The 57,671-nt window shown below is 39.9% G+C and carries 46 protein-coding genes, 1 tRNA gene and 1 rRNA gene; 18 read left to right on the forward strand and 30 right to left on the reverse strand.

Annotation, left to right across the window (positions count from 1 at the left end; all coding sequences use genetic code 11):
- A 16S ribosomal RNA gene (locus H6G08_RS24905) occupies positions 1 to 106 on the reverse strand; the annotation flags it as partial.
- Positions 107 to 408: 302 nt separating this feature from the next.
- Between H6G08_RS24905 and glyQ the strand changes: the two genes are divergently transcribed.
- The 5 genes from glyQ to H6G08_RS24930 all read left to right on the forward strand — a co-directional run bounded on the left by glyQ (position 409) and on the right by H6G08_RS24930 (position 5,592).
- On the forward strand, positions 409 to 1,287 hold the full coding sequence (gene glyQ, locus H6G08_RS24910) for a glycine--tRNA ligase subunit alpha (protein ID WP_190547876.1): 879 nt from the start codon (positions 409 to 411) through the stop codon (positions 1,285 to 1,287).
- Between the two features lie 116 nt (positions 1,288 to 1,403).
- A complete protein-coding gene (locus tag H6G08_RS24915) occupies positions 1,404 to 1,883 on the forward strand; it encodes a DUF4079 domain-containing protein (RefSeq protein ID WP_190547878.1) in 480 nt (159 codons plus the stop codon).
- Between the two features lie 130 nt (positions 1,884 to 2,013).
- Positions 2,014 to 4,374 (forward strand): ComEC/Rec2 family competence protein, encoded by a 2,361-nt coding sequence (locus H6G08_RS24920; protein WP_190547880.1) that lies wholly within the window; start codon positions 2,014 to 2,016, stop codon positions 4,372 to 4,374.
- Between the two features lie 340 nt (positions 4,375 to 4,714).
- Positions 4,715 to 4,799, forward strand: a tRNA-Ser gene (locus H6G08_RS24925).
- A 101-nt stretch (positions 4,800 to 4,900) separates the two neighbouring features.
- Positions 4,901 to 5,592 (forward strand): IS1 family transposase gene (locus H6G08_RS24930; protein ID WP_190547882.1). Its coding sequence is split into 2 segments (ribosomal slippage): positions 4,901 to 5,222 and positions 5,222 to 5,592, totalling 693 coding nucleotides; the frame shifts between segments, so codons are not numbered across the junction.
- A gap of 210 nt (positions 5,593 to 5,802) precedes the next feature.
- On the opposite strand, the gene H6G08_RS24935 is transcribed toward H6G08_RS24930, so the two are convergent.
- The gene (locus tag H6G08_RS24935) at positions 5,803 to 6,435 is read right to left on the reverse strand and encodes a Uma2 family endonuclease (protein WP_190547884.1); all 633 of its coding nucleotides are present in this window, start codon (positions 6,433 to 6,435) and stop codon (positions 5,803 to 5,805) included.
- Position 6,436: 1 nt separating this feature from the next.
- Complete coding sequence (locus H6G08_RS24940; RefSeq protein ID WP_190547886.1) at positions 6,437 to 7,045, reverse strand: hypothetical protein; 609 nt, start codon at positions 7,043 to 7,045, stop codon at positions 6,437 to 6,439.
- Positions 7,046 to 7,261: 216 nt separating this feature from the next.
- On the opposite strand from H6G08_RS24940, the gene ilvD reads away from it, so the two are divergent.
- Positions 7,262 to 8,950, forward strand: coding sequence for a dihydroxy-acid dehydratase (gene ilvD / locus H6G08_RS24945; protein ID WP_190547889.1), 1,689 nt, complete (start codon positions 7,262 to 7,264; stop codon positions 8,948 to 8,950).
- Positions 8,951 to 9,362: 412 nt separating this feature from the next.
- Here ilvD and H6G08_RS24950 read toward each other — a convergent pair whose 3' ends face one another.
- Positions 9,363 to 9,584 carry a hypothetical protein gene (locus H6G08_RS24950; protein ID WP_190547891.1) on the reverse strand — a complete coding sequence of 74 codons (222 nt, stop codon included), beginning with the start codon at positions 9,582 to 9,584 and terminating at the stop codon, positions 9,363 to 9,365.
- 813 nt (positions 9,585 to 10,397) lie between these two features.
- On the opposite strand from H6G08_RS24950, the gene H6G08_RS24955 reads away from it, so the two are divergent.
- Both H6G08_RS24955 and H6G08_RS24960 read left to right on the forward strand, forming a co-directional pair.
- Positions 10,398 to 12,602, forward strand: a complete 2,205-nt coding sequence (locus H6G08_RS24955) for a choice-of-anchor I family protein (RefSeq protein ID WP_190547893.1) — start codon at positions 10,398 to 10,400, stop codon at positions 12,600 to 12,602.
- Between the two features lie 339 nt (positions 12,603 to 12,941).
- Complete coding sequence (locus H6G08_RS24960) at positions 12,942 to 14,384, forward strand: aromatic ring-hydroxylating dioxygenase subunit alpha (RefSeq protein ID WP_190547901.1); 1,443 nt, start codon at positions 12,942 to 12,944, stop codon at positions 14,382 to 14,384.
- Positions 14,385 to 14,620: 236 nt separating this feature from the next.
- On the opposite strand, the gene H6G08_RS24965 is transcribed toward H6G08_RS24960, so the two are convergent.
- Entirely contained in the window at positions 14,621 to 16,294 is a 1,674-nt protein-coding gene (locus tag H6G08_RS24965; protein WP_190547903.1) for a tetratricopeptide repeat protein, read from the reverse strand.
- Between the two features lie 347 nt (positions 16,295 to 16,641).
- Here H6G08_RS24965 and H6G08_RS24970 point away from each other — a divergent pair, with 347 nt between their 5' ends.
- Together H6G08_RS24970 and H6G08_RS24975 are read left to right on the forward strand one after the other, a co-directional pair.
- Complete coding sequence (locus tag H6G08_RS24970) at positions 16,642 to 17,448, forward strand: aldo/keto reductase (RefSeq protein WP_190547905.1); 807 nt, start codon at positions 16,642 to 16,644, stop codon at positions 17,446 to 17,448.
- The gene (locus H6G08_RS24975) at positions 17,449 to 17,892 is read left to right on the forward strand and encodes a VanZ family protein (RefSeq protein ID WP_313942674.1); all 444 of its coding nucleotides are present in this window, start codon (positions 17,449 to 17,451) and stop codon (positions 17,890 to 17,892) included.
- A gap of 262 nt (positions 17,893 to 18,154) precedes the next feature.
- Here the strand turns inward: H6G08_RS24975 and H6G08_RS24980 are convergent, their stop codons facing one another.
- From H6G08_RS24980 to H6G08_RS24995, 4 genes are all read right to left on the reverse strand, one after another.
- Positions 18,155 to 19,753, reverse strand: coding sequence for an iron uptake porin (locus tag H6G08_RS24980; RefSeq protein WP_190547910.1), 1,599 nt, complete (start codon positions 19,751 to 19,753; stop codon positions 18,155 to 18,157).
- Between the two features lie 563 nt (positions 19,754 to 20,316).
- Positions 20,317 to 21,312 (reverse strand): ABC transporter permease subunit, encoded by a 996-nt coding sequence (locus tag H6G08_RS24985; RefSeq protein ID WP_190547912.1) that lies wholly within the window; start codon positions 21,310 to 21,312, stop codon positions 20,317 to 20,319.
- Positions 21,309 to 22,862, reverse strand: a complete 1,554-nt coding sequence (locus H6G08_RS24990; protein WP_190547914.1) for a sugar ABC transporter ATP-binding protein — start codon at positions 22,860 to 22,862, stop codon at positions 21,309 to 21,311. Before H6G08_RS24990 ends, H6G08_RS24985 begins: the two co-directional genes overlap by 4 nt.
- Positions 22,863 to 22,951: 89 nt before the next feature.
- Entirely contained in the window at positions 22,952 to 23,998 is a 1,047-nt protein-coding gene (locus H6G08_RS24995) for an ABC transporter substrate-binding protein (protein WP_190547916.1), read from the reverse strand.
- Positions 23,999 to 24,350: 352 nt separating this feature from the next.
- Between H6G08_RS24995 and H6G08_RS25000 the strand changes: the two genes are divergently transcribed.
- Positions 24,351 to 25,403 (forward strand): LacI family DNA-binding transcriptional regulator, encoded by a 1,053-nt coding sequence (locus H6G08_RS25000; RefSeq protein ID WP_190547918.1) that lies wholly within the window; start codon positions 24,351 to 24,353, stop codon positions 25,401 to 25,403.
- 159 nt (positions 25,404 to 25,562) lie between these two features.
- On the opposite strand, the gene H6G08_RS25005 is transcribed toward H6G08_RS25000, so the two are convergent.
- Complete coding sequence (locus tag H6G08_RS25005) at positions 25,563 to 26,672, reverse strand: substrate-binding domain-containing protein (protein WP_190547920.1); 1,110 nt, start codon at positions 26,670 to 26,672, stop codon at positions 25,563 to 25,565.
- A 251-nt stretch (positions 26,673 to 26,923) separates the two neighbouring features.
- Here H6G08_RS25005 and H6G08_RS25010 point away from each other — a divergent pair, with 251 nt between their 5' ends.
- Positions 26,924 to 28,171, forward strand: coding sequence for a serine/threonine-protein kinase (locus H6G08_RS25010; protein ID WP_190547923.1), 1,248 nt, complete (start codon positions 26,924 to 26,926; stop codon positions 28,169 to 28,171).
- 7 nt (positions 28,172 to 28,178) lie between these two features.
- Here the strand turns inward: H6G08_RS25010 and H6G08_RS25015 are convergent, their stop codons facing one another.
- Positions 28,179 to 28,361, reverse strand: coding sequence for a hypothetical protein (locus H6G08_RS25015; RefSeq protein WP_190547925.1), 183 nt, complete (start codon positions 28,359 to 28,361; stop codon positions 28,179 to 28,181).
- A gap of 139 nt (positions 28,362 to 28,500) precedes the next feature.
- Positions 28,501 to 29,400 (reverse strand): beta-carotene hydroxylase, encoded by a 900-nt coding sequence (gene crtR, locus H6G08_RS25020; RefSeq protein WP_190547927.1) that lies wholly within the window; start codon positions 29,398 to 29,400, stop codon positions 28,501 to 28,503.
- A gap of 478 nt (positions 29,401 to 29,878) precedes the next feature.
- Between crtR and pyk the strand changes: the two genes are divergently transcribed.
- Positions 29,879 to 31,645, forward strand: a complete 1,767-nt coding sequence (pyk, locus tag H6G08_RS25025) for a pyruvate kinase (protein ID WP_190547929.1) — start codon at positions 29,879 to 29,881, stop codon at positions 31,643 to 31,645.
- A gap of 229 nt (positions 31,646 to 31,874) precedes the next feature.
- Here the strand turns inward: pyk and H6G08_RS25030 are convergent, their stop codons facing one another.
- The 12 genes from H6G08_RS25030 to H6G08_RS25085 all read right to left on the reverse strand — a co-directional run bounded on the left by H6G08_RS25030 (position 31,875) and on the right by H6G08_RS25085 (position 45,109).
- On the reverse strand, positions 31,875 to 32,342 hold the full coding sequence (locus H6G08_RS25030; RefSeq protein WP_190547931.1) for a PIN domain-containing protein: 468 nt from the start codon (positions 32,340 to 32,342) through the stop codon (positions 31,875 to 31,877).
- Positions 32,339 to 32,734 (reverse strand): hypothetical protein, encoded by a 396-nt coding sequence (locus H6G08_RS25035; protein ID WP_190547933.1) that lies wholly within the window; start codon positions 32,732 to 32,734, stop codon positions 32,339 to 32,341. The genes H6G08_RS25030 and H6G08_RS25035 overlap by 4 nt, the downstream gene beginning before the upstream one ends.
- Positions 32,735 to 32,794: 60 nt before the next feature.
- Positions 32,795 to 33,865, reverse strand: a complete 1,071-nt coding sequence (locus tag H6G08_RS25040) for a glycosyltransferase family 4 protein (protein ID WP_190547935.1) — start codon at positions 33,863 to 33,865, stop codon at positions 32,795 to 32,797.
- Positions 33,866 to 33,883: 18 nt separating this feature from the next.
- Positions 33,884 to 34,801, reverse strand: coding sequence for a glycosyltransferase family 2 protein (locus H6G08_RS25045; protein WP_190547937.1), 918 nt, complete (start codon positions 34,799 to 34,801; stop codon positions 33,884 to 33,886).
- Positions 34,802 to 34,895: 94 nt separating this feature from the next.
- Positions 34,896 to 35,675 carry a glycosyltransferase family 2 protein gene (locus H6G08_RS25050; RefSeq protein ID WP_190547939.1) on the reverse strand — a complete coding sequence of 260 codons (780 nt, stop codon included), beginning with the start codon at positions 35,673 to 35,675 and terminating at the stop codon, positions 34,896 to 34,898.
- 338 nt (positions 35,676 to 36,013) lie between these two features.
- Positions 36,014 to 36,889: an NAD-dependent epimerase/dehydratase family protein gene (locus tag H6G08_RS25055; protein WP_190547940.1), complete on the reverse strand. Its 876-nt coding sequence runs from the start codon at positions 36,887 to 36,889 to the stop codon at positions 36,014 to 36,016.
- Positions 36,886 to 37,596 (reverse strand): sugar phosphate nucleotidyltransferase, encoded by a 711-nt coding sequence (locus H6G08_RS25060; RefSeq protein WP_190547943.1) that lies wholly within the window; start codon positions 37,594 to 37,596, stop codon positions 36,886 to 36,888. The genes H6G08_RS25055 and H6G08_RS25060 overlap by 4 nt, the downstream gene beginning before the upstream one ends.
- A 13-nt stretch (positions 37,597 to 37,609) precedes the next feature.
- Complete coding sequence (locus H6G08_RS25065; RefSeq protein WP_190547945.1) at positions 37,610 to 38,608, reverse strand: NAD-dependent 4,6-dehydratase LegB; 999 nt, start codon at positions 38,606 to 38,608, stop codon at positions 37,610 to 37,612.
- A 29-nt stretch (positions 38,609 to 38,637) separates the two neighbouring features.
- On the reverse strand, positions 38,638 to 41,880 hold the full coding sequence (locus tag H6G08_RS25070; protein WP_190547947.1) for a glycosyltransferase: 3,243 nt from the start codon (positions 41,878 to 41,880) through the stop codon (positions 38,638 to 38,640).
- Complete coding sequence (locus tag H6G08_RS25075; RefSeq protein WP_190547948.1) at positions 41,877 to 43,181, reverse strand: ABC transporter ATP-binding protein; 1,305 nt, start codon at positions 43,179 to 43,181, stop codon at positions 41,877 to 41,879. The genes H6G08_RS25070 and H6G08_RS25075 overlap by 4 nt, the downstream gene beginning before the upstream one ends.
- Positions 43,182 to 43,244: 63 nt before the next feature.
- Positions 43,245 to 44,060, reverse strand: a complete 816-nt coding sequence (locus H6G08_RS25080; protein ID WP_199322731.1) for an ABC transporter permease — start codon at positions 44,058 to 44,060, stop codon at positions 43,245 to 43,247.
- A 251-nt stretch (positions 44,061 to 44,311) separates the two neighbouring features.
- Complete coding sequence (locus tag H6G08_RS25085; RefSeq protein WP_190547950.1) at positions 44,312 to 45,109, reverse strand: Uma2 family endonuclease; 798 nt, start codon at positions 45,107 to 45,109, stop codon at positions 44,312 to 44,314.
- 183 nt (positions 45,110 to 45,292) lie between these two features.
- Between H6G08_RS25085 and petP the strand changes: the two genes are divergently transcribed.
- From petP to H6G08_RS25105, 4 genes are all read left to right on the forward strand, one after another.
- Positions 45,293 to 45,487, forward strand: a complete 195-nt coding sequence (gene petP, locus H6G08_RS25090; RefSeq protein ID WP_096643805.1) for a cytochrome b6f subunit PetP — start codon at positions 45,293 to 45,295, stop codon at positions 45,485 to 45,487.
- Between the two features lie 72 nt (positions 45,488 to 45,559).
- Positions 45,560 to 46,660 (forward strand): Get3/ArsA fold putative tail anchor-mediating ATPase NosAFP, encoded by a 1,101-nt coding sequence (locus tag H6G08_RS25095; protein ID WP_190547952.1) that lies wholly within the window; start codon positions 45,560 to 45,562, stop codon positions 46,658 to 46,660.
- 131 nt (positions 46,661 to 46,791) lie between these two features.
- Positions 46,792 to 47,835 carry a chlorophyll synthase ChlG gene (chlG, locus tag H6G08_RS25100; protein ID WP_096647711.1) on the forward strand — a complete coding sequence of 348 codons (1,044 nt, stop codon included), beginning with the start codon at positions 46,792 to 46,794 and terminating at the stop codon, positions 47,833 to 47,835.
- A gap of 190 nt (positions 47,836 to 48,025) precedes the next feature.
- Positions 48,026 to 48,313: a hypothetical protein gene (locus H6G08_RS25105; RefSeq protein ID WP_190547954.1), complete on the forward strand. Its 288-nt coding sequence runs from the start codon at positions 48,026 to 48,028 to the stop codon at positions 48,311 to 48,313.
- Between the two features lie 152 nt (positions 48,314 to 48,465).
- Here the strand turns inward: H6G08_RS25105 and H6G08_RS25110 are convergent, their stop codons facing one another.
- The 4 genes from H6G08_RS25110 to H6G08_RS25125 form a co-directional block, all read right to left on the reverse strand.
- Complete coding sequence (locus H6G08_RS25110) at positions 48,466 to 49,419, reverse strand: MDR/zinc-dependent alcohol dehydrogenase-like family protein (RefSeq protein WP_190547955.1); 954 nt, start codon at positions 49,417 to 49,419, stop codon at positions 48,466 to 48,468.
- A 53-nt stretch (positions 49,420 to 49,472) separates the two neighbouring features.
- Entirely contained in the window at positions 49,473 to 50,054 is a 582-nt protein-coding gene (locus H6G08_RS25115; protein ID WP_190547957.1) for a hypothetical protein, read from the reverse strand.
- A gap of 161 nt (positions 50,055 to 50,215) precedes the next feature.
- Positions 50,216 to 51,022 (reverse strand): inositol monophosphatase family protein, encoded by an 807-nt coding sequence (locus tag H6G08_RS25120; RefSeq protein ID WP_190547959.1) that lies wholly within the window; start codon positions 51,020 to 51,022, stop codon positions 50,216 to 50,218.
- 106 nt (positions 51,023 to 51,128) lie between these two features.
- Complete coding sequence (locus H6G08_RS25125; RefSeq protein ID WP_190547961.1) at positions 51,129 to 52,562, reverse strand: BCD family MFS transporter; 1,434 nt, start codon at positions 52,560 to 52,562, stop codon at positions 51,129 to 51,131.
- 226 nt (positions 52,563 to 52,788) lie between these two features.
- On the opposite strand from H6G08_RS25125, the gene H6G08_RS25130 reads away from it, so the two are divergent.
- Positions 52,789 to 53,736, forward strand: a complete 948-nt coding sequence (locus H6G08_RS25130) for an aldo/keto reductase (RefSeq protein WP_190547981.1) — start codon at positions 52,789 to 52,791, stop codon at positions 53,734 to 53,736.
- A 492-nt stretch (positions 53,737 to 54,228) separates the two neighbouring features.
- Here the strand turns inward: H6G08_RS25130 and H6G08_RS25135 are convergent, their stop codons facing one another.
- Both H6G08_RS25135 and rimO read right to left on the reverse strand, forming a co-directional pair.
- Positions 54,229 to 55,767, reverse strand: a complete 1,539-nt coding sequence (locus H6G08_RS25135; RefSeq protein WP_190547963.1) for a DEAD/DEAH box helicase — start codon at positions 55,765 to 55,767, stop codon at positions 54,229 to 54,231.
- Between the two features lie 129 nt (positions 55,768 to 55,896).
- Positions 55,897 to 57,216: a 30S ribosomal protein S12 methylthiotransferase RimO gene (gene rimO / locus H6G08_RS25140; protein ID WP_190547965.1), complete on the reverse strand. Its 1,320-nt coding sequence runs from the start codon at positions 57,214 to 57,216 to the stop codon at positions 55,897 to 55,899.
- Positions 57,217 to 57,671: the final 455 nt, after the last annotated feature.

Below are 57,671 nucleotides of genomic sequence, written 5' to 3' on the forward strand. Positions count from 1 at the left end.
CGCGTTACTCACCCGTCCGCCACTAACTCCGAAGAGTCCGTTCGACTTGCATGTGTTAAGCATACCGCCAGCGTTCATCCTGAGCCAGGATCAAACTCTCCATTTTGAGTTTGTTTAGCTCTTGTTGACTGACTTAAACCTCAGTCTGGTTATTTTCTTTACTTGACGCAGGTATTTGTTATATACTGGCTTTCAAACTATAATATTTTCAAGGTTCGGTGTCCCTGACAACGCCGCTTTTTGCGCTCCGCTCTCAGGCACTTATCCAATATATCTACCCATACCGGGTTTGTCAACATGTTTGGCAAAAATATTTTTTGACTTTGTTTTGGCGTCCCAAAGCTCCTCACAGTGCTGGGTTTAGGTCACAATGGTTGATGCACTGTGCTGACTAAGGAAAGGTAGAGCGTGAATTTTCAGTCGGTAATAGCTTCATTGCATGAATTCTGGGGCAATCGCGGTTGCTTGATTGCCCAACCCTATGACATTGAGAAGGGAGCAGGTACTAAGAATCCCCATACTTTTTTAAGGGCTTTGGGGCCGGAACCTTGGGCGGTTGCTTATGTGGAACCTTGCCGTCGTCCTACTGATGGGCGCTATGGAGAGAACCCGAATCGCTTTCAATACTATTATCAGTATCAAGTTCTGATTAAACCTTCGCCAGATAATATCCAAGAGATATATCTTGATTCTTTGCGGGCGTTAGGTATTCGTCCTGAAGACCATGATATTCGGTTCGTGGAAGATAACTGGGAAGATGCGACTGTGGGCGCTTGGGGTACTGGTTGGGAAGTATGGTTAGATGGGATGGAAATTACTCAATTTACCTACTTCCAACAGTGTGGGGGAATTGATTGTCGTCCTGTGTCGATTGAGATTACCTATGGACTGGAGCGGTTAGCAATGTACCTTCAGCAGGTGGAAGCTATAACTAAAATCCAGTGGACGGATAACATTACTTATGGAGATGTGTTTCTCCAAGCGGAAATTGAACAGTGTACTTATAACTTTGAGGCGTCGAATCCAGAGATGCTGTTGACGCTGTTTAATTTATATGAGCAGGAAGCTACGCAGCTAACTGAGCGAGGATTGGTTTTACCTGGCTTAGATTATGTAATTAAGTGTTCCCATACTTTTAATTTGCTAGATGCGCGTGGTGTAATTTCGGTGACTGAGCGGACTCGCTACATTGGGAGAATTCGCCATTTGGCAAGGAAGGTGGCTACTTTATATGTTGAGCAAAGGGAGAAGTTGGGTTTTCCGTTGCTGAAAAATAGCGCCAGTTAACTATGCTAGAGGCTCACGCTGAGGATAAATAAAACTTGATACTGATCCGAAAAACCTCCCTATTTGAGGGAGGTTCGGTATTATTTTAGAGAATAAATACTGATACTGTGTGAGAAATGGTGAATTGGAGTGAGTTGTTAGAACCAATTGCTGCTTGGTTTCGTTCTTTTGGATTACCCTATCCCATTGTGCATTGGGGACATCCATTGATGATGGCGATCGTTGTGTTTGTGATGGGTAGCTTTGTCGCACTGGTTGGTTGGCGGGGAAGATTGGCTGAGGATAAAGATGTTGCAATTAAAAGCCGCAGCGATCATCGTAAACTTGCACCTTGGCTATTTTTCTTTCTGGCGGCGGGTTATACAGGTGGGGTGCTGTCTTTGGTGATGCAGCATCAGCCAATTTTGGAAAGTCCTCATTTTTTGACAGGTTCAATAGTGCTATTGCTGCTGTTGATTAATGCTGCAATTTCTTTGAGTGGATTTGCTGGAGATAAAGCAGTATTACGTACTATTCATGCTTATTTAGGTAGTGCAGCAATTTCTATTTTGTTTCTCCATGCTTTCTTAGGCTTTAATTTGGGTACATCTTTTTGATACAGTTATGGCAAAAAGTTCTATAAATTAAGCCAGTGCTTTCTAAGACTAAATTCACTGGTTCTCAAAATGAAGCCCGCAAATGCGGGTTTCATTTTATAGTTCAGAAAATATTTGTATATAAATTCTTATGGTTCAGGCTGGCGGTGTAATTATCTGTGTTGGCTATATTCTAGGGCTGCTATTTACAGCTGTACCTTGGGGTGGTGTTGGGATTTTGCTTTTGGGAATTTTGAGTGCGGTTGTGTTGCGAAGACGTTATCTCAATTTAAGAAAAATTCCGCAAAAATCAGATAATGGGGGGATGAAAACTAAGCTCCAATCTGGGATTGGACAAAATACTCCCGATCCGAGAATATTGCTAGCTGCTGGGTTGGTGGGTTTGCTGGCTAGTTTCTATTTTCAATGGCGAGTACCTGTACCGGGAGCAAAAGATATTAGTAATTTTGTGCCGCCAGGAAATAATAGTAATCAAGAACAATTGGTGATTGTGCGTGGTGTGGTTGCCAGTACACCACGTTTGACTCGCAGTCAGCGAGGACAGTTTTGGTTAGATGCGACTCAGCTTGATGAAGTGAAGAAGGATGATGGCCCTGCTGGGGTAAGTAAGGGAGTCACTGGTAAATTATATGTGACAGTGCCGATACTACGGGCGACTGGTTTATATCCTGGTCAACAAATTGCGATTACGGGAGTTTTATATAAACCGAAAGCAGCAGCAAATCCTGGTGCTTTTGATTTTCAAAAGTTTCTGAAACAGGAGGGTGCGTTTGCAGGTTTGACAGGGAGACAAATTAATATTTTAGATGAGGAGCAGCGTAAATGGGGTTGGTGGCAAGTTAGGGAACGAATTGTGCGATCGCAAGTTCGTGGTTTAGGTATCCCGGAAGGGCCATTGGTCAGTGCAATGGTATTAGGTAGTAAAGCTGTTGATTTACCTTATGATATCCGCGATTTGTTTGTCCAGGCAGGTTTGGCTCATGCTTTAGCAGCTTCGGGATTTCAGACTTCGTTAATTTTGGGTGTGATATTACAACTGACAAGGCGAGCAAATAAGGGAACCCAATTAATTCTCGGTAGTTTAGGGTTGATTATTTTCCTGAGTTTAACAGGTTTTCAGCCTGCGGTTTTAAGAGCGGTAATTATGGGTTTTGCTGCTTTGGTGGGATTGGCTTTAAAACGGAAGGTGAAACAATTCGGCTCGCTGGTAATGGCGGCGACTTTATTATTGTTATTTAATCCTTTATGGATTTGGGACTTAGGGTTTCAACTGAGTTTTTTAGCGACGCTAGGATTAATTGTGACGGTACCGCCAATAGTGCAACGTTTGGGTTGGTTACCACCTGCGATCGCTTCTTTGATTGCTGTTCCTTTAGCTGCAACTATTTGGACTTTACCATTGCAACTGTTTGTGTTTGGGGTTGTACCATCTTATAGTTTATTACTTAATATTATTAGTACGCCTTTAATTTCTGTTTTGAGTATAGGCGGAATTATTAGTGCTTTAGCAGCATTAGCTTGGCCAGCAGGGGGGAGTTTTTTGGCTGGGTTTTTGCAATACCCCAGTGATTGGTTAATTAATTTAGTGGGATTTTTTAGCAAGTTACCAGGAAATTCTTTAGCTGTTGGGAGTATTTCTCCTTGGCAAATGCTGGCTCTTTATACAATTATTTTACTGGTGGTGTGGGTGCGTTGGTGGCGGCAACGTTGGTGGTTTGCAAGTTGCATTGCTTTAGGTTTGGTGCTGATTCCTGTTTGGCATTCTGCTAACAATTTATTTAGGATTACTGTACTCGCAGCAGGTGAAGAGCCAGTTTTGGTCATTCAAGACCGAGGAACAGTTACTTTAATTAATAGTGGTGATGAAGGTACTGGACGCTATACAATTTTACCGTTTTTACAACAGCAAGGTGTTAATCAAGTTGATTGGGCGATCGCAACTGAGTTCCAAGAGCATGAAAATAGTGGTTGGCTAGAGGTAATGCAACGATTACCAATCAAAAGCTTTTTTAGTTATCCTCCCAAACCAGAAAATGTCCTGGAAACCCAGGTAATTCAACAGGAACTACAAAAGCGTCAGGCTATTTTTCAACCTTTGACTGTTGGTCAAGCAATTACGGCTGGCCCGGTAGTGGCGCAGTTAGTCAATAACCAGTTACCAATTTTACAATTGCAAGTTCAAGGGCAAAATTGGTTACTCGTAGGTAACATGAAGTTGAAGGAAATACAGCAGCTAGTTCAATCAGGAGCTTTAGCGCGTCCGCAGGTGCTGTGGTGTGTACCTGAATCTTTGAAAGATTTGGTTTTGGCTTTACAACCACAAGTGGCGATCGCATCTTCTGCTAATCTGGAACCTAAAGTGTTGTCGGAACTGAGCCAAAGTCAGACGAAACTGTTCTTTACAGGACGGGATGGTGCTATTCAATGGACGCCGAATAGTAATTTTGAAGCTTTTATTCAGGCGACAGAAAGCAAGTCTTCGGTTTTATAAGGGTATTGAGGTCAAAAGAGGCAGGGGAGCAGGGAGCAGGGAGCAAGGGGGAAGACTGAAACGGAAGCTCAGACTCCGCCGAAGTTCGAGCGCCTTTCCAAGGCGGGGCTTGTCTGCAACACGCTTTTCGCGTTCATACCCATGTTCTACTTTGCTCCAGGGCAGAGGAGAAGGAGCATTCACCCTGCCCCCTGCCCCCTTCCCCTCTGCTTCTTCGGTTGCTGAGGGCGATCGCTTTTTTGATTGTCATGTTATAATATATTAGGATATACTTTGGCATTTCCAATAATTCACAGGTTTTAAATAGAGAAAATACGCTCTAGTCTGTGAAGCAATACCTGGAGAGGTGGCAGAGCGGTTGAATGCGGCACACTCGAAATGTGTTTTGGGGCAACTCAACGGGGGTTCGAATCCCCCCCTCTCCGTTTTTTTGGATGAATAGATTAAGGGTTTGGAAAGTTTATAGTAGGTAATCTATACTTTTTGTGGCGTTGCATAATAGAGGGATGAATTTAGGTGCGCTACTGTGAATTGTCCATACTGCGGCTCTACTGAGATTAGGAAAAATGGCTGGCGACGAGGTAAACAGAATCACATCTGTACTAATTGCGATCGCCAATTCATTGATATCTACAGCCCACCAAAAGGATACTCAGATGAGAAGAAAATAGAATGCTTAAAAGCATACGTTAATGGTGCAGGCTTTAGAGCAATTGAACGTCAAACAGGGATTCATCACACGACGATAATTAACTGGGTAAAACAAATCGGCGAAAAGTTGCCGGAGGCACCGCCAACAGATAAAATACCATCCGTTGGGGAATTAGATGAACTAGAAACTTTTGTGCGGTCAAAAAAAACAAAATTTGGATATGGACGGCGTTAGACCACTTTAATAGGGGAATTTTGGCTTGGGTTGTAGGAGACCATAGTGCAGAAACCTTTAAACCTTTATGGAATATTGTTAGCCTCTGGGGATGCTATTTTTACGTCACAGATGGATGGCCTGTTTACGCTAGTTTCATTAACCCAGGAGACCATATTATTAGCAAAACATATATGACACGAGTAGAAGGAGAAAATACACGTTTACGCCATTATCTGGCACGTCTACATCGCAAAACATTATGTTACTCCAAATCTGTAGATATGCTTAAGCTATCAATTAAATTGTTACTACATTCCCTGAAGTATGGAGAAATACCCGTATTTAGCTAATTCATCCCGCATTTATGCAACGCCCTTTTTGTTTTTGAAGCTGCACAAAATTAAACTTTTATTTAACGCAAAGGTACGCAGAGTTTTTCAGTTCCATATCTCCCAAAATAATTATGTGCATCTTCATTTTGACCATTGACTGTTGACTTTTGAGCACCCTTGTGAGATTTTTTGTGTTCGGTGCGTAAGTCCTATTATCATTACTTCTAGCTATCCTATCTTGTTGCTCACCCAGTAGCGAAAGGATTTTAGCAAAGCAATTTCGCCCATAGTTTTACTCTGCTGTATAAATCTGCTGATATCGCTCACAGATATTAGGGGGAAAGCAAGACTAAATTCACGCTCAATATATTTCCCCTCTAGTAATTCATAAAAATTTAAATTTTTTCCGTCATATCTCCAGAGTTCAGGTATACCTAGTGCTGAATAAATCCTGAATTTGTTGATTGAACTGCTGGTAATATCAATTTCAATTGCTAAGTCCGGTGGTGGATCGGTTTCTAAATTTATTGTTTCTCTTCCCCTGACTCTCGGCTCATTTTGTATATAATAGCAATTGTCTGGCTCTATACCTCTATTTGCTAATCGATTTTTCAATGTTGTAGAACCAGCACTTTTAATTTCTATTGCTAATTCTTCTACTATCACCAAAATCAAGCGATCGAATTGAATTTTGGGGTTTTCATGTTCAAACAGTGGGGTCATAATTTCTAAAGTGCCGCAGTCATAAGCAAATCTAGAGCCTCTGTCTTCACCTGTATCTCTTAATAAGGCTTCAAAGGTTTCCCAGCTAATGTTATGTAGCACGGTTCTTTGTTCAGCAGAAGTTGACTGGATGAGCATACTAAAATACTTCTTCTGTGAGAAGAGTAGATAATATTCCTAAAATCTTACCTATATCATTAATATAATATTCGCTCAAATCAATCTCAACAACTTTTTCTACCAGCTTTAAAAATTTCCAATTAGTTCCAGTTGTCACGGTACCGTAAATTGTCTGGATATTATTTTCTTCACGTTCATTAAATAATTGCGCTGCGATCATTTCTGATACACATTGACCTAAACCTGCATTGAGATTTTCTTTTTTGGCTTCGACAATGGTAATTACTGGGGCATTAAGAATTAGTAATTCTGGAGAACGGCTAATAATAAAATCACAATTTCCGTTTAATCCTTGGATGGGATCTACAGAAAAATCAATTCCTGAAAACAAACTTATTTGATTATTTAGATATTTTCTGACAGCTATTAAAATAGGCGCAATAATCATTTCTGAACGAGATTTTTCGGTGTTGCTGGCAAGAGCTAGGGGTACATTTTCTTGTAATATTTCTGCGAGTAATGGCGGACAAGTTATTTCGGGAATGGAGGCGAAAATATTAATTTTGTCAGCAATAGTTAAGTTAAAGGTTTTTCTGACTCGGTCTAATGTAAAGTCGCTGTAAGACATGTTATTTTTTCTTATAAATTATCTACATAATTAAATTGTGCCAATTCTTTGACCAAGAGAACAGGAAAATAGCAGAATTTTGGCTGTTGAGTTGTTTGTATTCTGTGTCTGATTACCTGTTGATGTAGCGATCGCTCAATGCAAAAATTCCCCTACATGAGACAATCAGAGAACAGAATCGCAACTGTTGCGATGAGAGACATAGAAGGAAATAAGATGTCTGAGAATTTGAGAAGCCAGGTTGTAACGCAAGGGGTGCAGCGATCGCCTAACCGCGCTATGCTGCGTGCAGTTGGGTTTCAAGATGAGGATTTCAAAAAAGCCATTGTTGGTATTGCCAATGGTTACAGTACAATCACCCCTTGTAATATGGGGATTAATCAACTGGCGCAAAGGGCTGAGTCTGCTGTAAAAACAGCTGGTGCAATGCCACAAATATTCGGCACCATTACTATTAGTGATGGGATTTCGATGGGAACCGAAGGGATGAAATATTCCCTGGTTTCGCGGGAAGTAATTGCAGATTCGATTGAAACCGCCTGTACCGGACAAAGTATGGATGGTGTGCTGGCGATTGGCGGATGTGATAAAAATATGCCAGGGGCGATGTTAGCGATCGCGCGGATGAATATTCCGGCGATTTTTGTGTATGGGGGTACGATTAAACCGGGACATTATAATGGACAGGATTTAACTGTTGTCAGTTCTTTTGAAGCTGTAGGGCAATATAGTGCTGGTAAAATTAGCGAGAATGAACTGTTAGAAGTGGAACGTCGTGCTTGTCCTGGTGCGGGTTCCTGTGGTGGGATGTATACAGCTAATACCATGTCTTCGGCTTTTGAAGCGATGGGTATGAGTTTACCTTATTCTTCCACAATGGCAGCGGAAGATGCGGAAAAGGCTGACAGTACAGAAAAATCTGCGTTTGTTTTAGTCGAGGCGATTCGCAAACAACTTTTACCCCGCCAGATTATCACCCGCAAATCAATCGAAAATGCGATCGCTGTCATTATGGCTGTGGGTGGTTCGACAAATGCAGTTTTACATTTTCTGGCGATCGCCAACGCTGCTGGTGTAGAACTAACATTGGATGACTTTGAAGTTATTCGCGCTAAAGTACCAGTATTGTGCGATTTAAAACCCAGTGGTAAGTATGTAGCTACGGACTTACACAAGGCTGGCGGTATTCCCCAAGTGATGAAAATGCTACTGCTGCATGACTTATTACATCCAGATTGCATTACTATTAGTGGGCAAACAATTGCAGAGGTACTGGCAGATATACCAGATGAACCACCTGCAAACCAAGATGTGATTCGTCCTTGGAATAACCCGATGTATGCTCAAGGACACTTGGCAATTCTGAAAGGCAATCTTGCCACAGAAGGGGCTGTAGCTAAAATCACAGGGGTGAAGAAGCCAACCATTACCGGCCCGGCGAGAGTATTTGAATCGGAAGAATCCTGTTTAGATGCAATTTTGGCAGGTAAAATTAAAGCTGGTGATGTCATTGTCATCCGCTATGAAGGCCCTAAAGGCGGGCCGGGAATGCGAGAAATGTTAGCCCCCACATCTGCAATTATTGGTGCTGGGTTAGGCGATGCGGTGGGATTAATTACCGATGGGCGGTTCTCTGGCGGTACTTATGGTATGGTAGTCGGGCATGTGGCACCAGAGGCGGCTGTTGGTGGTGCGATCGCTCTTGTGGAAGAAGATGATAGCATCACAATTGATGCCCCTGCACGTTTATTACAGTTGAACATTTCCGATGAAGAATTAGCACGGCGACGGGCTAATTGGCAACCTCCCGCACCTCGGTATACTAAAGGGGTACTGGCTAAATATGCGAAATTAGTTGCTTCTAGCAGTCTCGGTGCGGTAACGGATTTGGATTTGTTTAATTAATTCTCGATTATTTTGGCTTTGGAAGCAGCATTTTTGCACCTATTTTTAGGATTTAGGCTGGCTGCTTCCTTTCTTCATGGTTTTATACCACATGGGTCAAAATGCGCTAGTGCTTTGTCTCATTAATTATGTGGGGTAAGTTTCTTCTTCTTGTCTCTTCCTTCGAGTACTTCGTGTCTTCGCGGTTCGTTTTTTACCACTCAAAATTAATCGGACAGACCACTAACTTTATTATTTACACATATTGAAGACTCATTTTTATATTTTTAGTAAAGAGAAATAGCGATCGCTTTCTCATTTATCGAAATCAAGTACTCGTTTTCCTGTTTTCAGAAAGCAAAAAGCTATTTTACTTTCTCGTTAAGCCTTAACGAGTTCTCATTATTGTGTTTTCCGCAAGTAAAATACCATTTCACCTACTCATTAAGCCATATCGCTTACTTGTTTCGGTAAATCGCGCACTCGTTTTGGTGTTTTCCGCAGGTGAAAAGCCATATCGCTTACTTGTTTCGGTAAATCGCGCACTCGTTTTGGTGTTTTCCGCAGGTGAAAAGGTAGATTGCTGGCTCAAAAATGGCGATTTTTGATAATTAGCTGCTGTGTAGCTACCTTTTATCGTTTTTGGCAATCGCATTTATGATAAAAACAAATTAGGTATATAAAAGCACTCATACATCAGATATTTTCCATAGGCTATGGCATTGCTCATTTGTGTCAACTTAAGCTTAGATGCATACAGCGTAAGTCTTTGGGGTTCTCTCTTTTTGCACCATAAACTTTCGATCCCCCCTAACCCCCCTTAAAAAAGGGGGGAAAAAAATCAAAGTCCCCCTTTTTAAGGGGGATTTAGGGGGATCGAATTTAAGCAACAAAGCCTTTCACGTTAAGTTGACACCAATGGGGCATTGCTGTGCCGTATAGAATATTTTTTAATGAACCGCCAAGACGCCAAGTACGCCAAGGATAAGAGAAAAAGACGGAGAGTTTGTAAATTTCACAGATGATTGAGGATTGGCATATCACTTAATTAGTAATAGAAATGGCTGGATGAAATAAAAGTAAAAAATTACAGTAATTTTAATTTAAAAGGTTATTTATAAATATCTCGTAAATTTTGGGTTAAATAATCTTTTCTTAACCTGCCATCAGTAGATTTACTGTAGGGTGAAAAAATAAATTGATTGAATAATCAAACTCTACTTTTTTGGTAGTGTAAATCAAAACACCTGAGTTTATTACGACCTATTTTCCAATAGGGCGTTGTTTTCTACGCCCTAATTAATCATTTTAAACCTTTGGTGAAACTGAGCTAATTTTCACTATTTATGCATGTGTCTGATTACATAGCAATCTGATTTTGTTACTTGATTTGTTAGTTGCAGGTTTGGAAAAATTCTAGAAAAATACAGACTAATTATTAGTTCAATTAATCAGGAGATTTGTAATTATGACGCTTAATTCCGGCGATACTTTTAGCAAAAATTACAACGTTTTAGCAAAAGTTGGTGGCTTTACTAGTAGTAATGGGGCGGAAATTTCTGCTTTCGATCCACAAAGCGATCGCTTGTTTGTAGTTGCAGCTAATACGGTTGAAACTTACAGCCTCAGCAATACAGGAACAGTTAGCTTAATTAGTGCGTTAACTCCAGGATTTACTCTAGATGCATTTACACAGGCTATTCCTAATAGTGTAGCTGTCAGCAATGGTATTGTTGCAGTCGCTTACGCCATTGTGAACAGCACCACCAACGCCCAACAAATAGGAAAGGTAAGTTTTTACAACGCCGCCGATGGTACGTTTTTAAACTCGGTGGCGGTTGGTGCTTTACCTGATATGTTGACTTTTACCCCCGATGGGAAAAAAGTATTGGTAGCTAATGAGGGGGAACCCAACAGCTACGAACAAGCAAATTCTGTAGATCCTGAAGGTTCTGTGAGTATTATCGACCTTTCAGGAGGCTTGGGGAATGCAACTGTTACCAATGCCACATTTACTAGTTTTAATGATAAAATTGACCAGCTAAAAGCCGCAGGAGTAAGGATTACCGGGCCTGGTGCTACAGTAGCACAGGATTTAGAACCAGAATATATTGCGATTTCTGGTGATGGGAAAACGGCGCGGATTACATTACAAGAAAATAATGCGATCGCAGTTTTGGATATTGCTAGCGCCACGATTACCGATATTCTGCCATTAGGAGCGAAAGATCATAGTTTACCGGGTAATGGGTTGGATACAAGCGATCGCGATTCCAAGATTAATATTCAAAACTGGCCTGTATTTGGATTGTATCAGCCAGATGCGATCGCTAGTTTCACTGTTAACGGACAGACTTACTACATCACCAGCAACGAAGGTGACGCCCGTGACTATGTAGAATTTAGCGAGGAAATCCGCGTAGGTGCTGGTGGATATTTCCTCGATCCCACCATTTTCCCCAATGCTGCAACTCTCAAGCAAGCTGCCAACTTGGGACGATTAAACGTCACAACTGCTACAGGCGATACTGATGGTGATGGCGACTTGGATCGGATTGAGGCTTTTGGGGCGCGTTCCTTTTCAATTTGGGATGGAAATGGTAAACAAGTTTTTGATAGTGGCGATCAACTCGAACAAATCACAGCTACCTTAGTTCCAAATTTATTTAACTCCGAGGGTTTGGTTGCTGGTTTTGACACCCGCAGCGATAATAAAGGGCCGGAACCAGAAGGTGTAGCTGTAGGTGTAATTAATAACCGCACTTATGCTTTTATTGGCTTGGAACGGATTGGTAATATCATTGTCTATGATGTGACAAATCCTCAGCAGCCAACTTTTGTTGAGTATATTCATACACCAGAAGATATTAGCCCCGAAGGCTTAACTTTTATCTCTGCGGCTGATAGCCCCACAGGGAAGCCTTTATTAGTCACGACGAATGAAGTTAGCAAAACTGTAGCTGTATTTGAAGTTACACCACCAAATCATATTACTGGTACATCGCGTAACGATCGCCTTAGAGGTACAGAAGGCGTTGATATTATTCAAGGTTTAGCGGGTAGAGATTCCCTAAGCGGTGGTAACGGTAATGATATTCTTTATGGCGGTGCAGGTAAGGATGTTTTAAACGGCGGAAATGATGATGATATTCTCTACGGAGATGAAGATCATGATACCTTACTAGGCGGGCTGGGAAATGACAGTTTAGCTGGTGGTATTGGTAGCGATCGCTTAGAAGGTGGAGACGGTAACGATAAACTGTATGGTAATGACGGCAGAGATAACTTAATCGGTGGAAATGGTGATGATTGGCTAGTAGGCGGTAAAGGAAAGGATAGCTTAACTGGTGGTAGAGGTAGCGATCGCTTTTACTTAACTATAGATAGTATTGGCGAGTATGATAAAATCACTGACTTTAAGCCAACTATAGATACTATCGTCATCTCCAAAGCAGAATTTGGTTTGACTCAAGATATACATACCCTACTAGATACCAGCTTGTTTAGATTAGGTAAAACAGCTACAACAGCAAGCGATCGCTTTATCTACGATCGCAACAAAGGTAACCTATTCTTTGATGCAGATGGAATTGGTGATACAGCGCAAATTCAAATCGCCCAATTATCGAACAAAGCAGCACTTACCAGTAGCGATATTACTGTAATCGCTTAATTAATGCACAATCCATCGTCAGGGCTGTTGACAGCCCTAGGGACTGTTTTCAAACCCTAAACTAAACTTCAATGTAGGTTGGGTTGAGGAACGAAACCCAACATTTACGTTACTTCGTTGGGTTGCCTTCACCTCAAGCAACCTACTTTTGGAGTTTGAAAATACGCCCTAACCCCTATAAATAAATGTTGGGTTTCGCAAAGCCTCAACCCAACCTACAAATAAGTCTAATTTAGAGTTTGAAAACACACCTAGCCCCTAACCCCTTCACAATCGTGCTTCAAAAATTGTTACATTTTGTATAGATGGACGATTAAATCTTGATTAAAAACTCCCACCATGTCTAACACTGTTTTACAGTCAGAGGAAAAGCCTCTGAACGTAACATCTGCAACTCAAGCATTACAAGAGCTTCCTGCTGGTGGGCGCGATCCAGAGCGCTTTGATTTGCAAGAGGTTTGGTATCCTGTACATTACATTGAAGATTTAGATAAAACACAACTAACTCGCTTCACTTTACTAGAGCGCGATCTGGTGTTGTGGTGGGATCAAAATGCACAGACTTGGCGAGCTTTTGTAGACCAATGCCCGCACCGATTAGCGCCACTATCGGAAGGTAGAATTAATGAGAGTGGCTGGCTAGAATGTCCTTATCATGGCTGGGCTTTTTCGGGGACGGGTAAATGTGAAGTCATTCCCCAACAAAGAGAAGGCGGAAAAGCGGAAGTTTCTCAACGCGCTTGCGTGAATTCCCTACCTACTACAGTGCGTCAAGGGCTGTTGTTTGTCTATCCTGGTAATCCAGAAAATGCCGCCCAAACCAAAGTTCCCGTTGTTGATGTTTTAGAAGAAAATACTGAAGGCTGGGTATGTCTCAATACATTTCGTGACATTCCCTACGATGCCCTGACGTTGATGGAAAACGTCTTAGATTCCAGTCATATACCTTACACTCACCACCGCACCGTTGGTAACCGGGCGACTGTGTCGGCGGTAGATTTAGAAGTTGTCGAATCTGGGAAATGGGGATTTAAAGGAATTTGGGAAGAAGGCCCCCGCAAAGGAACTTTAGGAAAACAAGATACCATCTTTATTGCTCCTGGCTTAATGTGGCATGACTTGACTTCTAAGCAATTTGGGAGAACCCTGACAGTAGTTTATGCTACTCCTATCCGCAAAGGCGAATGTCGGTTATTTGCCCGCTTTCCCTTCAAGTTCTCCGCTAAATTACCGGGGCTATTTATTAAGCTGACTCCGCGCTGGTACTCGCACCTGAATCAAAACGGCGTTTTGGAAGACGATCAAATTTTCCTACATTATCAGGAAAGGTACTTAGAGCAACTGGGCGGCAGTGCTAATTTTAACAAAGCTTTTTACTTGCCGACTAAAGCCGATGCCTATGTCTTTCAATTACGTTCTTGGGTGAATCAATATAAAGTTGATGCCTTTCCGGGCAAAACTTTGTCACCACCGTTACCCAAGGAAGCATTACTAGATAGGTATCATTCCCACACAGAAAAATGCGCCAGTTGTCGCACCGCTTTACGCAACTTACAACGCTTGCGACTGGGATTAGCTGTGGTGACGGCGGTAATTTGGGCGTTGCTACCTTTATTGGTGGCGGTTCAGAGTCAGGTGTCGGTGTTAACTGTGGCGATTGGCAGTTTGGGAGTTTTGCTGGGTGGGGGAATTTGGTTAGCCTTGGGTAAGTTGGAGAGACGATTTTATCAAGGAAAGGAAACGCCACCGCGTAATTTACCGGAGAAAGGGAGAAAGAAATAAACCTGCACAAGGGCGGGGAAACCCCGCCCCTACGGGAATCTTGATTACGTATCGGAACGCGGATTGGTATTAAATGGGTATGAAAAAATGCGATCGCAAATTTAACCAATGCAAGTGCTGATATAGAAAATTTATTCGCAAATGTAACAAATACGAGTGCCAAATCTATGATTGCGAGTGCAAAAGTAACAAATGCGATCGCCAAATCTGTAACTGCACTCGCAAATGACTATTGACTATTGACTATTGACTATTGACAAATTAAGAATTTCTTCCACCGATACCCCCAAAATCTCAGACATCGCTACTAATAAACTCTCATCTTGAGTAACTTGAAAGAAACGGGTAAGATTACGCAGACAAAGTTCTAAATTATGGCGATCGCTAAATTCGGTTGTAATCTGTAAAGCTTGTAGATAATTGGTTTTCGCGGCTTCTAGTTCGCCTAATTCTTCCGCAACTCTACCCAGTTGAAAGTAAGTACCTGCACAATTTTGGCGATCGCCTGATGCGATTTTGATATCCAAAGCTTGTTGATAATTTTGCCTTGCTTGCTCATATTCCTGCAATTTTTGGGCAAGACTGCCTAAATTATGGTATATGCGGGCAGAAAAATTGCGAGCTTCCGCAGGAAGAGCTTCGCTAACGCCAATTTCGTCAAAAATATCCAAAGCTTGTTGATAATGGCTTCTAGCTGGTTCGTATTCGCCCAACTGTTGCGCAACTATTCCTAACAGGTGGTGAGTACGGGCGCATTCATAGCGATCGCTAAATTCGCTAAAAATTTCTAAAGCCTGTTGAAAATTCTGTCTAGCTTGTGGATATTCGCCCAATGCTTGAGCAACTATTCCCAATTGGTTGTAAGTACCGGCACATTCATACCGAGCTTCCGAAGGAAGAGCTTCGCTAACGCCATATTTAATGTTAATATCTAAAGCTTGTTGAAAATTGCGCTTTGCCTGGGGATAATCGCCCAATTCTTGGTAAACTCTTCCTAACTGATGATAAGCAGCAGCTTGCCATATTTGTTTTTGTTTGTCTTCTACATTTTCTAAAGCTGCATAAATTTTTAAAGTCTTTTCATAAGATTTTCGCGCTTTTTGATATTGCTTGGCATCTAATTGATAACTTCCACATTTCTCAATTGCAAATGCTACTTGGTAGCCTAATTTACTTTTAATAAATTTATTAGGATATTTTTCTAGATGTTGACAAACTAATTCTGCCAACTTCAGGTTACTTGCGCGATCGCTAATTGACTCCAAGTATGTATCCAAACAAAAATAAATATTAATACCTACTTGTTTATCTACACAAATTTGCAAAGCATTGTAGAGATTTTCATATTCTAATCTACAGAAAAATAGCCCTAATTCCCGTTCTTCATCATCTTGAGATTCCATCAAATGTTGATAGGAAATAGCCAAACCTTGATAGTGGTTTTTAAATCCTTCACGTAAAGTTGAACGGATAACTTGATTGATACGATCTAGCTGAGATTGCAAAAAATCAGGCAATTCAGGATGAATCATCAAAAAGCGTCCATCGTCATCCATTGCTGCTAGCAACCTAGATTTTATTCCCTGTTGAATAGCGGCGTTGAATTGATCGAAAGGATAATCTTGTAATGGCTCAAAAATCTTTAATTGCTCGATATAGTTAGGAATATCTGATTTATCGATAAACTTATTAAACTCAGCTAAACACAGCAGTAATTTTTGTGATGTTGATGATAAATTACTATAAGCATATTCTAAATAGGGTAAACTACTTTCTGGTTTCTCTTCACCCCATGTATCTAAATCGATAATATCTAAACCCTGATTAGCAAACCCATATTCTGTGAATGAGAATTGATACTGATTGCTAAAAGCTTGCCTATATTTTTTTTCTTCTTCTGCTGTAAACATGGAAATCAACCTGAAAAACTACTGTCAATAGTCAATAGTCAATAGTCAATAGTCAATAGTCAATAGTCAATAGTCAATAGTCAATAGTCAGTAGTTATTGGTAAGGGTTGGAAGATTATTGATATTTATTAAGATAATTGTGTTTATTTAGACTGATTTACTTAATTTTCTCAGAGGTTGCATCTTAACGCTCTCAGACTGAAAGCTTCAGACTCAACAAACAAACCTTACCTACGCAGGCTAATTATATGCATCTTCATCAATAATTGGTATAACTGCTCGCTGTAACTTTTAACAATAGCTGCTGATACTTTTATTGTCATATATTACACAGGATAAACTTAAGCATGGAAATAGTTACTAAACAGGGGAAAAAAGCCAGTATTCTTGGTTTAGCGGCACAATCGCAGCTAGATGCTACTTCTATTTCACTAGCATTTGCAGCAGGAATTAATTATTTTTTCTTTTATAGTTTAGAATCGGAAAACTTTCTCGATGGCTTAAAATCCCTGCTTAAAGACAGACGCGAACAGGTTTTAGTCGCAACTGGCAGCGAAAACCGAGATATTAATGCTTTGCGTGGTTACCTTGACTCGGTGCGCCATCGTCTTGATGTTGATAGCCTGGATGTGTTTTTTATTGAATATGTCTTTCCAGGTGATGATAGCAAACAAATTCAAGTAGTGCTGGAAGAATTGCGATCGCACCAAGAAACAGGAACAATCCGCTATGTAGGAGTCACTACCCATAATCGACCGATTGCTGTAGAACTAATTCAGCAACAGCAGTGTGACATCTTAATGCATCGTTATAACATGGCGCACCGCAAAGCCGAAACCGATGTTTTACCAACCGCTCAACAAGCTAATATTCCTGTAATCGCTTTTACTTGTACGCGCTGGGGTTCCCTACTTACCAAGCATCCTACATCGGAAATGGAACCACCCACCGCCGCAGATTGTTATCGTTACGCGCTCAATCATCCAGCTGTCACTGTGGCGCTTACCGCACCCAAAACTCCCCAGGAATTGCAAGCAAATATCAGCGTTTTAAATGCTCCCCCTCTCTCCCCTGAAGAAATCGCACGCTGGCGGGAATATGGCGATTTAATTTATGGTACAGGGCAAGATGCTTTTGATACCCAATGGGTTTAATTGCGGAAAGCTGGATTTAGTTTATGTAGTAATAAATCATACCAGTTGCAGAATGCGATCGCTATGAGAACTAATCGTCCTTGGATATTTATATTTTGGGTTTACTTAGGGATTTTAATGTCCATTTCCCTATCAGCTTATTTAAGAATCATTCCTACTGAAATTGCCCAATTTCCTCATTACGATACAATTTTGCATTTTCTGTTATTAGGTATCGCCGCATTTGTCAGCCATTTAGCCTTTAACAAAGCTAAATTTAACATTGGTAATATTGCTCTACCAATTGCGCCGATGATTGTTATATTGTTGTGTCTAATTGACGAAATCATTCAACATTTCGTCCCTTATCGTTCAGCCGATCCAGTAGATTTAATAGCTGACCTTTGCGGTATTGTATTATTTACTTGGTTAGCAGAAAAGAAAAAATTAACTAGGTCGGCGTAATTTAATATAACTGGTAAAGGCTATCATTAGTCATTAGTAAGGGATTAAAGTCTATTTACCTTTTGTAATATACAGGACTTACGCAAAAATTTTCCAGTTGATTGTTGACTGTCAACCGTTAACAGTCAACAACCCTACAGCTAATATTCCGAAATCCTCATTTAATTAATTTATAGCTCATTCTCCGCGTACCTCCGCGCTTACCTTCGCGCCCCTTTGCGTTGAAAATTCCCCCCTCAATAAGCAGCTTTACCTAACATATTCAAAAATCGAAAGTTGTCCGCAACACTCCTACATATTGAGTATCATTGTTACTATTATTTTCCGGGTTAAGAATTACCCAAAACCCAGGAGTCACAGAAATATTGTCATGAATTCGCCAACGATAAAAAGCTTCAATATGGTAAGAGTTATCGCTTTCCTCACGAACATCACTATGAGAAACACGCGGCGGTAAACCAAAAAGAATACCTGGTAAATTACCCCTACCGCCAACATCAGGAAATGTCATCCCAATCGCGCCAAACCAAGCATTAGCAGTATTACCATTATTCACAAATAGCGAATCTGTACTGCCCCTACCATTAGAAATATCACTGAAACCAGAGTTCTTCGCAGTTGCCCAAATATACCCGCCCCATGCATGTACTTGGAAATTGGGAGAAAAGCGGTAATATCCTTGCGCACCAACAATACTGTTAGAGGTAGCAATGCTGTTACCAAAAGGCGATATAGATAAAGCGCTACCTCTACTGCCAGTAATATCCACACTACCAGCAGGACTATATCCATGAGAGTAAGCAACACCAATTGCGCCTTGTTGACCGTAGTAAACCAGATGCGCCAAAGCATTGTAGCCACCATCAAATAAACCATTTTGAGGTGATGGATTATTGGGACTGTTAGCTAAATAACCGAGAGTTAACACCAAGTCACTGCTAATCTTCCAGTTAACTGCTGCACCTCCCCCACCTCGTTCAAACAGCAGACTATTCTTACCAAATAGTGAGGGAATACCGTTACCATCATCAGCAACTGTCGCCGGAGTGACGTTGTCTGTGATGTCGTTGTAGCCAATACCCACCGGGCCGATAACAAAAGATAGAGACTCGCTAACAGGAAAGTAGTAACGGATGTGGGGTACAAACAATGTATTGTTACTGTCATTATCAAAGTTTAAGCGCGTCATTCCCGTACCGCTAGCAGCAGCAATTTGGCTGACACCATTAGAATTGGCAAAGTTGCCAAACTCTAGTCGCACTCGCAATAAATCTTTGCCTGTAAAACTACTTTCTAACTGCAAACGACCACGAGTAGCAAAGAAGGGGTTAGATTCATCGCGCGTACCCCCGACTTTATTACCAAAGGTATCACTAATGGCGGTAATAATTTGGGCATTTAGCTTGGTAGTCGTGGAAAATTGTTGCTGTTCTAATGTTGATGTTCGCGCTTCTATACTATCGACTCGTCCGCGTAGAGTTGTTAGTTCTGCTGCAAAGTCTTGTTGTAGTTTTTGCAACACGGCTAAATCTTCTTTCTGGACTAAATCGCTGGTAGCTGTGGCGATTAATTCATTAATTCTATCCAAGCAAGCATTTAAACCTGCGGCAAATTCATAACGAGTTAAGGCGCGATTTCCGCGATAAGTAGAATTGGGATAACCTGCAATACAACCGTAGCGTTCAACTAATGATTGCAATGCAGCAAAAGCCCAATCGGTTGGTTGCACATCTGAGAATTGAGAAACTGATGTGACTTGTTCTTGCAATGTATTAAATTCAGCATCTATTGTATCTGCTGCCCAGACTGCTGGAGATGCTAAAAATAAAAGTAGAAAACTGCACCAAGAATGTTTCAGCATTGGATTTATGATGGTATTTGATATGAGTAAAAACTGGGTTTCTGTTGATTGTCTAAGCTGGAGAGATTGCGATTAATATCTGCGGAGTTGCGTAAAATGGGATGAAGTAACGAACCGCAAAGACGCGAAGTACGCAAAGAAGAGTTTTCTGAGAGCGAAAAAGAAAGACTCTTCTTGCCAATATGCAAGGAATAATCTTGTATTGATGATGTTTTTATTTGATTTGTGTTGGCAAATATAGCTGTTAAATGTTAACTGTTGACTGTTGACCGTTGACTGACTTGAAAGCCTTGTATTGGCAGTGTTTTATCTTAGCTTGATGTTCTAATCTATCTGGCTACAGCTATACTTAAAACAAGTTAGTATGTATAGCGTGTGTGACACTTCGTTATTGTAGGCTAAAAAACTCTGCGCACCTTTGCGTTAACCTTAGCGTACCTTTGCGTTTAAAAAAGGTAATTTTCTGCACCTTCATATTAAATTGGTATAAGTCCTAAAATGTTGAGATAAACACAGAAGGGAAGAAGAGTTAAACAGATAACTATTCATCCCTTCAATTAGTTTTATCGTCGAGAACGTCTGCGCAATCTATCAATCATAACTGCGGCAATAATTACCAAACCTTTGACAACTAATTGCCAGAAGTAAGACATATTCAACAGGGTTAAACCATTGTTGAGTACAGCAATAATTAATGCACCGAGAAGTGTACCGCCAATTGTACCAATACCGCCTGTAAAGCTGGTTCCACCGAGAATGACAGCCGCGATCGCATCTAGTTCATAACCCTGTCCTAACATACCGGTGGCACTATACAGACGGCTGGCGCTCATAATTCCGGCTAAACCTGCTAGTAATCCACTCACGCCATAAACAAACAGCATGACGCGATTGACTTTGATACCTGTTAATCTGGCGGCTCTTTCGTTACCACCTACGGCGTAAATTTGTACACCTAATACTGTTTGTCTCAGTACAAACCAACTCACAGCCACAGTCAATAAAGCAATGATTACTAGCCAGGGAAGGGGGCCGACATAGCTATTACCTATCCAAGCAAAGTTGATATTCCGGTTAATTACTGTTGTACCATTAGCAACTAAGAATGCTGCACCACGTAGGGCAGTTAAGGAACCCAAGGTGACAATAAATGGTGGTACATCTAAAAAGGTAATTAACGCACCGTTGAGCAAACCTAACAGCAATCCGGTGACTAAAGCCGCAGGAACAGCTAGCCAACCTAACGCCGGTAGTAGAGATACTAATACCGCAACTACGGCAGAAACAGCCAAAATTGAGCCGACGGAAAGGTCAATACCTCCGGTGAGAATCACAAAAGTCATCCCCGTTGCCAGGACAATATTAATTGAAGCCTGACGCAAGATGTTGACGGCGTTACCGGCTGTCATAAAATTAGGACTCAGCAGCGCAAATAGAATGCAGATGATTACCAAAATCGGTAAAATCCCGGCAACTTGCAGTAAATTGTTGATGGATTTGCGCTGGCGTTGGGAATTCTCGCTTGGTCTTCTGTTGACTGGTCTTAAGGTTTGACTCATGATGCTAGTACCTCCGATGCTCCTGTTGCATAATGCATAATTTTTTCTTGGCTAATTTCTTTACCGGGACTGTCGTCTAGTTCGCCGACTAACTCCCCTTCGCGCATAACTAAAACGCGATCGCTCATTCCCACAATTTCTGGTAGTTCGCTGGAAACCATAAGAATTGCAACCCCTTGGGCGGCTAAATCGCTGATAATCCGGTAAATTTCGCTTTTAGCACCGATATCTACGCCCCTGGTCGGTTCATCTAGCATCAAGACTCTGGGATTAATCGCCAACCACCTGGCTAGCAGGAGTTTTTGCTGATTCCCCCCGGAAAGATCCACGGCGCGAATTTCTAAATTAGCCAGCCGGATATGAAAGTTTTCCACTGCATCCGCAGCAATCTTATTGACTGAAGCCCAATTAACAATGCCACTTTTAGCATCTTGCTTGAGTCTATTAAGGCCAATATTCTTGCGGGAACTCATTTCTAGAAATAAACCTTGGTCTTTGCGATCTTCTGGGACATAGCCAATACCCACAGCGATCGCATCACTGGGAGAATTAATTTCGACTTTTTTACCGTTGAGAAATACTTCACCGCTAACTTTGCGATCGGCTCCAAAAATTAACCGAGATACCTCTGTCCTTCCCGCACCCACTAACCCAGACAATCCGAGAATTTCCCCTGCACGCAGTTGAAAGCTGGCGGGTTTAACTTTGCGCCCATCGCTAATATTTCTCACTTCCAGCACCACCGCGCCGGGATTGGTTTGGCGTTGATGTTCGTAAAAGTCCTGCATCGAACGACCAACCATCATCTGTACTAAGCGCTGAGGCGTAATTTCGTCCCGCGTCAAACTCCCAATATATTGACCATCCCGCAGCACACTAATCCGGTCAGCCAAGGCATAGATTTCTTCCATGCGGTGACTAATATAGATAATGGCAATGCCATCGTTGCGCAGTTTGCGAATTACCTCAAACAACCGTTCAGTCTCTCTGTCAGATAAAGCGGCTGTTGGTTCATCCATCACCAAAATCCGGCTGTTATCTTTCAGCGCCCTCGCAATTTCTACTTGCTGCTGTTCCGCGATCGCCAAAGTACCGACAATATCTGTAGGTGCAAAACTCGCCCCCAAGCTATCTAACACGCGCTGGGCTTCGAGTTCCATACCTTTACGGTCTAAAAATTGACCTTTTTGCAACTCGCTACCCATAAACATGTTTTCGGTAACAGTTAAATTGGGTGCAACGTTCAATTCCTGATAAATCAGATTAATTCCGGCTTGTCTGGCTGTACCCGGATCGGTAATTTTCACTGCTTTACCATTAATCCAAATCTCGCCTTCATCAGCAATATAAGCCCCAGCCAGGATTTTCATCAAAGTGCTTTTACCAGCACCATTCTCACCCATCAAGGCGTGAACTTCTCCCGGATAAATAGTCAAATTCACACCTTGCAAAGCCGGAACACCATGAAATCTTTTAGCAATCCCGCGCATTTCTAAGACAGGGCTAGCCGTCGCGGGTGGAGAAAAATCTCTTTCAATATTTGTTGTCATAAATAATCAGTCGTAAATACCGAGTTGCTGTCAAAATTCAAAAATAATTTTGAATTTTGAATTTTGAATTTTGAATTTTGAATTTTTCCCTACCACCCAGTCGATTTACTCACGTTCTCTTTGGTAATCAACTTGGCGGGTATCAAAATGTTTGGTGATGCTGGTTTTTTGCCATTCAAGATATCGTTACCTACTTGAACTGCTTTTACAGTCATCCCTCTGGGGTTTTGCGTAGCTGTGGCTGCATAGAGGCTATCTTTAGTAGCGATCGCTTCTAAGGCTTCGGGTGCGCCGTCAACTCCCACAATAAAAAAGTCTCTGCGTTTGGCTTGGTTAGCAGCTAAATCTACACCCACACCACTAGGATCGTTGATGGCAAAGACAGCATCAATTTTGGGGAAAGTTACTAGCAAATCGCTCATTACTCTCAATCCCCCATCGCGGCTACCTTCTGCGTTTTGGTCTTTAGAAAGTAGTTTGATATTGGGATATTTAGCTAACACTTTTAAGCAACCATCCACGCGCTGAATGACTGAAGTTACTGGCGGCCCGTTAACTATCACAACATTGCCTTTACCTTTGAGGCGATCGGCAATATATTGACAGCTAATTTCTCCAGCTTGCACGTTATTAGTAGTAACTGTAGCATCTACTTCTGCTTCTACAGGTGTATCTACTGCAATCACAATTGTCCCTGCTTTTCTGGCTTGCTCCACAGCTGGTCTGATACCTTTACTATCAGCAGCATTGAGAACAATCAAGTCAGTATTCGCCGCCACAAAATTTTCTATTTGATTAAATTGCTGATTTAAGTCATAGCCGCTAGAAACTACAGTGACTTTGACATCATTACCACCAATTTTTTGCGCTTCTTTCTCCGCACCTTTAGCCATGACTACGAAGAAAGGATTGCTTAAATCGCCTAAAGTTACGCCAACAGAACGTAATTTGCGATTGCGATCGCTCTGATTAGTCTGCGTACTTGTATCAGTAACGTTTTTTGTATTAGTGGTATCAGTATTAGTTGCTGTATCACTATTAGGAGATACGTTTGTGCAGCTAACCAGCGTACCGCTAACAATACTTAATAAAGTAGCTGCCACACCTGAAGTCAAAGGAATTTTTTTCACATTCATCTAATCCTATAACGCATTTAAATTCAACAAAAATCAGCAGAATATAAATCACGCTTGCTATGAATTAGAAACGCCTTTTATCTCATAAGGGTTTCGAGATTTGTCCCCAATATTTAGGGTATACCCAGGAAAATACAAGGTTTTCTAGATGTCTTTCACATTAAACGTAAATTTTAAAAGTCATCACCATCGAAAGGCTTAAACTAGGGTTTGGTTATTTTAATTTTTGTTAAACATCTTGTTGGTTAGACTTCATGCACAGGTGTGCATAACTGCTGATTTTTATTTTTGCACACCTGTGCATAAAAACCATGTTAAGTTTAATTACGTCACCTCCAACAATGTTGTAAAGATGAGTAAGCGAAAAATTTCCATTGAAGATATTGCGCGTCAAGCAGGCGTTTCGCACTCTACAGTTTCCCGCGCTTTACGAGACAGTCCTTTAATTAGCGCCAAGGTGCGGGAGGAAATTAAAAAACTAGCGCAGGAAATGAATTATGTTCCAAATGCGATCGCTCAAAGTTTACAGAATCAACGTACTTATACAGTTGGGGTAGTTGTCACCTCTATCGCCGATCCTTTTTTTGGCGAATTGGTAGAAGGAATTGAACAAGTTGCGAAACAAGCCGGTTTAAATCTCTTATTAAGTGCTTCACATGGAGATTTTGAGCAAGAAATCGCTGCAATTGAGAATTTTCACTATCGCCGAGTAGACGGAATTTTAATCGCCGACTCCCGTATTAGTAAACACTACACCCAGCAGTTAACCCCATTTACCGTACCAACGGTTTTAATTAACATCGACACAGAAGACAAAGACGACATATTTCACTCAGTTGCGATCGACGATCGCTTAGGTGGTAGTTTAGCCGTAGAACATTTAATCAAACTGGGACACAATGCAATTGGCTATCTAGGTGTAGGCGATGGAAGCAAAGCCGAACAGCAGCGCCTCGAAGGATATAAAATGGCGCTAAATCAAGCAGGTTTACCACAAAATCCTGATTGGGTTGCAATTTTTCATCGAGATCAGGAAACAATTAACGATATTGATATCGGTAAAAAAATGCTATCTCAACTAGTTGCAGCTGGAGTCACGGGCATTTTTTGCTACAACGATATGGTCGCAGTTGGCGCGCTTTTAGCTTGTAAAGAACTAGGTATTTCCGTACCGCAAGATTTAAGTTTAGTAGGATTTGATAACATTGCTCTCGCTAGTTATATTACCCCACCACTCACCACAGTTAGCCAACGCATGTCAGAAATGGGTGAGGTAGCAATGACGATGTTATTAGATTTATTTCAAGGTAAAACAGTAGAAAATCAAATTTTATCTCCCTTTTTAGTCAAAAGGGCTAGTAGTGCGACAGTAATTGTACGAAAAAATTCAGCAATCTCTGTATAATATGGGGCTTACGCAAACTCTACAACTTCTTGGCGTCTTGGCGTCTTCTCTGCGAGACGCTACGCGTTGGCGGAAGCCTCTCGCAGAGAAGGCGGTTCAATAAATTAAGGTTTCTGGTAATTTTTGCGTAACTGCTGTAATATTCATCCTGCTTGTTTTTTACTTTACTTCGCCCCTCGCAACTGGCTGCTGACTTCTTTCGGGAATTAACCCAGCTTGCTCAATCGCCTGTTGTCCCTGAGCAGTTGCTAAAAGTCTTAGATAAGCTTCGCCAACTTGTTGTTCCTTACCCTGGTTCTGCTTAATCACCACAAATAATTTAGAAGTTATGGGATACTTACCATTGGCGATCGCTTCTGTATTCAGTTGATTGCGTTTTTGCGGACAATCATTGGCGCTGACAAAAGGTTCGCGGTAGGGGGGAATTAACTCTGCGCTAGTTAAGCCTAAAGGTAGAGGTTTAACTGAACATTGATGTACTACACCCCTAGCTGAAGCGTAATATACTCCCCCAGGGGTTTGCTTGAGTCGGCGTAATGCTTCTGTGGTGGAGTAAACATACTGTACGTTAGCACCAAGAGACTGCCGATCTAAAACTTGCTTACCAGAAGTTAAAACCACATCGGCATTTTCGGGAAATTGCGACAAAGGAGTAATCGGAAGATCCTCACCCCCTACCTGCTTCCAGTTAGTAATTTTTCCTGCATAAATTTGTTGCAATTGCTCGACAGTCAAGCCAGAAACTTTCAGCCCTGGGTTAACTACTACGGCTACCCCATCAATTCCCACTTGACGTTCTTCTAGGACAAAACCTCGCTGCTGGGCTAAATTTTTTTCTTCAGCAGTCAGGGGACGAGAAGATTGGGTAAAATCTAATTTTCCCTCAAGTAGCATCCGAATACCAGACCCAGAACCAGGACTAGCATTTTCAGGATTAACGTAACGCAACTGTAGCTCCGGACGAAACACCTGGATTTGCGAATCTACTAATTGTCTGATGGGTGCCCAGGCGGTGCTACCACCGTAGTTAAATGAACCAATGGGAATATTTTTGACTGTATTAAAGTTAGAAGTAGCAACAGCAGAACTATTGACTGTACCGCTATTTTTAGCAGCCAAAGCACCATTATCAACTTGTAGGCGTGGTCTCAACCATAACCAAAGTCCACCAATGATTGCAACTGTCACCAATTCGCCAATAATTAGACCTCTAATCATTTGCACAGCGTCTTGACTCAGGGGAACACGCTTACTGCTATCATTAGTCATCTTTAGTATCTTCCTGTAATATGAGTGAGTGTTCAGTAAGATAGAATCAATAAACAGGTTAATCTTTGAGGCAAATGCTTATTTAATTAATTCTCTAATTTTTTAGTAGATACTAAATGCAATCTTCATCAAGATTAGATAAGACTTGCGCTCAATTACGGTTAGCTTCTTGAAGAAAACTTTATATTCATGACTATATATAAATTGTTTAAGTAATCTTACTTAATTGCAGCCTTTACAAAAACCGTAACATGTTCAGCAGCAAGTTACTAGGCGATCGCTATCAGGTTGTGGAAGTTTTGAGCCAAGGAGCGTTTTGTCAAACCTACAAGGCTCAAGACACCTACTTTCCCAGTTATCCTTACCGCGTTGTTAAACATTTTTTACCTAGTAGTAAATATTCAATTCCCTTAGAAATACGCAGACGGTTATTTACTAGAGAAGTAGAAGCACTGAAAAAACTCAGTAACTATGACCTAGTACCTAATCTTTTAAGTAGTTTTGAAGAAAATCTTGAGTTCTATTTAGTACAAGAATTTATCGAAGGACATCCTCTGAGTGCAGAACTAGCGCCGGGAAAATGCTGGACAGAAACTCAGGTTTTTCAACTCTTGTATGAGATTTTAACTATCCTGAATTTTGTCCACAGTCACGGGCTAATTCATCGAGATGTGAAACCCCACAATATTATTAGACGCCAGCAAGATAATCGCTTAGTTTTAATAGATTTTGGTGCTGTCAAGCCAATTTGGAATCACTTAATTAGAGGTCAAGATCAAACAGCAATTATTACACCTATTGAACAATATACTACTATTGCGATCGGTACCCCTGGCTATATGCCCAACGAGCAACAGCGAGGTAAACCAAGGCTCAATAGCGATATTTATGCTTTGGGTATGATTGGTATTCAAGCACTAACGGGGATACATCCAACACAATTATCAGAAGATTCCCATACAGGTGAAATTATTTGGCAACAATCAGCACAAGTAAGTCATGGATTAGCCGCAGTACTAAATAAAATGGTGCGCTATCACTTTCAAGATAGATATAAATCGGCAAAAGAAGCATTAAATGCATTACTAGCCCTAAATAATTTTCATAACCTTCAGCAAGATTCGGGTAACATTAAATTTCAAGAATCAAAACCTTTAGCTGAAAATGAAGCTAACCAATTTTTTCAGCTTCAGGAATTAGCATCCTTAGCCAAAGAATCCAAGAATATTACACTAGCAGACACTCTATTACCATCTACCAAACTTTCCGAGCAAAGTGAAGAATCTCAAGATGTTTCATTAGTGCCAAATAATTATACTAGCCAAACGAACAATAGTACTATTGCGGCTCCACAAAAGCCTGCTTTGCTGATTGGGTTAGCAGTAGGCGTATTTTCTGGTTTAGTTTTAATGATTGTTAGCTACTGGTCTGTACAAATAGTAGCTCCTACTCCCCAAATTCAAGATTTACGCCTACAAATGCCAAACGAATCGCCTTGAAACCTGATTATGATTGTCTTTGTTGAGTTGTTGGTGCTTGAAGATTAGGTTGCACGCTATCTCTATGAATCAAGAACGCTACAATCCCCACAACAACAAAGTTAGTAATCATCAACCCAAGAGCCGTCCATATCCAAATTTTAGTTTTTGAGTTATTTGCTAATTCGGTTGGATAGGGTTCGCGATTCATGGTTTGCCTCCACAACAACCCAATAGATAATAATTTATTGTATCTCTACTGCTAACACATTATAAATAACCACCCAGTAAGCTAAAACCTAGAAAGCTCCTAACTAAGTTAATAGTTAAGAGCTTTCTGCTATTATTGGTTAATTTTCCGTTGATTTATGGTGATGAAACCTAATTCCTAAAAATATGTCGTAAACAAACTCAAAAAAATCTTTCTTTTGTAATAATCCTGAAGTTTGATAACAGCCTTTTTCATCTAACAGAGGTTTCATCAAATGGTAGGTAGGCTGATAGTTATACCAGGGAATTGAAGGCCATAAATGATGAATTAGGTGATAATTTTGTCCCAAAATTAGGATATTGAGAATGGGGTTAGGATAGACGCGAGCATTTTTCCAGCGATCGCGCTCGACAAAGGGACGATGGGGTAGATAATCAAAGAATAATCCCAATGCTATACCCACAATAAATGCTGGGATAAACCAGAAATTGAGAATGTAGCCTAAAAAGTGATACTGAACGGAAATATAAACAATTGTAACGACTATTAAACGGCTGATAAACCATTCTAGTAGTTCGTAGTTACGCCACAGTCGCCTCTGAAAGAAAAATACTTCATGGTACAAAAACCTGACTGCAATTAGCCACAACGGCCCGCCTGTGGAGACATAATGATCTGGATCGTCTTTGGGATGATTTACGTGAGCGTGATGTTGCAAATGAACTCGCGTAAATACTGGAAAAGCAAAAGCCAGGATCAGCGCACTACCATGCCCTAACATCGCGTTAATAATTTTATTGCGATGGGCAGCTTGATGACAGGCATCGTGAATTACTGTCCCCGAACAATGCAAAGCTAAGGTATTAATACTAAAGCATAGCCAGTGCGGCCATTGCCACAGCCAGTAACCAAAGTTAGATAAAACTAGCATGGTGACTGCGGTAAAAAATAGCAGCATTGTTGGGTTAAAATCACCTGGAGGCGCTAAAAATTCCTTAGGCGGGATTGTCAGTGGCTTCTTTGCCTCCGACGTGAGCATTATGAACTCCTTACTCTCTCAAATATTACGAATATACGATAAATATTAGTAAATAATAAACTTTTATAAATTTTTGTATCGCAAATTGTCCTAACCACATTGCCAATGGTGTCAATAAATCAAGCTATGATTGCCAACTAGACTTGAGTATTTGTGAGCAATTGGAGTTGAAAAATACCTGAGAATGGCAAAGTCAGGCGATCGCCTCAGGCATTGATTGAACCAACTATGGTGTACGATAACAAGTCTATCCCACTGCTTTGTAGCCCTAATACAGCTTGGCGTCATGAATATACTATTCCATGACAGCGATTACAAGGGAAAATCCCTAGCCCCTAATCTCTAGTTTTATACCCTGCTGTACTAGCCTTTATTCCCCTTGTGCGCTGCTGTCATCTTGATTGATATAGCAGTGACGGAAATAAAACTGCCCCTTAATTTACGATGGTTTCCTAGATAGATCCTAGAATCAGCCCCTATGCAATTAAGAGATTCTCTACGCCGCACCAAAATTGTTGCTACTATTGGGCCTGCCACTAGCAGTCCAGAAATGCTCAAAGCGATTATTGAAGCGGGTGCAACCACACTCAGGTTAAACTTCTCCCACGGAAGTCATGACGACCATCAACGCAGTATCCGCTTAATTCGGCAAACCGCTTTTGAACTAAATCAGCCAGTGGCAATTCTCCAAGATTTGCAAGGGCCAAAAATTCGCTTGGGGCGGTTTGAAAATGGGTCTATAGTTTTAGCAAAAGGCGATCGCTTTACCTTGACCAATCGCCCAATTATCGGTACACAAGAAATTAGCTGTGTAACCTACGATTATCTAGCCGACGAAGTCCCCGTAGGTGCCAAAATTCTCCTCGATGATGGACGAGTAGAAATGGTAGTCGAGGAAATTAACCGCGATAAAGGCGATTTGCATTGTCGCGTTACCGTAGCTGGTAAACTTTCTAACAATAAAGGCGTTAACTTCCCCGGAGTTTACCTTTCGATCAAAGCCATGACCGACAAAGACCGCGAGGATCTAATGTTTGGTCTCGATCAGGGTGTAGATTGGGTAGCGCTGTCCTTTGTGCGCAATCCCCAGGACATCATGGAAATTAAAGAATTGATTTCCAGCACCGGGAAGAATGTACCGGTAGTTGCCAAAATCGAAAAACACGAAGCCATTGAGCAAATGGAAGCCGTTTTAGCTTTGTGTGATGGCGTCATGGTAGCTAGAGGCGATTTAGGGGTGGAACTGCCAGCCGAAGACGTACCAGTACTGCAAAAGCGGCTAATTGCTACAGCCAATCGTTTAGGGATTCCCATCATCACCGCCACGCAAATGCTAGACAGCATGGTGAGTAATCCTCGTCCCACTCGCGCCGAAGTATCCGATGTAGCAAACGCGATTTTGGATGGTACAGATGCAGTCATGCTTTCCAATGAAACTGCCGTAGGTAGTTACCCAGTGGAAGCGGTAGCAACTATGGCTAGGATTGCCGAGCGCATCGAACAGGAAGAACGACAAAACGCTAATCGTTTGTTGAGAGATACCAGACGTTCCATTCCCAACGCCATTAGCCAAGCTGTGGGACAAATTGCCGAACAGTTGGGTGCAGCAGCCATTATGACCTTAACCCAAACTGGTGCAACCGCCCGAAACGTCTCTAAATTCCGTCCCCAGACACCAATTTTGGCAATTACACCCCATGTAAATGTGGCGCGACAGTTGCAAATGGTGTGGGGAGTCAAGCCGCTATTAGTTTTAGAATTACCCTCAACTGGTCAAACTTTCCAAGCTGCAATTAATGTGGCTCAAGAAAATAAACTCTTAACAGAAGGCGATTTGGTGGTGATGACAGCTGGTACACTCCAAGGGGTTTCCGGCTCAACCGATTTAATTAAAGTGGAAGTAGTGACGGCAATTCTCGGTCAGGGAATTGGACTAGGACAAGGCTGTGTTAGCGGTCGTGCTAGAGTCGCTCATAAAGGTCTGGATGTGAGTAACTTTAATCCTGGAGATATTTTAGTTGCTTCTCGCACCACTGCCGATTTTGTTGAAGCAATTCGCAAAGCATCGGGAATTATTACAGAAGACGAAAGCCTAACCAGTCATGCAGCTATCATTGGCTTGCGTCTTGGCGTACCAGTAATTGTAGGTGTCAAAGAAGCAACAAAAGTCATTAGAGATGGAGCAATTTTAACTTTGGATATGCAACGGGGTTTAATTTACTCTGGTGCTGTGGGAACACCTTAGAAAATTCAAAATTCAAAATTCAAAATTCAAAATTATTTTTTGGGTTTTGAATTCTTGGTGAATAGTTAAGTAGTGGGAGCATCTTGCTCCCTAATCTTCGTAGCGGACTAGAGAGCCATCACTACTCCAGGTTTCAAAATGGACGAAGTTTAACTGAAGCGAAAGTGAAAACTCCATCTTCATCGTCGGATTTACTAGATAACTGTTCTAGATTGTGCAAAAATTACGTTTATAGGCTGATATCTCTCCAGAGTTTTGCCTCGGTAAAGCGGCTTAAATGTTTCACGTTAGTAGTAGCGATCGCAACATAACGACCAGGAAATTCTTCTGTTAACATTTGCCAGTGGCTACAAATAATTATATCCACATCAAGACTTTTGTCATCTGCTATAGGAATACCTTGACTACGCGCAGTAGCCCAAAGTACAGATGCTTTTTTCAGTAATTCTGAAGTTATGGGTAAGAAATTTATAATTTCTCGAAGTTTGTCTAAGTTCTCAATAACAGGAAGTTGAGGTTGCTTTTGGTATGTTAAAATCAAACTTCTTCTAATCTCATAATCACACAATTCAGAAGAACAAACATTAATTCCACGAGAAAGTAACTTGTAAAGCCATTCTTCACAATCACTGACTTCACCAGTTTTATATGGGTTAGCGAGAATCCCTAGCACGCCTGAATCGATAAAAACTATCATGATTCTGAATATAATTTTTGTCCGGGAAGTCTTTGCGCATCAACAATTTTTTTAAATCGTTCAAATAATTCTTGTCGCTGTAATGATTCAGTATCAGACATATTTTTATGTTCTTCCATAAGTTTAGCTAACAGTTCCATAGGGCGTTGATTTTTCCGAATTTGTTCTTCTTTATCCCATCCTGATTGATGATTGCTAACTGTATTGTCTTTATCTAGTTGCAACAGTTTTTTTACAGCCTGAGCATCCAAGAATTCTAAATCAATAGGATGGGGATATCCTTCTAAAATCAATTGATAACTACTATCGCCATTATTGCTAACTGGAAGCAGTGCAATAAAACGAGTAATATTCAAGATTTTGCCACTAGGTAGTTCGATTGATGTAGTCATTTAGCAGATTTGGAATATTTACAGATTAATTTTACCAAGTTCTCTATTCCTCATTTACGACTACAAATAGCGAGATAAGACTTCAGCAGTGGCTTTTCCGGTTTTTTCCCAGCTAAATTCCTTAGCTCTAGCGATTCCTTGAACCGAAAGACGCGATCGCAATCCTGAATCATTAGCCACAGCCTGCATAGCAGCAGTAATTTCCCCTGTATCATAGGGATTGATAAGAATCGCCGCATCGCCAGCTACCTCTGGAAGGGAAGAAATATTAGAAGTAATTACAGGAGTACCACAAGCCATTGCTTCTAAAACAGGTAAACCGAAACCTTCCCAGAGACTCGGAAAAACGAGTGCGATCGCACTATTGATAATTTTTGGTAATTCGCTGTATGCAACATAGTCCAAAAATTTCACCTGATTAGCAATACCCAATTCCTCAGCTTGTGCTTGTAAAGTAGGAGTATAACGCTTATCCGATGGGCCAGCTAACCAAAGTTCGTAATTACTATTATTAGGTAAATTAGCAAATGCTGTAATTAAACGCGCCGGATTTTTGTGAGGATTATGTCTTCCTAAATGAAGAAAATAGTTTTGCTTCGGTAAATTTAAATCAAAAAAATTATTGCTGTCATACGCCAACGGAATCGGCGTAATTTTATCTTCAGTAACCCCTAAAAAACTAATCAAATCTTGAGCCGTATTTAGTGAATTACATATTATATGCTCTGATTGTTGACTAACAGCAGCAATATAATAATTGCAATAAATTCTTTGACTTAAGGAAAAGTATTGTGGGAACCTTAAAGCAATTAAATCATGAGCCGTAATAATATAAGAACAGTTAGAAAATAACGGAGCTTCAGGAATAGGAGAAAATAAAAGTGTAGATTTAAGCCTTTGATAAACCTTTGGTAAATAAAATTGTGTCCAAAGCAAGCGTTTATAATGACCTTTTATACCAAACTCAGTAGTAATATTGCTAGGAGATTTATAGCATTTTACATCTGCAATCTCCATTGGACTTAATACATTTATCTCTAAATCTTTTAATGCTGGTAATAAATTAAGGCTGTAGCTTAACCAGCCAGTTGGTTGTGTTGGTGCAAACGATAAATTAGCTAGTATAGACATAAAAATTAAACAGAAGCTTTACTGAGTTCCTGAATTTGTAACAGTATGTTTCTTGAATTGAAATAACAACATAATAATTTTTAAACAATTAGGATTAGTTGTAGCAATATATTCTCTAAAAAATTTTGCAAAAAGATACAACCGCAATAATATTTGTTCCCAAAGAGGGCGATGTTTTTGATAATAGTAAAGTTGGCTGCGTCTGTATTCAATAGACATAGCATTTGCAGACTTCTGCACTGAGTACCCTTTTAAATGAATTAAAGATACATGAGGCGTGTAGATTATTTTATATCCTTGATTTTGCGCTCTTTGGCATAAATCTGATTCTTCAAAATACATAAAGAAGTTTTCATCAAATCCACCTAAAGCATTAAATAGACTAGCACGAATAAAAAAAGCAGCACCCACCACAATATCTACTTCTTGGATTTCTTGGAATTTCTCCTCAAGTAATTTTAGATGCGCCGCATCTCTTGCAGCTTGATGCAGTCTACGCGATTGATATTCACCCTTAATTCCAATTGCTGGTGAAACAGAAATTTGCAAACTTCCATCAGGATTTAGTAATTTTGTTCCAATAATTCCTACTTCTGGATGGCTATACATTACCTCAATTAAATGCGGTAAAACGTTACTTATAAGTATAGTATCAGTATTTAGTAAAAACAAAAATTCCCCAGTTGCTACTTTCACACCAGCGTTATTTCCTGCTCCAAAACCGCGATTTTCCGATTGTCTAATTAAATGGACATGACGATATTTCTCTGCAACTAATTCTGCACTACCATCACTAGAAGCATTATCTACAAGGATAATTTCATAATTAGGTGTATCAATAAATGTTTCTATAGAGTTTAAACAATCTGGTAAAACATCTATGCCATTATAATTAACTAAAATAATTGATACTAATATATGACTCTGCGCCATCATCTTTATATTACATACAATAATAATTTATAATCTCCAAAAAATACAAAATTAATTTTTACATCATTACAAAATGACAAAAAACTAATAATGCTTATTATAAAATTTCACTGTTTCTAATAAATATTATTGACTTTTTTAGAAATAAAAATAATACTTTAAAAGAAACATAACTAATGTTTTTAATATATAATTTATGATGGTTTTTTAATAGTTGAATGTATGAGTATCTAGAATGTTCTTTCTTCATCAATGTTGCCATAGAACTAGAGCTTTTTCTATAAAAAAATAGAACTTTGGGAATTCTGTATACATCTCTACCCAACTCAATGATAGACAACCAGAAATCGTGGTCTTCCCATCCATAAATCATCTTGGAGTTATATCCACTAGTACTTAACCAATCAGATTTTCTAAATAAGCCTGAGCAAAAAATTACATTCTTTATTAAGATATCTGGAAATCTATATTCAGGCAGTTCCCACTTACCAGTTTTCTCTCCAAAGAACTCTGCTTCACAATAAACTATTCCCAGGTTCTCATTAGATTCTAATAATTTAACGGCTTCTTCAATATATGTATTGCCAATCTTATCATCAGCATCTAGTGGTAGTATATACTTGCCACGAGATACCTTTATGCCATGATTGCGAGCCGCAGCAAGACCTTGATTATTTGTGTTAATAACTAGAGTTTCTGGTTGGTTAAAATTCTTTAAAATTTTAATAGTTTCTGGATTTGTAGAGCCATCATTTATAATAATGATTTCAAAATTTTGGTAAGTTTGATTTAAAATAGATCCTACAGACTCATCAAGATATTGACCTTGGTTGTAGCAAGGAATAATGACTGAAACAGTGGGACTTTCCTGGCTCATAATTTTTTATAGCTTTTTAATTCCAGTTGTTTAATCTACTGAAAGAATGAATGCAATCTGTGGTTTGGCTAAGTTGCAATCATTATCAAAATCGTAAGTATCTCCGGCTCTAATGTGCTGGTATTTTCTTTCTCAAGAATAGCCAACCTCCTGAGATATTATATTACAGTAGATTGCAACTATGTGAGGTAGAGATTATCGTCAAGGCACAACAAAGTCGGTAAAGCCGTCGAATGAATTGGCTCACCTATCACTGGACTTTATTACCTAAAAAACTCTGTAATTAGCTCTATAATGCTATTGTTGCTGATTCTAGTAGCCATATCAAAAATTTAAAGTCAAAAATTTGAAGTATGGTTAATTGCTATTAGAGATTGAAATTTACTTATGTCAGCATAAATATTATTTATATTTAATTTATTTTTGTTGCTAATATTTTGGATTTCAATCACATCCATATTCAAGCCATTTTCTTGTAAAATTTTTTCTAGAATAATATCTAACCGTAATGATAAGCCACTACCAACATTGTATACTTCTCCAGATATGCCATAATTTGTAATACTTTCATAATATTTTACTGCTTGTTGAATACTAATATAATCTCTATAGCTCCTTAAATCTCCTAACACAATTTTATCAATTAAACCTTTTTGGTAATCTTCAATTTGTTTATATATACGACCTATAAAAAGCTTTTCAGAGATACCTTTACCCATTAAATTAAAAGTACGAGCCATAACTATATCCAGCTTATGGACATGAAAATAAAAAAGCATCAAGTGGTTCTGATATACTTTAGTAAGCCCATAAATACTAATGGGATTTAAGCATTGATTCTCATTGACTGGATTATCTTCTTCTTTAATCAATCCATATTCTGCAGAACTTCCTATCAGCAAGACTCTACAACATATTTTCGCTTTGAGAATTGCCTCAAGTATGTTTCTTGTAGAAATTACGTTATTTAAATAATCAGTATTATAATCGTTAGAAAAGCTTCCTGCTAAATGGTAAATCTGCGCTGGTTTAATTGTTTCAATTAACTTATAAACTGACTCTTCATCTGTTAAATCACAATTAAAATAATTAGGGTGAGATTCTGATGAATTACGATAATTACAATAAACCTGAATTTCAGTATTTTTATTTAAGTGTTTAACTAGATGCCTTCCTGTAAAACCACTTGCTCCTGTAACTAATATTTTTATCATATAAGTCCCAATTTGTGCTTAAGTGCTGCATAATTTTCATTAGCATTGTCATAATCTTCTGGACGACCAATATCTAACCAATAGCCAAGAAATGGTTTAACTTCTATTTTCATCTTATTTTTAATACCATCTATCATTAAATTATCAAAACCGTATGGTTCTCCCTTAGTTAATCTTTCTATAACTCTACGATTTAAACAATAAACTCCCATACTTACATCGAAATTATATGTTGGCTTTTCTAAAAAGCTAACTATCATGTTTTGTTCATTGTATGTCAAGACTCCAAAATCAATTTTTGCTTCTCGCTTATATGTTGATACAGTAACGTCATTATTTGCTTCCAAATGATAATTATAGAAATTGAGATAGTCTAAATCGCACAAAATGTCACCATTCATTACTAGAAAATTCTCAGGGAGATCTTCAATCAGTGTTAAAGGCCCGATGGTGCTTAATGATTTCTCTTCCAAAGAATAATCAATTTTTACGTTCCACCGAGAGCCATCACCAAAAAAAGCCATAATTAAATTAGCCAGATGGTTGACTGCTAAAGTGATATGATCGAAACCTGAGCGGGCGAGTTGAATAATGATAATTTCCAAAATTGGCATTTCTCCGCCAATAGGAACAAGTGGTTTAGGTAAAGTAACTGTATACGGTTTTAAACGAGTACCCTTACCACCTGCTAGTATTACAGCTCTCATGACCTTCTCCTGATTAAAGATTATAAATTCCAGCTTTGTACTTTGCTAAGTTGCCCGGAATTTTAAACCATTCAATTGTTTCAGCAATGCCTTCTGATAAATTATAGTGAGAACGCCAGTTTGTTAAAGATAAAATTTTCTTATTGCACCCTAATAATCTATTAACTTCTGATTTATTAGGTCGTAAACGAGATACTTCACAAATAATTTTCGCTTGAGGATTTAGCTGTGCTATTAGTTCATTAGCTAGCTGACCAATTGATATTTCAATTCCACTAGCAATATTAATTTCTTCTCCAACTGTTTTATCTGATTTAGCAATTTCTACAAAAGCACTAGTAGTATCTTTGACATAATTAAAATCACGAGTTGGATCTAAACTTCCCAGAGTAATTTCATTTGCACCTGTTAGTAGCTGAGTTATGATAGTAGGTATAACCGCACGTGCTGACTGTCTAGAACCATATGTATTAAAAGGACGAACAATAGTAACTGGCAAGTTAAACGATCTATAAAATGATTCAGCAAGTCTATCCGCAGCAATTTTTGTTGCGCTATAAGGAGATTGACCTTGGAAAGGGTGTTTCTCATCAATAGGGACATATTGAGCAGTACCGTAGACTTCAGAGGTTGATGTGATTAATATTTTTTCTACTTGAAGCTTTCTCGCAGATTGTAATACATTTAAAGTACCTTTGATATTTGTATCAACATAAGAATCGGGAGAGTGATAAGAAAAAGGAATCGCAATTAGCGCAGCTAGATGGAAAACAACTTCACATCCATTCATAGCAGTTTCGACACCATTAGGATCGCGAATATCTCCCGCAAATATTTCTATACTCTTTAACTGCTGTTCTGTAAGAGACTCGAGCCAACCCCATGAATTGAAAGAGTTATAGTAAACAAATGCTCTAATTTTGCATTTTTCTTCTATCAGCCTTTCTACAAGATGGCTACCAATAAAGCCGTCTGAACCAGTAACTAAAACTTTTTTATTTTGCAGTTCCATTAACGCTACCTAAGAAATTATTAAATTGGTTACTTTTTTAAAATAGATAAAAAGGCATCCTTGTATTCATTTTTCATCCGAGTAATATCTAAATTTTGTAAAGCAGAATATCTAGCATTTGCTTTCATTTTATTATGTAATTCTTTATCTAAAAATATTTGTTTAATATTAGCAACAAATCCATCTATATCTGAAGAATCACAGACAAATCCATTGTATCCATCGGTAATTACAGAAGGAATATCACCTACTTTAGAGGCAACGACAGGGATACCTAATGATAATCCCTCCATTAATATTATGGGTATACCTTCAATCTTAGAAGGTATAACTAATAAATTTGTAATTTTTAAATATAATTTGTTATCATCCACAAACCCCGGAATAAAAATTTTATCTGTCAGATTCCAATCTACTACTTTTTCTTTTATATTCTTATATTCAGGCCCATTACCTATCATAATAAAATACATATCATCATAGTCTTTTAACATTTTTACAATCTGCAAAAATGTTTCGGGGCATTTTTCTTCAGAAAATCTACCCATATAGGAAACAATAAATTTATCTTGAGGAATAATGTTACTATCAAGTATTGGTTTTTCGTCTACTTTGGTTGGGTTAAATTCGTTCTGAGTATCAACACCATGTATAATCACACGAGTTTTATCTTCCAGTTCGCCAAATTTACTCAATAAAACATTTTTGATAGCTTCACTAGCTAATATATTTAAATCAATAAATTTTGCATATTTACGATTATTATTTATATGTCCGTATTCGTTAAACAATTGATCGACAATCTTAATTGAGGGGAAATCTCTTTTAAGATCTGGCAATATTTTATAAAAGTATGTAGAACCTACAAGAAAAATAATATCTATTTTACGAGATTCAATAAAGTAGTAAATAAAATCTTTCCATCTTGCTTCCGATGGTAAAAAATTACATAAATGATATATTTCTTTAGTAATTTGCTCATAGCGATGCGTGTTATCACCCAAGTTAGCATCTGTTTTGATTGTTGTCATTACAGATATATTAAAATCATTTTCATTTAAATGTTGGGCAATTTGCAGCAATATTGTATCTGCACCACCTGTAATCACAAAAGGTAGCGCAAAAAGGATATTTTTTTGATGATTTTTTGTTTCTTTGATATATGAATTTATCAGGTTGATAGTACCATTTATCACCCGGCACTCTTCTGTATTTGTTTTCCAAGAGCGAGCATAGTTTTTGGGAGTAAGATATTTTTTATTAAAACTACAAATAACTTTTATCTGTTCTTGATAACTAGCAATTTCAGGATGATTACTTAAACTTGATTTACTGTGAATACGATAAAGCATTAAAGTCTCAGGAATATTAGTTGCTCTGGCACCAAGAGCCATAATTCTTAACCACAAATCCCAGTCTTCAGAAATGTGTTCTTTACCAATTCCATAATCATGATATCCATTTGCTAACGTCCACATTTTTTTTGAGAAAACAGCCACTGTCGAAAATTGATTCGCTTGGACAATATTATCTAATCTAGGCTGGGGAGCTATTTGCCATACACAGTCTGAATCTTCAAAACATTGAACGGCAGTTGAGACTATATCGTAAGCATAAGTTTCTAATAAAAAGACAGCTTTTTCCAGGTAAGTTGGTTGAAGTTTATCATCTGCATCTAAACAACATATATATTTACCTGTCGCTCTTTCTATACCAAAATTCCTATTGTCACCGACTAAATGGCGACTTTCCCGATAATAAATTTTTGTCTTTGGTTTGTTTAAAGATTTCAAAATTGAAATTGTTGAATCATCTGTTGAACCACCATCAATGACGATAATCTCGAAGTTGCGAAAAGTCTGAGACAGTACAGAATCAATAGCCTCTTCTACGTATTTGCCGTAGTTAAAACAAGGAATAATGACACTCACTAAAGGTCTATCTTCGTACCATTTTTCTTGCCTGATATTTCTAATTTGAAAATTCGGTAACTTCCGTAATCCTTTTTGAATAAACTTTGATAATTTTGATAGTTTTAATAATTTTTTTAAACTAATTGGCTCATCTTCATTTAAAATACCGATAAGCCTTCTGAATTGAAACCATTTTTGTCTCAGTTTCCAAAATTTGCTACTTTCGATTGCGGTTAGATTAGCCTGAGATTTTTGCAATTGCGCTTGCAATTTTTCTATTTCCAGATTTTTATTTTCAAGTTGTGAAACAAAGTATTCCTTAGCATTCAAATATTGAGCATTGTCTGTAGAAAGCTTAATATATTGTTGCCCTAAAAATAAAATAAATAAATCTGATAATTCACAATCAAGAATCCATGAACTGGCTATGTAATTAACAATATTTTCTAACACATGAAGATCGTTTATATATTTTATGTAAAGCATCAAGTAGTTTTGCAAATCTTTTCTATTTAATTTTTTTAAATCATCAAGTGTTAATTGCTGAAGATTATTACCTATGGAAAACAGCATCTTCATTCTTGATTCATCGCTACTAACAAAACCGATGATTGTGGAACCAAAATTATCAAAATTAACAATTCTTCCTATATATTCTTGCCCAAAAAAATGTAACGTTATTTTTTTAAAACTCTGTTCCGTGAAGTAGTAAATATGCTCAAGTGAAGAATTAAACCAGTGTTTATCTGCATTTTCATTGAAAGTTAAACAAGGTATTTCAAAAAATAAAAACCCATCAGGCTGTAATATATTTTTTATTTGGGCAAAAACATCAGTTAATTGTGGAATATGTTCCAATACAGCCCAGGCAGTTACTACATTAAACTTTTGTTCTTCGTTAAAATCAATATTTATAAAACTATTATTGTAAACTTTGTAACCTTTTCTATGACAAATTTCTGCGTATTCGCTATTATACTCTACACCTGATAATTTTTTAAACCCATACATCTTAGCTAAATCTAAAAATATTCCATTACTACAACCCAAATCAAAAAGGCTATCTCCTGTCTTAACTAAATCTATTAAAGCGATAGCCCAGATAAAATAACTATGTTGAATCTCTTGATAATTTATATAGCCTATTTCATTTTCATCACCATCAGATTTAATCGACTTTTCGTAATAGTCAAGTTCATAAAAACTTTGCAAATTTTTTGGGTATTTTTCAACAAATCCTAGTCCACAATTGCTACAAATAAGAACCCAAATTTTGTCAGATCTTTGTTTGTATTTTGAGATTTTTTCGCTAGCACAAAATGGACATTTAGTATTTTCATTAAATTCTTGGTGTTTCATAAGACTATGCTGAATTCTGTTTTTGTGGGGATATAAACCTTAGTTTCTGGTGTTAAATTATTTAACTTATTTATCTTAAATACATATATATTATCCTGCCAATCACAAATATCTTCTACATTATCTTCATTAATAACTGATACACCTAGTGTTAATGTATATGTACCAGGTTGTAACATTAAATCAAAAGTAAATGTTGCCAACAGTCTTTGATTAATTTGTAGTTCTGGCAAATTTGCTGCTTCATATCTTAAATTTGTCCCAAATAAATCTAATCCATAAATATCTCTAATAAGAAATCCAATACTATAATTTTTAGCGGAAACGAAGAACTTAGCAAGTATTTGAATAGTTATTTTTTCAGACCAATCAAATGAATCTGATTTATTTCCATCAGAATCTAAAACCCTATATTTTTCTAAAATAGATTTTTTAGAACCATAACCAGTGTTTGGCAATTGCCAAAAATCTATCTCTGCTGATGCTTCTGAAATAGGTTCTTCTAGGTTTTCTTGTTGAGTATTTTTCGCGGTAATTAAAATATCTGGCTGGATCAAGGATTCTAACTGCTCTCTAGTTTTTTTTAAATATTGATTCACCACAGATTCTGAGTTTCCTATATGAAAAATAGTACCCTCCTCTAAGTAAATACATGAGCGGCACATGCTTTTAACAGCACCAATATCATGGCTGACGAACAGTACTGTGACACCCGCTTCCATCATCTTTCGCATCCGCGCCATGCACTTTGCCTGAAAAAACATATCTCCTACAGCCAAAGCTTCATCGACAATTAATATATCTGGATCGATGTGAATTGCCGAGGCAAAAGCCAATCTAACATACATTCCACTTGAATAAGTTTTAACAGGCTGCTCAATAAAATCTCCGATATCAGCAAAAGCAGCAATCTGCTCGAAGCGCTCATCCACCTCTTGTTTGGAAAGTCCCATAATTGCGCCATTCATATACACGTTTTCTCGACCTGTAAATTCTGGGTTAAAACCTGCACCCAATTCTAATAGAGCTGCAACCCTACCATTAACTTGCAGTTCTCCACTAGTTGGTGTCAAAGTTTTGCAAATGAGTTGCAATAGTGTGGATTTCCCTGCTCCATTGCGCCCAATGATACCCATAGTCTCACCTTTGATGACTTCAAATGAGATACCTGTTAATGCCCAAAACTCCTGAGCATAGGTTTTTCCTGGTAACAATAGTTCTTTGAGTCGATCAACTGGATGCGCATACCGCTTGTAGCACTTCGAGACATTTTTGAGGGAAATGGCAATTTCTTCTCCCATACTTTCACGATAAAACCTTTAAAAATCCTAGTTTATGACTAAAAGGCAATTTATTTGCCGCCTTCACAAAATATCAGCAAATGCTGGACGCAAACGTTTGTATATTAAAAATCCGCTAAAAAATATTAAAATTGCAACAATTGAAGCAACTCCCCATTCGCCCCAATGTTTCACTTCTCCAACTAAAATTAAATCACGATAAACTTCTGCGATCGCAGCTATAGGATTTAACCACAGTACCCAACTCCGCCATTGTTCGGGAATCTGGGATGCTGGATATACTAAGGGTGTTGCATAAAACCAGATACTTAATATCACCCCTAAAGTCTGAGGAATATCTCGCAAAAATACTGTTAGTCCTGCTGCTAAATAACCTAATCCAGCAGTTAACAATAATTGTGTTAACCAAACCAAGGGTAATAGCGCCAAGGTAGTATGTAAAGTATGAGAAGTTAAAGCGACAAAAAAAATTAACGCCATTAACCCAAAAGAACTTTCAATAAATGTAGATAAAATTGGGACTAAAGGTAATAAAGCTAAGGGAAAAACTACTTTTTTAACTAAATTTGGTTGGGTGACTACTGAGTTAGCCGATTGTAATAGTCCTCCTGTAAAAGCAATCCAAGGTAGTAAACCTGCAAACAACCACAAGCCAAAAGTAAAGTTATTTTCTGGTAAAGTTTTTAGATTTAATTTAACTTTTAGTACTATTGAAAATACGTATGTATAAATTAGTAATTGCGATAACTGATTGAGCAAAGGCCATAAATTGCCTAAAACAGAACCTTTATATCTCGCTTCTAAATCTCGTCTGACTAAAGTTCTGAGTAAATCAAACTTTATCCCTAATTTTTCATTAATTGGGAGAATATGCTGCATTTTTTTTGCTTGATTGATAAATCCTCTAATTGTCTTTAGCAATTCTTGCTGCCTCGCTCGTTATCTATATATTCCATTGCTATTCATGAAGCTAATTAGCTATGAAAGTTCCCTTAGCATTTTTATTGCTATCAATAATACATTATTAAAAAATAGACTCCTCAATTAACTGGGCAATTGTACTCTGAATAAACTATTAAAGCAACTTGATGATAATTACCTCTGTTAACTTTTGCGGAAAATCTGAGGAATTAACTTAAATTATCGGGGTCAATACCAAGCGATCGCACATACTCTGCCAATTTTTCAGCCCGTTGGCGTTCCTGTTCGGCTCGTTGGCGTTCTTGTTCAGCTCGTTGGCGTTCTTGTTCGGCTCGTTGGCGTTCTTGTTCGGCTTTTTCTGCTAAGGTTGGTAGCCAACCTTGAGAATTATACCAACGCAACCATAAACCTGTTGTCTGTTGGTAAGTGCCTTGCCATAATCCTAATCCTAGTTCCAACTCTGCTAACCAAAAGCGATTTTCTGGTAGAGGTACTGCTTCATAACGATTGCCAATTAGTTGAAAAATGCGGAGAATATTGTCGTAGCGGTCGTAAACTACATAGTAAGGTACTCGCAAAATGCGTTCATAAACTTCCCATTTAGTTGGCGGCTGATTAACTTCTCTCAGTGTTTTGCCTAAGTCTTCTTGTTCTGTACCTGGTGAGAGTAATTCAACTACTAAAAATGGTGCAATACCCTCTTGCCAAATGACGTAACTTAAGCGTAAGTCTTGCTGTTGGCTAGCACTAGTTACCCCTAAAACCATATACCAATCAGGTCTTTTGTACCACAAAGTATGGCGGGGGTCGTAGTAAAGATTTAAATCGCTAGCTAGTAAAATTTCTGTTGCTGAATAGTTGGCAGGCTGACAAGTCTCAGTGAGTAAATCAGCTTGAATACAATGAAATTCATCCGGCAATCCTGATTCCCCTATTACTTCACTGGGTAAATCATACATTGTCGGCATGGTTTCTTGAGGCGAACGTGGCGGATTTGGATCGTACATTGCTGCTAATTAATGATGGCAAAATAATTGCTAAGGGAGTTTTTATTATTTTAGTCATTAGTCATTAGTCATTGGTCATTGGTCATTTGTCCTCCTCATTTCCTTTCTATTGCTGTAAATTTATGACAGATGAGGTACGGATTCAGTTAAACTGAGACTTGGTTTATTGCATTGTATCTAGGCATGGAAATCGGACAGAAGGTTAAGGTAGTTCGTTTGCGCGATCGCGTATCTCCCCCAATTGTCAAAAGATTAGGAGAAGTCGGCACAGTTTTAGGCTACAAAGTCACCGATGGTAGCGGTGTTGGTGTAGTAGTGCAATTTGACGATAATTCATCGACTTGGTTTTTTGAAGATGAATTGAGAGTCGTACAGTAGGCGGAAGTTAAGAAGATTTGCCGAGTGCTAAGTTGGAATTGACAACAATCGGCGGTAACTAAAAATCAAGTCATGACCTTTATATTGACATTTTTGGGCAAAAGCGGCATTGCTCGTACCAAAATTGCGATCGCATCTGCTAAATTATTGGCTAGCCAAGGTAAGCGCGTACTTTTAGCCGGACTTGCAGAACCAGCATTACCTATTTTGCTGGGTACTACCCTCACATCCGACCCTCAAGAAATTGCTCCTAATTTGCAAGTAGTGCAGTTTCAAGCATCTGTATTGCTACAACGCCAATGGGAAGAAGTCAAAAAGCTTGAGGCGCAATACCTCCGCACACCCATTATCAAAGATGTTTATGGTGAGGAATTGGTGGTATTGCCAGGGATGGATAATGCCCTTGCTCTGAATGCAATTCGTGAATACGATGCTTCTGGCAAATATGACGCGATCGTTTACGATGGCACAGGTGACGCTTCCAGCTTGCGGATGTTGGGATTGCCAGAGTCTCTAAGCTGGTATGTACGCCGCTTTCGCCAATTATTTGTTAACTCCGATTTAGGTAAAACAATTGCCGAATCGCCCTTGATTCAACCGTTGATTAGCACTTTGTTCAATTTTAATTGGACAGCAGACAACTTCGCTCAACCGACTAATCAAGTCAACAATTTCCTCGAAAAGGGTAAAGCTGCTGTGGCTGACCCCCGGCGGGTTGCGGCTTTTTTGGTAACTACACCAGAACCGATTGAGGTAGCTAGCAGCCGCTATTTGTGGGGTAGCGCACAGCAAATTGGTATTACTGTTGGTGGTGTGATTGTTGTCTCTGCTGACGGTAACCACAATGTCACAGATGAATTTAATCCCTTACCCATTAGTGTAGTACCTGATGCACCGGCTGGTGAATGGCGATCGCTCATCGATGCCCTACCAGACTTTGCACAGGAAGCAATAAAAGCACCAAAACCCATTGAAATTGATGTTCACAACCGTCAGGTACGCTTATTCCTGCCTGGATTTGATAAAAAGCAAGTCAAGCTCACCCAGTACGGGCCAGAAGTGACAGTAGAAGCCGGTGACCAACGGCGCAATATTGACCTCCCACCCTCATTAAGTGGTAAATCTATCACTGGGGCGAAGTTTCAAAATAGTTATTTGATCGTTTCGTTTTAACTTATAGATATCGGGGACTAGGGGCTAGAGGCTAGGGGCTAGGGACTAGGGACTAGGAATAAATCATGCCCAATGCCCAATGCCCAACGCCCAATGCCCCATGCCCCATACCCTATGCCCAAATTTATCTTATGTCTGATTTAACTCCCATTACTCCCAATTCTCAGCAAGCGGAAGCTATAGATTCTGTTAATCCCAGTGAAGAAATCACAGCCGTTGCTGATGACCGTAGTGCCAAAACTAGACAACTACTGGGGATGAAAGGCGCAGCACCGGGTGAAACTTCTATTTGGAAAATCCGGTTGCAATTGATGAAGCCTATCACCTGGATTCCCTTAATTTGGGGTGTAGTTTGCGGTGCGGCTTCTTCTGGTAACTACACTTGGACATTAGAAAATGTGCTGAAAGCTGCGGCTTGTATGTTGCTTTCTGGCCCTTTGCTAACAGGTTACACCCAAACCATCAATGATTTTTACGATCGCGAAATTGATGCGATTAATGAACCTTATCGTCCTATCCCCTCTGGCGCAATTTCTGTACCCCAGGTAATTACGCAGATTGTTGTATTATTATTGTCTGGAATTGGTTTGGCCTATGTCCTAGATTTATGGGCTGGGCATGACTTTCCCAATGTCACTGTACTGGCTATCTTTGGTACATTTATTGCCTACATCTATTCAGCACCACCCCTGAAGTTAAAACAAAACGGCTGGCTAGGTAATTATGCTTTAGGTGCAAGCTATATTGCTTTACCTTGGTGGGCGGGTCATGCTTTATTTGGCGAACTGAACTGGAAAATTGTTGTTCTCACCTTAGTTTACAGCTTGGCTGGATTAGGGATTGCCATTGTTAATGACTTCAAGAGCGTAGAAGGCGATCGCCAATTAGGGTTAAAATCACTACCTGTAATGTTTGGTGTCACTACCGCAGCTTGGATATGTGTAGTGATGATTGATGTCTTTCAAGGATTAATTGCTGCCTATTTAGTGAGTATCCATGAAAATTTATATGCAGCAATTTTGGTATTGTTAATCTTGCCCCAAATCACTTTTCAGGATATGTATTTCCTGCGCGATCCTTTAAAGAACGATGTCAAATACCAAGCCAGCGCCCAGCCTTTCCTAGTATTAGGAATGCTTGTGGCTGGTTTAGCTTTAGGTCACGCTGGTATTTAAGTTATACATCCTGAGCTAGACGTTAAGAGTTGGGGGTTAGGAGTTAAAATTACTTCTAACCCCTAATTTTTAATTAGGCAAATTTCAGGAATGATTGCTTATCAGAGATGACTGTCTAGGGGAAACACCACCCCTAACTAATCAAGCTGTTGCCTGATTTTTTAAGTTGGCATTAATGTGAGAACTTGCCATGCTCCAATTGATTTCTTATCTGATTCATGGGATTCAACCTTTTTTAATTCCTATTTGCTTTGTGACGGCTTGGACTGTAATTATTCTCGGTGCTTGGAGTTTATGGGCTACTGCACGAGATAGCGTTAATAGAGCCAAGCAAATGCATCAAATACCTTGTACTAATTGCCAATTTTTTACTGCTGATTATCGCCTCAAATGCACTGTACATCCCTCTCGCGCCAATACAGAAGAGGCGATTAATTGTACCGATTATCATGCGAAAACCAATCCTATGTTTTATTGACGGTTGACGGTTGACGGTTGACTGATACCAAATTGCAACATTAAAACCCGCGCAAGGGCGGGGAAACCCCGCCCCTACGAAAATGTTTACGTATCACAATGCGGATTGGTATGACAATTGACCATTGACTATTGACTATTGACTATTGACTATTAACCAATTTCTAACAAAACTTTGAGAACTCCTCGACTCTGAGCATGTGCAAAAGCTGCTAAACCTTCGCTGAGTTGATAGCGAGCTTGAATTAATGGTTGTACGTCTACTTGTGCTGTGGCGAGTAATTGCAGTGCGGGTGCAAAGGGGCCGCAACGAGAACCAATCAGAGTGATTTCATCTACCACCAATGACGAAGCATCTAAGCTGAGGTTCCCTGCATAGGTACTTTTCAATACTAATGTACCTCTAGGACGTAAGGCGCGACGAGCGATCGCAAATCCTTCGGGATTTCCTGTACATTCTACAGAAATATCGAAATATCTATCTTTAACAGCAGTAGCTAAACCCGTTTTAATTCCTCGCGCTTCTAGATTAGCAAGTTTATCTTGATGACGCCCTACTACTAACAGTTCACAACCTGTAAGCGCTATTGTTTGCGCTACTAGTTGACCGAGTTTACCATCTCCTACTACCACTACTCGATGGTTAGCGCCTAACTCTACCTGCTGCTGAATTTCTAAAGCTGCGGCTAAGGGTTCGGTAAATGTTGCTACTTCTGTAGGCACATTATCGGGTACGGTATGTAAATTTGCGATCGGTAAACAGAGATATTCAGCAAAAGCTCCGTGACGATTGACAATACCTAATACAGTGCGATTTTCACAATGAGTTGATTGTTGACTCAAGCAAAATCGACAATGTCCGCAAACAGCGTTAATTTCACCGACTACTCGCTGATTAAGTAAGTTTTCTGGCCCTTGTTCAACAACACCAACAAACTCATGTCCTAAGATTCCACTGTAGGGATAGTAGCCTCTGAGCAATTCTAAATCAGTATTGCAAATCCCTGCACGCAAAACCCTGACAAGGGCTTCTCCTGGTGGTGGTTCGGGAGTGGGAATATCATTACGTAATTGTAATTGGTTGTTTTCGAGCCAGAGTCCTTTCATCAAAAATCTCCGAGAAACCTCAACAGATTAAATTAATTAGTATAAAATCACTCTTACTCTTTCTGCAGAATTGTCGTGTTGGTAATGTTGTAGGAATTAGGGTGAATTTTGCTTAACCAAGTTATCAAGTCATCTCCATGTACTGCTATCTCATTTCCTAAGGTTTTAATATAGAGAAGTCCGTCGCTAATATTTAAATCTCTAATGGGATACCATGCATTTCTTGTGCGGATGAGCAATTCTAAGGGAATTCCCAATTGTTGAGCATATTTACGATATTTCCACCAAGCACGCCATAAAAAAACCGATTTAGTACCGTGCATTTTATAACCATTAGGTACTTGGCAGTAACGATATTCATAGAAACCGCGACGATCCAACTCACCTGTAAGAATATAGCTATAGTCAGCTAGTACCTCATTCATGATTTCCCAGTAAGATGAACTGGCATTCACTAAAAATACTGATGGTGTATGAGTTAATTCGGCAGTTGCAATCACACCTTCTGTTTTGGCCATGAGTTGGGTGCTTTGATAGACTGTTTGCGCCGTTAAAAAAGGATTTGATAGTAAAACTTCTTGTTTTTGGATCGAGTTATAAACAAAGACTCGCATCAATTCTAAATTGGACAACATAGGTATTTTTATACTCGGTGTCTCACCGCAATATTATGGGAGTGACAACACAGTATAAATTAGTTACAACTAATTGAATTAATTGGAAATATAATTAAACCCTTGTTGGTAAAGGGTTAGAAGGTATATTTGATTACTTTAGATTTTGGCTGGGAGATTAGCTAAATCTTGACATTTGCCAAAAATGGTGTAAACACAGGCACTAATTCCGAACGACTAACTACCAACGTAGGAAAAGAGCGATCGCTATAATCTTCTCCAGTTGTCAGGGGAAATGGCTCTGTTTTTAAAGATTTCCAAGTAGCGCCAGCCGCTTGCACAATTACCCAAGCGCCTGCTAAATCCCAAACTTTGGGTGTAGCTTCAATTCCTCCCAAAGTCGCACCAGTCGCCACAGTCAGGAAGTTATAGCTAGCTACACCCAACATGCGAATTTTACAGGGAAAGTCTGGTTGCATCGCTGCTGTACTGCGAGAACAAAGATTAAAAAAGTGATTATTGCTGGGAGCATCAGGGCTAGAATGGATGGGGTGATGGTTGAGAAAAGCCCCAGTAGGTGTTGCTAATCCAGAATTACCTTGCCAAAAACCATGAAAAGTTTGATTCAGTGGTGGCGCGTAGATAAAACCGAAAATTGGTATTCCTCGATACAGCAGACCCAAAGAAATCGACCAAATAGGAATGCCCCTTGTAAAGTTAGTTGTACCATCCAACGGGTCAATTACCCAACACCATTCTGTACCAGGAAAAACCCGATCTGCTTCTTCACTTAAAATCCCGTAGCCAGGAAAAGTAGATGCGATCGCATCCCTGAGGGTTTGATCCGCCCATTTATCAGATTGTGTCACCAAAGTGCCATCAGCCTTTTGTGAAGCCTGCACCCGCCCAAAATCTTGCATTAATTGCTTACCCACCTTAGCAGTGGTAGTTTGGGCAAAATCGAGAATTGTATGCCAAAAATCGTTCATGAATCAGGAGATAAAGGAAAAGAAGAAAGACAAGGCGGACAAGGAGGACAATTGTAGAGACGCGATTCATCGCGTCTCTGCCCAATGCCCCATGCCCAATGCCCATTTAATCTAAATCGCTTTCCAAAACAGAAGCGATCGCTTGTTTGGTACTAGTTTGAAATTCTGCCACATTTACGCGATTAAGAAACCAAATTGATACCAACATACCTATAGCTTCTAAGACAAATACTAGTCCATAAGCTAACTCTAGGCTAGGTAGTAGCTTGCGACCTGTATCTAATACAGCACCACCAATGACAACAGCCAAACCTCTAGAGATAGATTGTGCTAGTCCCCAAGCACCAATAAATGTACCTGCTGCTTCCGCCGCCGTCAAATCTAGCATTAAGCTAACTGCAGCTGTGGTTAAGAAACCTGTAGCTAAACCAAATAACACTAAACCAAATTTGAGAAACGCTGGATTCGCTGAAAATCCTGAGAAACCTAGCAACAGGGAAGCAAATGCCACTAAAATACAGCCGAGTTTTGCAGTTCTACGCTTACCTAAGCGGGGCACAATGATAAAGCCAGTAATCCCGTAGGCAATCAGAATACCTGTGCCGTAAAAAACGTTCAGCTTAGTACTTTCCGCTAAAGGCATGTTAAAAACTTGCCCTGCAAAGGGTTCCACAATTGGATCTTGCATAAACAAGCTAATAGTCATCACAAATAAAAATGTGAAAAACAAGCCTGTTTGCGGGCTAGCTGTGAGGATTTCCCAGGCTTTACCCAAGCTGATGCTATCTTCCCGATTCACCACTTGAGAACGTTTGGTATATAAAGAGTATTTTTTCTCGACACCTAACGTTGCCGCGATCGCAAATCCAAATACCAAAGCTGGCACAATCATAAATAATCTATTGACTGCTGCCTGCAAAATTTCTATGCTAGCTCCTGATGTGATTTGCCTTAGTAGGCTAGAGCTAATAATTGCCCCCACAATAATCCCTACCATCAGCATCGACCAGACAACACCAACTACTTTAGAACGGTTGTCTTCTTCCGACACATCCACTAATAAAGCAGCGAAAGCCGTACCACTGGCGCAAAGGGCTAAACCATAGATTGCAAATACTAAAGACAGCAAAGCAGTCCAACCAATAGTTTGCGTATTCCAAACCCAAGTACCTGCACTTTGAGCAGCAAAATCCAGCTGCCACATTATTTGTACAGATAAAAAGGAAGCGATCGCAAATATTGCTGCGCCTACCCATACATAAGCTGTGCGATGATAACCCCATATCGGCTTCGCATCTGATATTTGCCCAAACAAAATCCGCGAAGGCGCAACAAATGCCGGTAGCGCCAGCACTAACGCCACTAACGTGGCCGGAATGGCGATTTCCTGAATCATGACTCTGTTGAGTACCCCCAGAGTCAAGATAGACATCATACTCAACCCCATTTGAAATAAGCCTAGCCTAAACATGGTCAGCAGATTGACCCTTGGCACAGACTGAGAATTACTTGCAGAATCAAAAGCTTCACTGCTTGCCATAGCTACTTTATGCGATCTGGAATTTTATTGTCCCATTTACTCAAGATAAACCCTGGCATTCCAGATTTCTCTAAAATTTGTCATTAGAGACGCGATAACCCTTGTCTGTACAATGGTTATTTATCCTTGTCCTCTTTCCCTCCCCTGCGATTGATTACGCACTATGAGGTGTAACGCTAAACTAAAAAAGTAAAGAAATGTAACAATAAATATAATGTTGACAAACGTGGAAACAATTACTTTAGGGAAAAATGGCCCAGTTGTTACACCCCTTTGTCTGGGTACTTGGGCTTGGGGAGATAAACTTTTTTGGAATTATGGCGATGGTTACGGCCCAGAACAGTTAAAAGAAGCCTTCACAGCCGCTCTAGAAGCTGGTGTAACTTTCTTTGATACCGCGGAAGTTTACGGATTAGGGGTTAGCGAAACTCTTCTCGGACAATTTTTGCAGCAAACCCAGCAACCCGTACAAATTGCCACAAAATTTGGGCCTCTCCCTTGGCGATTTACCGGACAATCAGTTGCTGATGCGTTAACAGACAGCCTCAAGCGCCTACAATTACAGCGAATCGAACTTTATCAAGTCCATTGGCCTTTTACCTTCTTTTTAAGCCAAGAAACACTGATGAACGCCCTAGCTGATGAAGTGCAAAAGGGCAGAATTGGCGCTATAGGCGTGAGTAATTATTCAGCCACACAAATGCGAGAAGCACACCAAATTTTGGCAGCTAGGGGAATACCTTTAGCAGTAAATCAGGTACGCTACTCTTTGCTGTCTCGCCAAATTGAAAGCCAAGGTATCCTCTCGACGGCTCGTGATTTAGGTGTAACAATTTTGGCATACAGCCCGCTCGCTCAGGGTTTACTTACAGGAAAATACACCGCTAATAGTAGCGAAACACCTACTGGCGCAAGAAAAATTGACCCAAGATTTAGTAAAGATGGCTTGCAAAAAATTACACCAGTGATTTCTTTACTACAAAAATTTGGCGAGAAATACGATCGCACTCCTGCCCAAGTTGCTCTAAATTGGTTAATTGCCCAAGGTAACGTCATTCCCATTGCCGGCGTGAAAACTGCCCAGCAAGTAAAACAAAATGCTGGCGCTTTAGGCTGGAAATTAAGCGATGACGAAATCAGCGAGTTAGAACAAATCACTCGCCCCTGGCTGTAAGATTTTTTACTAATAATTTTTCAATGTAGGGTGTGTTGTCGCGCAGCGCAACGCACCGCCAATTCTATTAATTCTTGAATAAGCTGAACCACATCTAGTTTGCATAATCTGAAATTGTACATTTCTTGTGGGGTGGGCGTCTCGCCCGCCCAATATATGCAAGTTAAACATGTAACTTTTAAATACACAATATGCCCGTAAAATTACAGGCAATTCACCAGAAAAATATTTTTTATTTAGCCCAAATCAACCAAAATTCAAAACTTGGAATTACACACAACCAAGCTAGTGGTTCATCGCACTAATCATGACAGGGCGAATAAATTCGTAGTCAGGACTTCAGCCCTGCATTTTCCAACACTAAAGTACTTTACTACGAACTTATCAAAACTATTGCGATAGACCACTAACGGAATATTCACAAAACCCGCTTAATTGAACGCCAGTTGATTTCAGGGGGATAGCCCCTGCACATAACTGACTCTTGTTGTGTTAGGAAGCCGATTCTCTACCTGAAGATGAACCTAGCTTTTGATTAACCGGTGCTACGGAAGCATCACGACGACCTGTCCGCAATTTTGGCTTGGGAGTAGAGCGTCTGTCATCATCACCGATGTTGTTGTCTGATTTGCTCCAAGAAGAACGGGTACGTTCTCCAGAATCACGACGTTTAACCAACTTGGGTTTGGGAGTAGAGATATTTTCCTCTTGAGGAATTTCAATATCTGAACTTAACCAAGCAGGACGAGTTTGATCGTAAGCGATTTGCAATGCAGCAGCTGCGATCGCCTGAGCATCATATTTTTCGATCAGTTCGCTAACTATCGGCAAAAATGAAGCTAAACGTTCGCCAGCCAAAGCTTCTCTCACTTGTTCTTGCAATTTATTGATGTGGCGTGCTTCAATTTGTGCCCTGGTAGGAATTGACAGCAATTGCCAGCTTTGGCGGTTATGGCGTTCAAATATCTGCTGCTTGCGGCGCTCAAATGGCTGGACTAGGGAAATCGCTGTTCCTTCTTTACCAGCCCGACCAGTACGACCAATGCGGTGAACGTAGGTTTCGACGCTATCAGGTAAGTCGTAGTTGATCACGTGTGACAGTTGGTCTACATCTAATCCCCGTGCGGCGATATCAGTTGCTACCACCCAACGGACTTGACGATTGCGGAAGCGGCTTAATAAGCGCTCTCTGGCTTGTTGCGACAAATCACCGTGGTATTCATCGACACTATGTCCGGCTGCTTGCAGTTGGCTAGTGAGTTCGGCGGCGGTGCGTCTGGTACGAACAAATATCAAAGCTGATTCTGGATCTTCCATTTCCAGAATTGGTTGTAGTGCTTTGGCTTTTGTCCAGTGGCGAGGAATGAGGTAAGCTACCTGATTAATCTTAGTAGGTGCAGCTTTGGGCTGTTCTACGGTCACTGTGACAGGCGATCGCAAAAACTTATTCACCAATTGCCGAATTGATAGCGGCATGGTAGCGGAGAATAAAGCTGTTTGGCGGTCTTCCGGTGCTTGGGAAAGAATTTTGATCACATCATCGATAAAGCCCATGCTTAACATTTCATCGGCTTCATCTAAGACAAACCACTTGACTTGATCGAGTTTGAGGCTACCTCTATCTAGCAAGTCGATCACCCGTCCTGGAGTACCGACAACGATATGTACGCCACGTCTGAGTTGCAAAATTTGCCGATCGATGGACTGACCGCCATAAATTGCTAACACCCGCAATCCACTGTCACCAATAAATTGGCTGATAGCATCATGAACTTGCATCGCTAACTCGCGAGTCGGAGTTAACACCAGTGCTTGTACAGCTCTTTGACCAATATCTAGCCGTTCTAAAATTGGCAGAGAAAAAGCTGCGGTTTTCCCAGTTCCGGTTTGGGATTGACCGACTACATCACGACCTGCTAACAGTTGAGGAATGGCTTGGCTTTGAATATTAGTCGGTGTGGTGAAACCGATTTTTTCTAGGTGTTCAACACGTTCTTGGGAAATGCCGAGTTCTTGAAACGAAAGATTCATTAAATCTCCTAAAATTTTCTTTTGGATTTTTGGATTTAGTCATTGGTCAAGAGTCATTAGTCAATAGTCAATAGTCATTGGTGATTAAACATTGGACTTTGGACTTTGGACTTTGGACTTTTTGACAAATTAGTTATTGACAATTTGACCGTAAAGGTCATACGTATCAGCACTTTGGATGTCTACTGGCACTATTGTTCCTAACTGCGCCTGACCAACCACATAAACCTGCCCGTCAATTTCTGGGGCAAATCTTGCAGAACGACCAATCAATTCTCCAGTTTCAGGATTTTCTTGCTCAATCAGGACATTGACAGTTTTGCCGACTTCCTGTTGATTCTTTCGCCAAGTAATTGGTTGTTGCAGTTCCATGAGGCGGCTGCGGCGCTCATCCATGACGACTTGAGGCAACTGATTTGGTAGCTTGTAGGCTGGGGTTTCCTCTTCTGGGGAAAAGGTGAACACGCCTACATGATCGAATTCGTGCCGTTGAACAAACTGTAGTAGATGTTCAAAATGCTCATCGGTTTCTCCAGGAAAACCAACAATAAATGTTGTTCTCAGCACCGCAGATGGTAGCGCTTGCTTAATGCGCTCAATAATTCCATCATTTACCCGCCCTTGCCAGGGACGGTTCATGGCGCGGAGAATTTCCGGGTGAGAATGCTGTAAGGGCAAATCTAAGTAGGGAAGGACATTTGGTACTTCTTGAATCGCGGCGATGACATCTGGTGTCAAGCCTGTGGGATAAGCATAGTGCATCCTGATCCAGGGTACATCTACTTCTCCCAAAGCGCGGAGTAATTCGGCTAACTTTGGCTTGCCATAAATATCCAAACCATAATTAGTAGTGATTTGGGAAATTAAAATGATTTCTTGTACCCCTTGGCTAGCTAACTGCTTGGCTTCAGTGACAATCGATTCAATGGTACGCGATCGCTGGTTTCCCCGCAGATGGGGAATAATACAAAACGCACAACGATAATCACAGCCTTCGGCCACCCGCAGATAAGCTACGCCTTCGGTTGTAGTGCGATAGCGCGGTGTAGTTTCATCGGCAATATAGGTTGGTTCTATACTAACCTGCTTGACCCGTTCTCCTTGTTCTACCCGCTCAATTACATTTACAATATTGTGATAATCGCCTGTACCTACTACGGCTACTGCTTCTGGCAACTCTGCCAATAATTGTTCTTGGAAGTGCTGCGCCATACAGCCAGCAATTACGATTTTTTTATTCGCCTCTGCTAACTCTACCAAAGTTTTAACAGATTCTTCTCTTGCTGCTTCAATAAAACTACAAGTATTGACAATAACGTAATCTGCTAACTCTTCATTACTATCTACGCCATAGCCTGCGTTGACAAGCAGTCCTAGCATATGTTCTGTATCAATTCGATTTTTCTCGCAGCCCAGGTGAGAAATTGCAATCGTTGGCTTGTCACCCATATTTTGCCAAAATTTTCAGTTTTTTTCTTTTCATCTAAATCCAAACAGTGTTGAGGTCTGTTTTTATTTGCACCCAACATGTGGACAGTATTCAAGTGGAAGGGTAGCATTACCCATCGCTGTCCGCAAACCTATGACCCAAATCAACTTTCAGGTCATGTTATGATGCTTTTATTAATCAGTTTTCCCAGGGTAAGATAAAGTGTCTTGGGGTACATTTGACACTTGTTGATGTTTTTTAACAATTCGCCTATTGGTATTTTACATTACCGCAGCGTATGCGTTGTTAATTTACCCATCGGGAAGCCGCCCAAAGGGCTGGTTGTGAGAAGTCGCTACCCTCAGGGAAATCGCGCTCGCGCCTACGCCTCAACAAGCGGTAATGCTACCCGTACAGATTGGGCTTTACCTACGAACATGCGCAGGAAATAAACCTCAGACTGTAGGAAGCTGCC

The organism is Calothrix anomala FACHB-343, from assembly GCF_014696435.1.
In the GTDB taxonomy this organism is placed as follows: Bacteria; Cyanobacteriota; Cyanobacteriia; order Cyanobacteriales; family Nostocaceae; genus Aulosira; species Aulosira anomala_A.

What these genes read in the sequence shown, in the direction of transcription:
- H6G08_RS24915 (WP_190547878.1), top strand. Translation starts at nt 1,404, where the DNA reads ATGGTGAATTGGAGTGAGTTGTTAGAACCAATTGCTGCTTGGTTTCGT.
- H6G08_RS24920 (WP_190547880.1), top strand. Translation starts at nt 2,014, where the DNA reads ATGGTTCAGGCTGGCGGTGTAATTATCTGTGTTGGCTATATTCTAGGG.
- H6G08_RS24935 (WP_190547884.1), bottom strand. Translation starts at nt 6,435, where the DNA reads ATGCTCATCCAGTCAACTTCTGCTGAACAAAGAACCGTGCTACATAAC.
- H6G08_RS24940 (WP_190547886.1), bottom strand. Translation starts at nt 7,045, where the DNA reads ATGTCTTACAGCGACTTTACATTAGACCGAGTCAGAAAAACCTTTAAC.
- ilvD (WP_190547889.1), top strand. Translation starts at nt 7,262, where the DNA reads ATGTCTGAGAATTTGAGAAGCCAGGTTGTAACGCAAGGGGTGCAGCGA.
- H6G08_RS24950 (WP_190547891.1), bottom strand. Translation starts at nt 9,584, where the DNA reads ATGCGATTGCCAAAAACGATAAAAGGTAGCTACACAGCAGCTAATTAT.
- H6G08_RS24955 (WP_190547893.1), top strand. Translation starts at nt 10,398, where the DNA reads ATGACGCTTAATTCCGGCGATACTTTTAGCAAAAATTACAACGTTTTA.
- H6G08_RS24960 (WP_190547901.1), top strand. Translation starts at nt 12,942, where the DNA reads ATGTCTAACACTGTTTTACAGTCAGAGGAAAAGCCTCTGAACGTAACA.
- H6G08_RS24965 (WP_190547903.1), bottom strand. Translation starts at nt 16,294, where the DNA reads ATGTTTACAGCAGAAGAAGAAAAAAAATATAGGCAAGCTTTTAGCAAT.
- H6G08_RS24970 (WP_190547905.1), top strand. Translation starts at nt 16,642, where the DNA reads ATGGAAATAGTTACTAAACAGGGGAAAAAAGCCAGTATTCTTGGTTTA.
- H6G08_RS24980 (WP_190547910.1), bottom strand. Translation starts at nt 19,753, where the DNA reads ATGCTGAAACATTCTTGGTGCAGTTTTCTACTTTTATTTTTAGCATCT.
- H6G08_RS24985 (WP_190547912.1), bottom strand. Translation starts at nt 21,312, where the DNA reads ATGAGTCAAACCTTAAGACCAGTCAACAGAAGACCAAGCGAGAATTCC.
- H6G08_RS24990 (WP_190547914.1), bottom strand. Translation starts at nt 22,862, where the DNA reads ATGACAACAAATATTGAAAGAGATTTTTCTCCACCCGCGACGGCTAGC.
- H6G08_RS24995 (WP_190547916.1), bottom strand. Translation starts at nt 23,998, where the DNA reads ATGAATGTGAAAAAAATTCCTTTGACTTCAGGTGTGGCAGCTACTTTA.
- H6G08_RS25000 (WP_190547918.1), top strand. Translation starts at nt 24,351, where the DNA reads ATGAGTAAGCGAAAAATTTCCATTGAAGATATTGCGCGTCAAGCAGGC.
- H6G08_RS25005 (WP_190547920.1), bottom strand. Translation starts at nt 26,672, where the DNA reads ATGACTAATGATAGCAGTAAGCGTGTTCCCCTGAGTCAAGACGCTGTG.
- H6G08_RS25010 (WP_190547923.1), top strand. Translation starts at nt 26,924, where the DNA reads ATGTTCAGCAGCAAGTTACTAGGCGATCGCTATCAGGTTGTGGAAGTT.
- H6G08_RS25015 (WP_190547925.1), bottom strand. Translation starts at nt 28,361, where the DNA reads ATGAATCGCGAACCCTATCCAACCGAATTAGCAAATAACTCAAAAACT.
- crtR (WP_190547927.1), bottom strand. Translation starts at nt 29,400, where the DNA reads ATGCTCACGTCGGAGGCAAAGAAGCCACTGACAATCCCGCCTAAGGAA.
- pyk (WP_190547929.1), top strand. Translation starts at nt 29,879, where the DNA reads ATGCAATTAAGAGATTCTCTACGCCGCACCAAAATTGTTGCTACTATT.
- H6G08_RS25030 (WP_190547931.1), bottom strand. Translation starts at nt 32,342, where the DNA reads ATGATAGTTTTTATCGATTCAGGCGTGCTAGGGATTCTCGCTAACCCA.
- H6G08_RS25035 (WP_190547933.1), bottom strand. Translation starts at nt 32,734, where the DNA reads ATGACTACATCAATCGAACTACCTAGTGGCAAAATCTTGAATATTACT.
- H6G08_RS25040 (WP_190547935.1), bottom strand. Translation starts at nt 33,865, where the DNA reads ATGTCTATACTAGCTAATTTATCGTTTGCACCAACACAACCAACTGGC.
- H6G08_RS25045 (WP_190547937.1), bottom strand. Translation starts at nt 34,801, where the DNA reads ATGATGGCGCAGAGTCATATATTAGTATCAATTATTTTAGTTAATTAT.
- H6G08_RS25050 (WP_190547939.1), bottom strand. Translation starts at nt 35,675, where the DNA reads ATGAGCCAGGAAAGTCCCACTGTTTCAGTCATTATTCCTTGCTACAAC.
- H6G08_RS25055 (WP_190547940.1), bottom strand. Translation starts at nt 36,889, where the DNA reads ATGATAAAAATATTAGTTACAGGAGCAAGTGGTTTTACAGGAAGGCAT.
- H6G08_RS25060 (WP_190547943.1), bottom strand. Translation starts at nt 37,596, where the DNA reads ATGAGAGCTGTAATACTAGCAGGTGGTAAGGGTACTCGTTTAAAACCG.
- H6G08_RS25065 (WP_190547945.1), bottom strand. Translation starts at nt 38,608, where the DNA reads ATGGAACTGCAAAATAAAAAAGTTTTAGTTACTGGTTCAGACGGCTTT.
- H6G08_RS25070 (WP_190547947.1), bottom strand. Translation starts at nt 41,880, where the DNA reads ATGAAACACCAAGAATTTAATGAAAATACTAAATGTCCATTTTGTGCT.
- H6G08_RS25075 (WP_190547948.1), bottom strand. Translation starts at nt 43,181, where the DNA reads ATGGGAGAAGAAATTGCCATTTCCCTCAAAAATGTCTCGAAGTGCTAC.
- H6G08_RS25080 (WP_199322731.1), bottom strand. Translation starts at nt 44,060, where the DNA reads ATGCAGCATATTCTCCCAATTAATGAAAAATTAGGGATAAAGTTTGAT.
- H6G08_RS25085 (WP_190547950.1), bottom strand. Translation starts at nt 45,109, where the DNA reads ATGTACGATCCAAATCCGCCACGTTCGCCTCAAGAAACCATGCCGACA.
- petP (WP_096643805.1), top strand. Translation starts at nt 45,293, where the DNA reads ATGGAAATCGGACAGAAGGTTAAGGTAGTTCGTTTGCGCGATCGCGTA.
- H6G08_RS25095 (WP_190547952.1), top strand. Translation starts at nt 45,560, where the DNA reads ATGACCTTTATATTGACATTTTTGGGCAAAAGCGGCATTGCTCGTACC.
- chlG (WP_096647711.1), top strand. Translation starts at nt 46,792, where the DNA reads ATGTCTGATTTAACTCCCATTACTCCCAATTCTCAGCAAGCGGAAGCT.
- H6G08_RS25105 (WP_190547954.1), top strand. Translation starts at nt 48,026, where the DNA reads ATGCTCCAATTGATTTCTTATCTGATTCATGGGATTCAACCTTTTTTA.
- H6G08_RS25110 (WP_190547955.1), bottom strand. Translation starts at nt 49,419, where the DNA reads ATGAAAGGACTCTGGCTCGAAAACAACCAATTACAATTACGTAATGAT.
- H6G08_RS25115 (WP_190547957.1), bottom strand. Translation starts at nt 50,054, where the DNA reads ATGTTGTCCAATTTAGAATTGATGCGAGTCTTTGTTTATAACTCGATC.
- H6G08_RS25120 (WP_190547959.1), bottom strand. Translation starts at nt 51,022, where the DNA reads ATGAACGATTTTTGGCATACAATTCTCGATTTTGCCCAAACTACCACT.
- H6G08_RS25125 (WP_190547961.1), bottom strand. Translation starts at nt 52,562, where the DNA reads ATGGCAAGCAGTGAAGCTTTTGATTCTGCAAGTAATTCTCAGTCTGTG.
- H6G08_RS25135 (WP_190547963.1), bottom strand. Translation starts at nt 55,767, where the DNA reads ATGAATCTTTCGTTTCAAGAACTCGGCATTTCCCAAGAACGTGTTGAA.
- rimO (WP_190547965.1), bottom strand. Translation starts at nt 57,216, where the DNA reads ATGGGTGACAAGCCAACGATTGCAATTTCTCACCTGGGCTGCGAGAAA.